At 69.5% G+C, this 54,045-nt stretch carries 52 protein-coding genes and 3 pseudogenes; 30 read left to right on the forward strand and 25 right to left on the reverse strand.

All coding sequences use genetic code 11. The annotated features are described in order from the left end of the window. Window positions 1–365: 365 nt before the first annotated feature. On the forward strand, window positions 366–773 hold the full coding sequence (locus ACFY04_RS39565; RefSeq protein WP_389125144.1) for a PPOX class F420-dependent oxidoreductase: 408 nt from the start codon (window positions 366–368) through the stop codon (window positions 771–773). A 105-nt stretch (window positions 774–878) separates the two neighbouring features. Here ACFY04_RS39565 and ACFY04_RS39570 read toward each other — a convergent pair whose 3' ends face one another. Together ACFY04_RS39570 and ACFY04_RS39575 are read right to left on the reverse strand one after the other, a co-directional pair. Continuing rightward, a complete protein-coding gene (locus ACFY04_RS39570) occupies window positions 879–1,328 on the reverse strand; it encodes a nitroreductase family deazaflavin-dependent oxidoreductase (protein ID WP_389125146.1) in 450 nt (149 codons plus the stop codon). A 40-nt stretch (window positions 1,329–1,368) separates the two neighbouring features. After that, on the reverse strand, window positions 1,369–2,577 hold the full coding sequence (locus tag ACFY04_RS39575; RefSeq protein WP_389125149.1) for an FAD-dependent monooxygenase: 1,209 nt from the start codon (window positions 2,575–2,577) through the stop codon (window positions 1,369–1,371). 97 nt (window positions 2,578–2,674) lie between these two features. On the opposite strand from ACFY04_RS39575, the gene ACFY04_RS39580 reads away from it, so the two are divergent. After that, the gene (locus ACFY04_RS39580; RefSeq protein WP_389125152.1) at window positions 2,675–3,355 is read left to right on the forward strand and encodes a TetR/AcrR family transcriptional regulator; all 681 of its coding nucleotides are present in this window, start codon (window positions 2,675–2,677) and stop codon (window positions 3,353–3,355) included. A 549-nt stretch (window positions 3,356–3,904) separates the two neighbouring features. Further along, window positions 3,905–5,311 carry an alpha/beta hydrolase family protein gene (locus tag ACFY04_RS39585; protein WP_389125155.1) on the forward strand — a complete coding sequence of 469 codons (1,407 nt, stop codon included), beginning with the start codon at window positions 3,905–3,907 and terminating at the stop codon, window positions 5,309–5,311. 17 nt (window positions 5,312–5,328) lie between these two features. Here ACFY04_RS39585 and ACFY04_RS39590 read toward each other — a convergent pair whose 3' ends face one another. Next, window positions 5,329–6,078 carry an amidohydrolase family protein gene (locus tag ACFY04_RS39590; protein WP_389125158.1) on the reverse strand — a complete coding sequence of 250 codons (750 nt, stop codon included), beginning with the start codon at window positions 6,076–6,078 and terminating at the stop codon, window positions 5,329–5,331. A gap of 192 nt (window positions 6,079–6,270) precedes the next feature. Between ACFY04_RS39590 and ACFY04_RS39595 the strand changes: the two genes are divergently transcribed. Beyond that, window positions 6,271–6,798 (forward strand): hypothetical protein, encoded by a 528-nt coding sequence (locus ACFY04_RS39595; RefSeq protein ID WP_389125160.1) that lies wholly within the window; start codon window positions 6,271–6,273, stop codon window positions 6,796–6,798. Then, on the forward strand, window positions 6,795–7,169 hold the full coding sequence (locus ACFY04_RS39600) for a VOC family protein (RefSeq protein WP_389125163.1): 375 nt from the start codon (window positions 6,795–6,797) through the stop codon (window positions 7,167–7,169). Before ACFY04_RS39595 ends, ACFY04_RS39600 begins: the two co-directional genes overlap by 4 nt. A 22-nt stretch (window positions 7,170–7,191) precedes the next feature. Here ACFY04_RS39600 and ACFY04_RS39605 read toward each other — a convergent pair whose 3' ends face one another. Then, a complete protein-coding gene (locus ACFY04_RS39605; RefSeq protein WP_389125166.1) occupies window positions 7,192–9,123 on the reverse strand; it encodes a serine hydrolase in 1,932 nt (643 codons plus the stop codon). 417 nt (window positions 9,124–9,540) lie between these two features. On the opposite strand from ACFY04_RS39605, the gene ACFY04_RS39610 reads away from it, so the two are divergent. The 3 genes from ACFY04_RS39610 to ACFY04_RS39620 all read left to right on the forward strand — a co-directional run bounded on the left by ACFY04_RS39610 (window position 9,541) and on the right by ACFY04_RS39620 (window position 13,584). Beyond that, on the forward strand, window positions 9,541–10,656 hold the full coding sequence (locus ACFY04_RS39610) for a nitronate monooxygenase (RefSeq protein WP_389125168.1): 1,116 nt from the start codon (window positions 9,541–9,543) through the stop codon (window positions 10,654–10,656). 5 nt (window positions 10,657–10,661) lie between these two features. Then, window positions 10,662–12,245 carry an acyl-CoA synthetase gene (locus ACFY04_RS39615; RefSeq protein ID WP_373042445.1) on the forward strand — a complete coding sequence of 528 codons (1,584 nt, stop codon included), beginning with the start codon at window positions 10,662–10,664 and terminating at the stop codon, window positions 12,243–12,245. Between the two features lie 235 nt (window positions 12,246–12,480). After that, window positions 12,481–13,584, forward strand: a complete 1,104-nt coding sequence (locus tag ACFY04_RS39620; RefSeq protein ID WP_389125170.1) for a calcium:proton antiporter — start codon at window positions 12,481–12,483, stop codon at window positions 13,582–13,584. 35 nt (window positions 13,585–13,619) lie between these two features. On the opposite strand, the pseudogene ACFY04_RS39625 reads toward ACFY04_RS39620, so the two are convergent. The 5 genes and pseudogenes from ACFY04_RS39625 to ACFY04_RS39645 form a co-directional block, all read right to left on the reverse strand. After that, window positions 13,620–14,768: pseudogene (locus tag ACFY04_RS39625) on the reverse strand (penicillin acylase family protein); the annotation flags it as partial. A gap of 129 nt (window positions 14,769–14,897) precedes the next feature. Next, window positions 14,898–15,449, reverse strand: a complete 552-nt coding sequence (locus ACFY04_RS39630; protein WP_389125172.1) for a hypothetical protein — start codon at window positions 15,447–15,449, stop codon at window positions 14,898–14,900. 604 nt (window positions 15,450–16,053) lie between these two features. After that, window positions 16,054–16,479, reverse strand: coding sequence for a hypothetical protein (locus ACFY04_RS39635; RefSeq protein ID WP_389125174.1), 426 nt, complete (start codon window positions 16,477–16,479; stop codon window positions 16,054–16,056). Window positions 16,480–16,555: 76 nt separating this feature from the next. Beyond that, window positions 16,556–16,798, reverse strand: a complete 243-nt coding sequence (locus ACFY04_RS39640) for a hypothetical protein (protein ID WP_389125176.1) — start codon at window positions 16,796–16,798, stop codon at window positions 16,556–16,558. Between the two features lie 1,293 nt (window positions 16,799–18,091). Beyond that, a complete protein-coding gene (locus ACFY04_RS39645; protein ID WP_389125178.1) occupies window positions 18,092–18,598 on the reverse strand; it encodes a hypothetical protein in 507 nt (168 codons plus the stop codon). Between the two features lie 243 nt (window positions 18,599–18,841). On the opposite strand from ACFY04_RS39645, the pseudogene ACFY04_RS39650 reads away from it, so the two are divergent. Beyond that, a pseudogene (locus ACFY04_RS39650) lies at window positions 18,842–19,985 on the forward strand (IS3 family transposase). Window positions 19,986–20,042: 57 nt separating this feature from the next. Here ACFY04_RS39650 and ACFY04_RS39655 read toward each other — a convergent pair. The 4 genes from ACFY04_RS39655 to ACFY04_RS39670 all read right to left on the reverse strand — a co-directional run bounded on the left by ACFY04_RS39655 (window position 20,043) and on the right by ACFY04_RS39670 (window position 23,406). Continuing rightward, a complete protein-coding gene (locus ACFY04_RS39655) occupies window positions 20,043–20,282 on the reverse strand; it encodes a hypothetical protein (RefSeq protein ID WP_389125180.1) in 240 nt (79 codons plus the stop codon). Window positions 20,283–20,590: 308 nt separating this feature from the next. Next, window positions 20,591–21,145, reverse strand: a complete 555-nt coding sequence (locus tag ACFY04_RS39660) for an Ig-like domain-containing protein (protein ID WP_389125182.1) — start codon at window positions 21,143–21,145, stop codon at window positions 20,591–20,593. Between the two features lie 251 nt (window positions 21,146–21,396). Continuing rightward, window positions 21,397–22,452 (reverse strand): IPT/TIG domain-containing protein, encoded by a 1,056-nt coding sequence (locus ACFY04_RS39665; RefSeq protein WP_389125185.1) that lies wholly within the window; start codon window positions 22,450–22,452, stop codon window positions 21,397–21,399. Between the two features lie 210 nt (window positions 22,453–22,662). Then, window positions 22,663–23,406, reverse strand: coding sequence for an IPT/TIG domain-containing protein (locus ACFY04_RS39670; protein ID WP_389125187.1), 744 nt, complete (start codon window positions 23,404–23,406; stop codon window positions 22,663–22,665). A 674-nt stretch (window positions 23,407–24,080) separates the two neighbouring features. On the opposite strand from ACFY04_RS39670, the gene ACFY04_RS39675 reads away from it, so the two are divergent. Further along, window positions 24,081–25,397 (forward strand): ice-binding family protein, encoded by a 1,317-nt coding sequence (locus ACFY04_RS39675; RefSeq protein WP_389125189.1) that lies wholly within the window; start codon window positions 24,081–24,083, stop codon window positions 25,395–25,397. Between the two features lie 299 nt (window positions 25,398–25,696). On the opposite strand, the gene ACFY04_RS39680 is transcribed toward ACFY04_RS39675, so the two are convergent. Next, window positions 25,697–26,200, reverse strand: a complete 504-nt coding sequence (locus ACFY04_RS39680; protein WP_389125192.1) for a group II intron maturase-specific domain-containing protein — start codon at window positions 26,198–26,200, stop codon at window positions 25,697–25,699. Continuing rightward, entirely contained in the window at window positions 26,139–26,495 is a 357-nt protein-coding gene (locus ACFY04_RS39685) for a transposase (RefSeq protein ID WP_389125260.1), read from the reverse strand. Before ACFY04_RS39685 ends, ACFY04_RS39680 begins: the two co-directional genes overlap by 62 nt. Before the next feature lie 406 nt (window positions 26,496–26,901). Between ACFY04_RS39685 and ACFY04_RS39690 the strand changes: the two genes are divergently transcribed. The 7 genes from ACFY04_RS39690 to ACFY04_RS39720 all read left to right on the forward strand — a co-directional run bounded on the left by ACFY04_RS39690 (window position 26,902) and on the right by ACFY04_RS39720 (window position 36,948). Next, window positions 26,902–28,365 (forward strand): APC family permease, encoded by a 1,464-nt coding sequence (locus ACFY04_RS39690; RefSeq protein WP_389125195.1) that lies wholly within the window; start codon window positions 26,902–26,904, stop codon window positions 28,363–28,365. 11 nt (window positions 28,366–28,376) lie between these two features. Then, a complete protein-coding gene (locus tag ACFY04_RS39695) occupies window positions 28,377–29,333 on the forward strand; it encodes a hypothetical protein (RefSeq protein ID WP_389125197.1) in 957 nt (318 codons plus the stop codon). A 908-nt stretch (window positions 29,334–30,241) separates the two neighbouring features. After that, on the forward strand, window positions 30,242–32,515 hold the full coding sequence (locus ACFY04_RS39700; RefSeq protein WP_389125200.1) for an ATP-binding protein: 2,274 nt from the start codon (window positions 30,242–30,244) through the stop codon (window positions 32,513–32,515). Window positions 32,516–32,799: 284 nt separating this feature from the next. Further along, window positions 32,800–33,906: an RICIN domain-containing protein gene (locus tag ACFY04_RS39705; protein WP_389125203.1), complete on the forward strand. Its 1,107-nt coding sequence runs from the start codon at window positions 32,800–32,802 to the stop codon at window positions 33,904–33,906. Between the two features lie 239 nt (window positions 33,907–34,145). Beyond that, the gene (locus tag ACFY04_RS39710; RefSeq protein WP_389125205.1) at window positions 34,146–34,937 is read left to right on the forward strand and encodes a TAXI family TRAP transporter solute-binding subunit; all 792 of its coding nucleotides are present in this window, start codon (window positions 34,146–34,148) and stop codon (window positions 34,935–34,937) included. Beyond that, window positions 34,820–35,119, forward strand: coding sequence for a TAXI family TRAP transporter solute-binding subunit (locus tag ACFY04_RS39715; protein WP_389125208.1), 300 nt, complete (start codon window positions 34,820–34,822; stop codon window positions 35,117–35,119). Before ACFY04_RS39710 ends, ACFY04_RS39715 begins: the two co-directional genes overlap by 118 nt. A gap of 1,574 nt (window positions 35,120–36,693) precedes the next feature. Next, the gene (locus ACFY04_RS39720) at window positions 36,694–36,948 is read left to right on the forward strand and encodes a hypothetical protein (RefSeq protein ID WP_389125210.1); all 255 of its coding nucleotides are present in this window, start codon (window positions 36,694–36,696) and stop codon (window positions 36,946–36,948) included. Here the strand turns inward: ACFY04_RS39720 and ACFY04_RS39725 are convergent. The 3 genes from ACFY04_RS39725 to ACFY04_RS39735 form a co-directional block, all read right to left on the reverse strand. Further along, window positions 36,902–37,474 carry an ATP-binding protein gene (locus ACFY04_RS39725; RefSeq protein WP_389125212.1) on the reverse strand — a complete coding sequence of 191 codons (573 nt, stop codon included), beginning with the start codon at window positions 37,472–37,474 and terminating at the stop codon, window positions 36,902–36,904. The two genes, ACFY04_RS39720 and ACFY04_RS39725, sit on opposite strands and share 47 nt — an antisense overlap. 193 nt (window positions 37,475–37,667) lie before the next feature. Further along, a complete protein-coding gene (locus ACFY04_RS39730; RefSeq protein WP_389125215.1) occupies window positions 37,668–38,672 on the reverse strand; it encodes a TAXI family TRAP transporter solute-binding subunit in 1,005 nt (334 codons plus the stop codon). Next, window positions 38,669–40,795, reverse strand: a complete 2,127-nt coding sequence (locus ACFY04_RS39735) for a TRAP transporter permease (RefSeq protein WP_389125217.1) — start codon at window positions 40,793–40,795, stop codon at window positions 38,669–38,671. The genes ACFY04_RS39730 and ACFY04_RS39735 overlap by 4 nt, the downstream gene beginning before the upstream one ends. Before the next feature lie 206 nt (window positions 40,796–41,001). Here ACFY04_RS39735 and ACFY04_RS39740 point away from each other — a divergent pair, with 206 nt between their 5' ends. Next, a complete protein-coding gene (locus tag ACFY04_RS39740; RefSeq protein ID WP_386391030.1) occupies window positions 41,002–41,697 on the forward strand; it encodes a response regulator transcription factor in 696 nt (231 codons plus the stop codon). A gap of 7 nt (window positions 41,698–41,704) precedes the next feature. Further along, window positions 41,705–43,147 (forward strand): ATP-binding protein, encoded by a 1,443-nt coding sequence (locus tag ACFY04_RS39745; RefSeq protein WP_389125219.1) that lies wholly within the window; start codon window positions 41,705–41,707, stop codon window positions 43,145–43,147. 13 nt (window positions 43,148–43,160) lie between these two features. On the opposite strand, the gene ACFY04_RS39750 is transcribed toward ACFY04_RS39745, so the two are convergent. After that, window positions 43,161–44,117: a TAXI family TRAP transporter solute-binding subunit gene (locus ACFY04_RS39750; protein WP_389125221.1), complete on the reverse strand. Its 957-nt coding sequence runs from the start codon at window positions 44,115–44,117 to the stop codon at window positions 43,161–43,163. 828 nt (window positions 44,118–44,945) lie between these two features. Between ACFY04_RS39750 and ACFY04_RS39755 the strand changes: the two genes are divergently transcribed. Further along, a complete protein-coding gene (locus ACFY04_RS39755; protein ID WP_389125224.1) occupies window positions 44,946–45,287 on the forward strand; it encodes a hypothetical protein in 342 nt (113 codons plus the stop codon). A 34-nt stretch (window positions 45,288–45,321) separates the two neighbouring features. On the opposite strand, the gene ACFY04_RS39760 is transcribed toward ACFY04_RS39755, so the two are convergent. Both ACFY04_RS39760 and ACFY04_RS39765 read right to left on the reverse strand, forming a co-directional pair. Then, window positions 45,322–46,023, reverse strand: a complete 702-nt coding sequence (locus ACFY04_RS39760) for a hypothetical protein (protein WP_389125226.1) — start codon at window positions 46,021–46,023, stop codon at window positions 45,322–45,324. Window positions 46,024–46,075: 52 nt separating this feature from the next. Beyond that, window positions 46,076–46,354 carry a hypothetical protein gene (locus ACFY04_RS39765; protein WP_389125227.1) on the reverse strand — a complete coding sequence of 93 codons (279 nt, stop codon included), beginning with the start codon at window positions 46,352–46,354 and terminating at the stop codon, window positions 46,076–46,078. 439 nt (window positions 46,355–46,793) lie between these two features. Between ACFY04_RS39765 and ACFY04_RS39770 the strand changes: the two genes are divergently transcribed. From ACFY04_RS39770 to ACFY04_RS39790, 5 genes and pseudogenes are all read left to right on the forward strand, one after another. Continuing rightward, on the forward strand, window positions 46,794–47,486 hold the full coding sequence (locus ACFY04_RS39770) for a hypothetical protein (RefSeq protein WP_389125230.1): 693 nt from the start codon (window positions 46,794–46,796) through the stop codon (window positions 47,484–47,486). A 44-nt stretch (window positions 47,487–47,530) separates the two neighbouring features. Continuing rightward, window positions 47,531–47,761 carry a hypothetical protein gene (locus ACFY04_RS39775; protein ID WP_389125233.1) on the forward strand — a complete coding sequence of 77 codons (231 nt, stop codon included), beginning with the start codon at window positions 47,531–47,533 and terminating at the stop codon, window positions 47,759–47,761. Window positions 47,762–47,993: 232 nt separating this feature from the next. Then, window positions 47,994–48,409 (forward strand): annotated as a pseudogene (locus ACFY04_RS39780) (transcriptional regulator); the annotation flags it as partial. A 58-nt stretch (window positions 48,410–48,467) separates the two neighbouring features. After that, entirely contained in the window at window positions 48,468–48,776 is a 309-nt protein-coding gene (locus tag ACFY04_RS39785) for a hypothetical protein (protein WP_389125235.1), read from the forward strand. Continuing rightward, complete coding sequence (locus tag ACFY04_RS39790) at window positions 48,773–48,955, forward strand: hypothetical protein (protein WP_389125238.1); 183 nt, start codon at window positions 48,773–48,775, stop codon at window positions 48,953–48,955. The genes ACFY04_RS39785 and ACFY04_RS39790 overlap by 4 nt, the downstream gene beginning before the upstream one ends. 249 nt (window positions 48,956–49,204) lie before the next feature. Here ACFY04_RS39790 and ACFY04_RS39795 read toward each other — a convergent pair whose 3' ends face one another. The 3 genes from ACFY04_RS39795 to ACFY04_RS39805 form a co-directional block, all read right to left on the reverse strand. Further along, entirely contained in the window at window positions 49,205–49,501 is a 297-nt protein-coding gene (locus ACFY04_RS39795) for a hypothetical protein (protein ID WP_389125241.1), read from the reverse strand. A 62-nt stretch (window positions 49,502–49,563) separates the two neighbouring features. Beyond that, the gene (locus ACFY04_RS39800; protein WP_389125244.1) at window positions 49,564–50,244 is read right to left on the reverse strand and encodes a hypothetical protein; all 681 of its coding nucleotides are present in this window, start codon (window positions 50,242–50,244) and stop codon (window positions 49,564–49,566) included. After that, on the reverse strand, window positions 50,235–50,873 hold the full coding sequence (locus ACFY04_RS39805; protein ID WP_389125246.1) for an RNA polymerase sigma factor: 639 nt from the start codon (window positions 50,871–50,873) through the stop codon (window positions 50,235–50,237). The genes ACFY04_RS39800 and ACFY04_RS39805 overlap by 10 nt, the downstream gene beginning before the upstream one ends. Before the next feature lie 158 nt (window positions 50,874–51,031). Here ACFY04_RS39805 and ACFY04_RS39810 point away from each other — a divergent pair, with 158 nt between their 5' ends. The 5 genes from ACFY04_RS39810 to ACFY04_RS39830 all read left to right on the forward strand — a co-directional run bounded on the left by ACFY04_RS39810 (window position 51,032) and on the right by ACFY04_RS39830 (window position 53,492). Beyond that, window positions 51,032–51,511, forward strand: a complete 480-nt coding sequence (locus tag ACFY04_RS39810) for an Asp23/Gls24 family envelope stress response protein (protein WP_389125248.1) — start codon at window positions 51,032–51,034, stop codon at window positions 51,509–51,511. A 64-nt stretch (window positions 51,512–51,575) separates the two neighbouring features. Next, window positions 51,576–51,755 (forward strand): hypothetical protein, encoded by a 180-nt coding sequence (locus ACFY04_RS39815; RefSeq protein ID WP_189733851.1) that lies wholly within the window; start codon window positions 51,576–51,578, stop codon window positions 51,753–51,755. 101 nt (window positions 51,756–51,856) lie between these two features. Further along, complete coding sequence (locus ACFY04_RS39820) at window positions 51,857–52,156, forward strand: hypothetical protein (protein ID WP_389125250.1); 300 nt, start codon at window positions 51,857–51,859, stop codon at window positions 52,154–52,156. A gap of 35 nt (window positions 52,157–52,191) precedes the next feature. Then, window positions 52,192–52,839, forward strand: coding sequence for a DUF6286 domain-containing protein (locus ACFY04_RS39825; protein ID WP_389125253.1), 648 nt, complete (start codon window positions 52,192–52,194; stop codon window positions 52,837–52,839). 50 nt (window positions 52,840–52,889) lie between these two features. Further along, complete coding sequence (locus ACFY04_RS39830) at window positions 52,890–53,492, forward strand: alkaline shock response membrane anchor protein AmaP (protein ID WP_389125255.1); 603 nt, start codon at window positions 52,890–52,892, stop codon at window positions 53,490–53,492. A 101-nt stretch (window positions 53,493–53,593) separates the two neighbouring features. Here the strand turns inward: ACFY04_RS39830 and ACFY04_RS39835 are convergent. After that, on the reverse strand, window positions 53,594–54,045 hold a 452-nt coding region (locus tag ACFY04_RS39835; RefSeq protein WP_389125257.1), incomplete at its 5' end, for an IS5 family transposase.

A 54,045-nucleotide genomic window follows, 5' to 3' on the forward strand; every position in this document is an offset into this window, starting at 1 on the left:
CGACCCCAAGCCCTACGTCTGGACCAAGACCGCAGACGAGATCCTCGAACGCCTCGCCAGTTATCTGAACAGAATTCCCGACTCAGAAGACTAGGTCCTGTCGTCAAAGTGGCGTCGGTAAGGCCCGCGGCGTCCGGACTCGGCCGGACGGGTGGATCGTGCGCACCCCCTCCGCCCGCCGGGCCGGGCGCGTCGGCCCGGCCACGACCCGGAATCGGGGGTGTCCGGCGCCGCGGCGCGCGGGGCGCCACGGGGGCGGCGGAACTTGCCCGGGACGGCAGCGGTTTTGCAGGCTGTCCGTTGCCGGTCCCCTCCGAGGCCAGTCGGCCCGGGGACGGCAGTCAGCCGAGGGAAGGAACCGCCCCGTGTCCGCCGCACTCTCCGACGACCTGAAGAAACTCATCGACGACAGCCCGGTCTTCGCGACCGTGGCCACGATCCAGCCGGACGGCAGCCCGCAGCTGTCGATCACCTGGCTCACCCGGGACGGCGACGACCTGCTCGTCTCCACGACGGTCGGCCGCCGCAAGGAGAAGAACCTGCGCGAGGACCCGCGGATCACGGTCATGATCAACCCGGCGGACGCGCCCTACACCTACGCCGAGGTCCGCGGCACCGCCGAACTGACCACGGAGGGCGGCACAGAGCTGATCGACGCACTGTCGCGCAAGTACACGGGCAAGGAGTACGCGGACTTCAACCCGGCGTCGAAGGACGACGCCCAGCGCGTGGTCGTCCGCGTCACCCCGCGCAAGGTCGTCGGCTCGATCTGACGTACGCCGGACGGGCCGGCGGGAGGAGGACTCCCGTGGGCCCGTCCGGCGGTGTGCGCACCGGCCCGCCGACGTGCGGCCCGGCCATGTCCCGGGCCGCCGTGGTCATCCGGTGGGTTCGATGACGACGATCGGGATCTCGCGGTCCGTCTTGGTCTGGTACTCGTCGTACGCGGGCCAGTGCCCGACCATCACCGGCCAGTACGCGGCGCGTTCCTCGGGGGTGGCGGTACGGGCCGTGCCCTGCATGATCTTCGGGCCGACCTGGATGCGGACCGTGGGGTGCTCGGAGAGGTTCCGGTACCAGAGCGGGTGCGCGGGGTCGCCGCCCTTGGACGCGACGACCAGGTAGGCGCCTTCGGCCTCGCCGTAGATGAGCGGGGTCCGCACGGGCTTGCCGGACACCCGGCCCAGGGTGGTCAGCAGGAGGGTCTGGGTGCCGTTCCAGTACTGGCCCTCGGAGCCGCCCGAGCCCGCGTACAGCTTGACGTGGTCCAGCTGCCAGGTCCCCTCGCTGGGGTCGGTCGGGTGGTCCCAGTCGATGTCGGTCGTCATGTGACTCCGCCTGCCTTCGCATCGAAACAGTCAGCGAACCTCACCAACGAGTGGCAACGCCCGCGGGCACGGGGTCCATTCCGTCCGGGAGCGCGAATCCGTCGAACAGCGCAGCCATCGCCCGTTCCGTGGCCCGGGCCGGGGTGGCACGGACGGCGAGGTCGCGGACGGCCACGGCGAGGGGGTGGGTGAGGGCGGCGACCCGGCCCGCCCGGCGGGCCCGGACGCGGATGGCGTCGGTGCGCGCGCAGCGGGCCGCGCTGTAGGCGGCGAGGGCGGCCGGGACGTCCTCGGTGCCGGTGTCTGCCAGCAGATGACCGAGGACCGCGGCGTCCTCGACGGCCTGGCAGCCGCCCTGGCCCAGGTTGGGGGTCATGGCGTGGGCGGCGTCGCCGAGCCAGGCCAGGCGCCCGTGGTGGAAGCGGGGGAGCGGGGCGGCCAGGTCGTACAGGTCGTGCTGGAGCACGGCCGCCGGATCGATCCGCTCCAGCAGGGCCGGGATCGGGTCGTGCCAGGTGCCGTAGCGGCGCAGGAGTTCGGCGCGGACGTCGGCGGGACGGTGGCCGGCGGGGACGACCGCGGTGGCGTAGAGATAGATCCGGCCGTCGGCGAGCGGGACCACACCGAAGCGTTCGCCGCGGCCCCAGGTCTCGGCGGTCGCCGTCCCGGCGAGGCTCGCGGCGGCGGGCAGGACCGTGCGCCAGGCCGTCTCGCCGCTGTGGTGGAGGCCGGGGTGGTCCGGGAAGTACCGGCGGCGCAGCGGGCTGTGGATGCCGTCGGCGGCGATGACCAGGTCGGCGCCGTCGAGGTCGCCGGCGTCGGTACGGACCACCGGGGAGCCGTCGGCGTCGTCCACCGAGGTGACGGCGACGCCGTAGCGGATCGCCGTGGCGGGGAGGGCGGCGGCCAGGGCGTCGGCCAGCGCCGAACGGTGCAGGGCGAGCGGCGGGCCGCCGAAGCGGGCGGCCGGCGCGGCGGTGTCGGCGCGGCTGAGCCAGCGGCCGTCCGGGCGGCGCAGGCCCATCGCGGCGGGGACGGCGCGGCCCGCGGCGCGGGTGATGTCGAAGCCGATGGTGTCGAAGGCGCGCAGGGCGTTGGGGGCGAGCACGATCCCGGCGCCGACCGCGGTCGGCCCGGCCGCCCGCTCGCACACGGTGACCCGCCAGCCGTGGCGGTGCAGGGCCACGGCCGCGGTGAGCCCGCCGATCCCCGCGCCTGCCACGACCGCGTGACGCTGAACTGCCGACATGACGAGTCCCCCGCTTCCTCTTCCTCGGTACTCCTCCGGCCGATCCTCTACATGTGTAGAGTCCGATGACATCACTCTACAGCTGTAGAGTGGGCCGATGTCCACCCCTCGCAAGAGCCCGCCCGCCGCGGATCGCAGAACGCTGATCGCCGACACCGCGATCGACCTCGTCGCCGCCACCGGGCTCCGGGGCCTGACCCACCGCGCGGTCGACGGTGCGGCCGGGCTGCCGGCCGGGAGCACCTCGTACTACTTCCGTACGAGGACGGCGCTGATCGGGGCCTGCTACCAGCGGCTGGCCGAGCTGGACCTGGGCGATATCGGTGGCCTCGGTGACCGCGGTGACCGCGAGGGCGTCGGTGGCCTCGGTGGCCTCGGGGGCGCTCTCGTGTCCGAGGGCCCGCCCGCGCCCCCGACGGCGGACCGGGAGACGGCCGCGTCCGCGCTGGCCGGGCTGCTGCACCGCTGGCTGACCGTGGGCCGCGCGCGCCAGCTGGCCCGCTTCGAGCTCAGCCTCGAGGCGGCCCGCAATCCCGAACTGGAGGCGGACTTCCACCGGGCGGGTCAAGGGGCCCGGGCCCGCGCCGCGGGCATCCTCGCCGCCCTCGGCGCGCAGCGGCCCGAGGAGGCCGCCGAACTGCTGGTCGCGTGGACGGACGGGCTCCTCTACGACCGGCTGGCCGGCGCCCTCGCCCGCTCCCGCCCGGCCCCGGACCTCGCCGAACTGACCTCCGTCACCCGGCGGATGCTCGACGCGGTCCTCGCCCGCCCGGCCTGACCCGAAGGGCGCCGGGGGTCCTTCGGGCCGTCGCACCGCGGTACGAAGCCGTGGTGGGCACCTGCGCAGTGGGGGAGGGGCAGGTGCCCACGGGGGCGGCCGCGGGCCGCTCGCCGGTTCGGCCGCCGCTTTTCAGCGTAGGACGTTCCGGGCCGGCACGGGATGGCGAGCTCGGTGCCGGGGGCCGGGCCGGGGTCGGGGCGGGGTCGGGGCGGGGGCCGGGAACCTCCCGGGGTGGTTGACCGTTCAATCCATACGTGGTGCGGGCAGGGGCTGAATGTCCCCCCTCCCGATACGCCCTGGCCGGCCTCCCCCCCCGGTCGGCCGGGGCCCGCCCCGATCGGCCTTCCCCCCCCGGCCGGTCGGGGCCCACGTCGCCCGACCGGCGCAAGGCGGGCGGCGTCCGGAGGTCCGCGCGTACAGGTCGGGACGCACGCCCGTGACCTGCCGGTTCAGGGCCCCGTCGGGGACGGGGCCGGGTGCCGGGCGCGCTCCGCGCCGGACGGGACGGGAGGTCGCCGCGCCGCGTCGGGGCTACGTTCCGATGGCATGAACCGCATATCCGGTGAGCAGCACTCCGGCCCCACCCGTCGTGCCCTGCTCACCGCCGGGGCTGGTGCCGCCCTCGCGGCGGGCTGCACCCGCGGCGGCGCCCCCGGCGCTCCGGCGGCAGCGACCAGCAGCGGCTCCGCCCCACCCACCGCGGCAGCGGGCGGCCTCACCCCGGGCGCGATGACCCTGTTCAAGGACCCGGCGTACAACTTCAACGGGCTCCTCGCGCTGGGCGGCTCGGGCGCCGGCGCCGCCGAGGTCGGCGAGGTCCTCACGGCGGTGAACGCGATCAACGGCGCCGGTCTGACCGCCCAGACGTACGTGCAGACCTTCCGCGCACTCGGCGACCAGCTCCTGGAGGCACCCCCGGGTGCCCCGGCCGACGCCCAGACCAAGCGGTTCCGGGCGCTGCGCGCCGCCCAGTACTACGGTCAGGCGCTGTTCTTCGTCCTCGGCTCGGACGACCCGGGCAGCGAGGAACAGCTGTACAAGGCGGGGCGCGGGGCCTGGGACACCTTCTGCGGCCTGTGCGATCCCGCCCCGGTGAAGGCGAACGTGCCCTACGGCGCCACGCCGCTGCCGGTGTGGTTCTTCCGCCCGGACACCTCCGGCACCCAGCGCCCGACGGTGATCCTCACCAACGGCAGCGACGGCCAGAACGTGGACATGTGGACCTACGGGGTCCCCGCCGCACTGGACCGGGGCTGGAACGCGCTCGTCTACGACGGGCCGGGCCAGGGGCAGCTGCTCTTCGTGGACCAGGTGGTCTTCACACCCACCTGGGAGAAGGTCGTCACGCCCCTCGTCGACTGGCTGTCGGCCCGCTCCGACGTGGACCCGGACAAGATCGCCCTCACGGGTCTGAGCATGGCGGGGGACCTCGCCCCGAGGGCGGCGGCGTTCGAGACCCGGATCGCCGCGCTGGTGGCCATGCCGGGCTGCGTGGAGCCGTGGCTGGGCTTCCCGCCCGAGATCCGGAAGATCCTCACCCCCGACAAGCAGGAGACGAACGACATCTGGAACAAGGAGGTCGTCCCCGAACTGCCGCCGGACGCGGCCGACGTGATGAAGAAGCGCTTCGAGCCGTTCTCCATCCCCGCCATGCTCGAAGCCCGTCAGGGAAAGCTGTTCACCGACTTCTACACCCCCGCCACCCGGATCCAGGCGTTGACCATCACCGATGTCGTCGGCCGGATCAAGGCCCCCACCCTGGTGCTGGACTACGAGGGCGAGCAATTCTACCCCGGCCAGCCACGCCGCATGTACGACGCGCTCACCTCGCCCAAGGACTACCTGAAACTGACGGCGGCCCAGGGCGCACAGCTGCACTGTTCCCCCATGGCCCCGCAGCTGCACTGCGAGGTCGTCTTCGACTGGCTCCAGAAGACGCTCCTGGACCGCTGACGGACGGCCCCGCGGTCTCACACGCGGTAGAACGCGGCGGCGTTGTCGTGGAAGACGGCGCCGCCGTGCGGTCCGGCGGCTTCCGCCAGCAGGTCGAGATCGGCGTCGGCGAAGGGACGCCGCGCCCGGGTCGAGGGGAGGTCCGATCCCGCCATCAGGGCGGTCGGGTCGACGTCGAGCACGGCGCGGACGGTCTCGCGCACATCGAGCTCGACCCGGCCGAACCCCGTCGCCTTCACCTTCACCCCGCGCTCGACCAGCGCCAGCAGGTGGGGGAGTCCGTCGGCGTGCAGGCCCAGGTGGTCGATGCTGACCGCGGGGAGAGCGGCCAGCGTTCCGGCGACGGCGGGGAGGTCGCGGGCGTCGACGTACAGCTCGGTGTGCAGGCCGGCCACCGCGAAGACCCGTCGGGCGAGCCGGTCGAGGTGTTCCAGGCCTGCCGACCCGCCGCGCCGGAGGTTGAACCGCACACCGCGCACGCGCCGTTCGGCGAGCTCGGTGATCCGCCGGTCCGGGAGGTCGTGCGGGATCTGGGTGACCCCGACATAGCCGGGGCCCAACCGGTCGAGGGCGTCGAGCAGAAACCCCTGGTCGAAGCGCTGGAATGAGCCGGACACCACCGCGCCGCCCACCAACCCCAGGTCCTGGGTGCGGGCGCGGTACTGCTCGACGGTGAACTCCCCGGGCAGGAAGCCGTCGTTCTCGAACAGCGGGAAGCGCGGATCGACGATGTGGAAATGGGCGTCGAAGAAGGGCTGTCGGGGCACCGGGCCGCTCCTGTCGGTGGTGTCGGTGGTGTCGGACCGATACTCCACCCGCGGAGCGCGACCGTCGTGCATTGCGCGCCACGGTCCGGGCGGGCCGGAAATCCGTGGCCGGGGCCGTCCCGGCTCTGCATGATGGGAACGTCGCCGCCCGGCGGCCTCGATGCCGATCCTTCGATGCGGAGCAGCGGTGCCATGGCGACCATTGCGGTGACGGGCCATGCGAACCTCACCGGGGCGAGCCTTCCCCTGGTCGCAGGGGCGCTGCTCCCGCTGCTCGCCCGCTACCCGGCCGCGGAGCTCACCGGAATCTCCTGCCTGGCCGCCAGCGCGGACACGGTCTTCGGGGATGCCGTTCTCGCGCGGGGCGGGCGGCTGGTGGCGGTTCTCCCCTCGGCCGACTACCGCGCGCGCATGCCGGAGGGACCGCACGCCGTCGCGTTCGACCGCCTTCTGCGGGCAGCCGCCGAGGTGAAGGTCATGCCGTACCGAAGGGCGGGTGCGCCCGCCTACGCAGCTGCCAACCGGCTGCTGCTCGGCCGGGCCGAGCTCCTGGTCGCGGTCTGGGACGGAGGGCCGGGCGGCAGGCGGGGCGGGACGGCCGACGCCGTGGCGACGGCCCGCGCGCAGGGGATGCCGGTGGAGGTCGTCTGGCCGGCCGGCGCCGCCCGGCAGCCCCTGATCAGGCCCGGTCGACAAGACACCCCTAGGATTCGATCATGATCGCTGAACTGCAATGCGTGGTCCTGGACTGTCCCGAGCCGCAGTCGCTCGCCGAGTTCTACCGGTCCCTGCTGGGCGGGAACGTCAACCAGCCGGACCGGCGCTGGTCGCTCGACGAGAGCTGGGCGACGCTCCACACGCCCTCGGGTCCGGTCCTCGCCTTCCAGCAGGCCCTGGACCACGTGCCGCCGCGCTGGCCCGACCCCACCCGGCCGCAGCAGTTCCACCTGGACCTCGGCGTCCCGGACCTGGACCGGGCGCAGGAGGAGGTGCTGGCGGCCGGCGGGACGCTGCTCGACGGCTCGGACGGGCGCGGCTGGAGGGTCTACGCGGACCCGGCGGGGCATCCCTTCTGTCTCGTCCGGCACTGAGCCACGTGGGCGGTCGGGGAGGTCAGTCCGCCGACCGGGTCCAGCCGATGGCCTCGATGCGGTCGGCGTCGGCGGGGCGGTCCTCCGCGAAGAGCAGGCGGCCCGGTTCCGCCACGCGGACCACGTCCACGTAGGCCCCGCGTCCTACGTAGCGGCCGGTCGCGGTGTGGCGGAAGCGCAGCCGTACCTCGCGTCCCGCCCAGGCGGCCGTGAGGGGGGCTTCGAGACGGTGCCAGACGCGGCCCGACCAGCCGCTCACGGAGCCCCGCGGCCACTGCTCGGGTGTGCCGCCGGTGGACCGCAGCGTGCTGAAGGGCAGTGCCTCCCAGTGCTCCCCGTCGGCGGAGGCCTCCAGGTGCAGGGCGCCCTCGCCGGGCACGGTGTCCCACCACACGGCGCAGCGCAGCCGGGCGGCGGCCGTGGCCGGGCCGAGCGGCGGCAGCGTGAGGGTGCCCGAGGCACCCGCCTGGATGCCGGAGAACCAGGCCGCGCCGCCGTGCCGGGTGCGGACCGGGACGGCGCGGGCGAAGCGGTTGCCGACCGCGACCCGTGGCGCGCTGCCGGCCCGCCAGGTCCGCACGGGGTGGACGGAGTTGCCGAGCAGGATCAGGAACGAGTCGGTGGAAGGGTCGAGGACCAGGGAGGTGCCGGTGAAGCCGGTGTGCCCGGCGGAGTGCGGGGTGGCCATGGCGCCCATGTACCAGTGCTGGTAGAGCTCGAAGCCGAGACCGTGGTCGTCGCCGGGGAAGGCCGTGTTGTAGTCGGTGAAGAGCAGCTCGACGGAGGCGGGGCGCAGGATGCGCTTGCCCGCGTAGACCCCGCCGTCTAGGAGGGCGCGGGCGAGGACGGCCAGATCCCAGGCGGTGCCGAAAACCCCCGCGTGGCCCGCGACGCCGCCGAGCGCGTAGGCGTTCTCGTCGTGGACCTCGCCCCACACCAGCCCGCGGTCCAGGCCGGACCAGGGCGGGCGCTGCACCTCGGTGGCGGCGGTGACCCGGCGCCAGGAGAGCGGTGGGTTGTAACGAGTGCGGTGCATCCCGAGCGGAGCGGTGATCTCGTCGCGGAGCAGGACATCCAGAGTGCGACCGGTGATCCGTTCCAGGAGCAGTTGCAGCGCGATGAGGTTGAGGTCGGAATACCGGTAGACGGTCCCGGGGGTCTCCTGCGGCCGCACCGACCACAGCAGCCTCAGCCGCCCCTCCCGCGTGGACTCCTGGTAGAAGGGCGCCCAGGAGCGCAACCCCGAGGTGTGAGTGAGCAGCTGACGGACCGTGATGATCTCCTTGCCGCCGCCGGTGAACTCCGGCAGGTACCGGCACACCGGAGCCTCCAGTTCCAGGCGCCCGCGCTCCATCTGCTGCACGGCCAGGATGGAGGTGAACAGCTTGGTCAGCGAGGCCAGGTCGAAGACGGTGTCCTCGGCCATCGCGATCCGTTCGGCCGCCGGGAACTCCCGGACCCGGTCGGCCCGTCCGTCGTAGTCCGCGTACCGCACCGCGTACCCCATGGCGCGGTGCAGGGCGATGGTGCGGCCCCGGCCGGCGAGGACCACCGCCCCCGCGTAGTAGGGGTGTTCGGGGGAGGGGCCCAGGAAGCGCCGGGCCTCGTCCGCCACCGCCTCCAGGTGCTTCTCCAGCAACCCGGCCTGGCGGGCGGATCCGTACCGCAGCCGCAGGCCCTGGAGCGCGCGCCGCTCGGCCGGGCCGCCCGCGGCGCCCGCGGAGCCGGGGAGTGCGGCGTGCAGGGCGAGCACCCCGCCCAGGGCGAGCAGCCGCGCCCCGAGCCGTCGCCGCGTCAACCCGCCACCGGCTGCCCCGGGCCGGCCGCTTGTCCTCTCGGGCCGGCCGCTTGTCCTCCCGGGCCCGCCGCCTGTCTTCTCGGGCCCGCCCGTTGCGGCCTGTGCGGGCCGCGCTTCTCCGCCCGCCACGCCGTAAGCCCCCGTGCGTACTGTCATGTCCGTCCGCCCTCCTGTCCGCTGTCCACCTGCGGCGCCGTCTCCCAGGGCTCCGCCCCGGCCCCCGGGCCTCCAACGCCGACGGGGCTGGGATGGCCCCGGCCTGCGGTGCCGTCTCCCGGCGCTCCGCCCCGGGTTCCGCACCTCACACGCCGACGGGGCTGGACTGCCCGCCGACCGCCTGCGGCGTCACCGCCCAGGGCACCGCCCGGGGTCCGGGCCCCGGAACCGCCGAGCGCGCCGCAGGCGAACCGGCCCCGGCCCCCGGATCCGCCGAGCGCGCCGCGGGCGATCCGCACGCTAGTGGGTATCTGCCCGCCCACCGGGCACCCTCCGCACCGACCGACCCGTAAAGAATCTGACACTGCATCAGAAAATCTCTTCCCTCGACCGCCGGGCTGCGGCATCCTGCCGCCCATGGAGACGGAGCTGAGCAAGAAACTGGGAGTCGAGCACGCCATCTTCGGCTTCACGCCCTTCCCGGCGGTCGCCGCCGCCATCACCCGTGCGGGCGGTTTCGGAGTACTCGGCGCGGTCCGCTACACGGCCCCCGACGACCTGAGGCATGACCTCGACTGGATGCAGGCGCACACCGACGGCAAGCCCTACGGCCTCGACGTCGTCATGCCCGCCAAGAAGGCCGTCGACGGCATCGGCGAAGCCGACATCGAGGCGATGATCCCGGCCGCGCACCGCGCCTTCGTCCGCGACACCCTCGCCAAGCACCACGTGCCCGAGCTCGCCGAGGGCGAGGCCTCCGGCTGGCGGATCACCGGCTGGATGGAGCAGGTCGCCCGGAACCAGCTCGACGTCGCCTTCGACTACCCCATCAAACTCCTGGCGAACGCCCTCGGTTCCCCGCCCGCCGACGTCATCGCGCGCGCCCACGGCCACGGCGTCCTCGTCGCCGCCCTCGCCGGCAGCGCCAAGCACGCCCGCCGCCACGCCGAAGCCGGCATCGACATCGTCGTCGCCCAGGGCTACGAGGCCGGCGGCCACACCGGCGACATCGCCACCATGGTCCTGGTCCCCGAGATCGTCGAGGCCGTCGCCCCCCTCCCGGTCCTCGCCGCCGGCGGCATCGGCAGCGGCGAGCAGATCGCCGCCGGCCTCGCCCTCGGCGCCCAGGGCGCCTGGCTCGGCTCGCTCTGGCTCACCACCACCGAGGCCGACCTCCACTCGCGCGCCCTCACCGGGAAACTGCTCGCCGCCGGCTCCGGCGACACCGTCCGCTCCCGCGCCCTCACCGGCAAGCCCGCCCGCCAGCTGCGCACCGAATGGACCGACGCCTGGGACGACCCGGCCGGCCCCGGTGCGCTCCCCATGCCGCTCCAGGGCCTGCTCGTCGCCGAAGCCGTCTCCCGGATCCAGAAGTACGAGATCCAGCCGCTGCTCGGCACCCCCGTCGGCCAGATCGTCGGACGGATGACCGAGGAACGCAGCGTCCAAGCCGTCTTCGACGACCTCACCAGCGGGTTCGAGAGGGCGATCGACCGCATCAACCGCATCGCCGGCCGAGTCCGAGAGGCGTGAGTGCCATGACCGCGACGACGTCCACGACCCCCACCGCCGACCGGCAGCCGCCCAACGGCTTCTGGGCCCAGGCCGCCGCCGACCCCGGGCGCGCCGTCCTGGTGACCCCCGAGGGCGAGGAATGGAGCGCCGGCCGGCTGCACGCCGACGTCAACCGCCTCGTCCACGGCCTGCGCGCCGCCGGCCTGGAGAAGGGCGACGTCTTCGCCGTCGTCCTCCCCAACGGCGTCGAGTTCCTCACCGCCTACCTGGCCGCCTCCCAGGCGGGCTTCTACCTCGTCCCCGTCAACCACCACCTCGTCGGCCCCGAGATCGCCTGGATCGTCTCCGACTCCGGAGCCAAGGTCCTCATCGCCCACGAGCGCTTCGCCGACGCCGCCACCGCCGCCGCCGACGAGGCCGATCTGCCCGCGAGCCACCGCTACGCCGTCGGAGCGGTCGCGGGCTTCCGGCCGTACGCGCAGCTCCTCGACGGGCAGCCCGCGACCGTCCCCGAGGGCCGCACGCTGGGCTGGGTCATGAACTACACCTCCGGGACCACGGGCCGCCCGCGCGGCATCCGCCGCCCGCTTCCCGGCAAGCTCCCGGAGGAGACGTACCTGGGCGGCTTCCTCGGCATCTTCGGCATCCGGCCCTTCGACGGCAACGTCCACCTGGTCTGCTCGCCGCTCTACCACACCGCCGTCCTCCAATTCGCGGGCGCCGCCCTGCACATCGGGCACCCGCTGGTCCTGATGGACAAGTGGACGCCGCAGGAGATGCTCCGCCTGATCGACGGCCACGCCTGCACCCACACCCACATGGTGCCGACCCAGTTCCACCGCCTCCTCGCCCTCCCGCAGGAGACGAAGGACGCGTACGACGTCTCCTCGATGCGGCATGCCATCCACGGCGCCGCGCCCTGCCCCGACCACGTCAAACGGGCGATGATCGACTGGTGGGGCCGCTGCGTGGAGGAGTACTACGCGGCCAGCGAGGGCGGCGGCGCCTTCGCGACCGCCGAGGACTGGCTGAAGAAGCCGGGAACCGTCGGCAAGGCCTGGCCGATCAGCGAACTCGCCATCTTCGACGACGACGGCAACCGGCTGCCCGCCGGGGAACTGGGCACCGTCTACCTCAAGATGAACACCGGCGGCTTCAGCTACCACAAGGACGAGGGCAAGACGAGGAAGAACCGGATCGGCGACTTCTTCACGGTCGGAGACCTGGGGCTGATGGACGAGGAGGGCTACCTCTTCCTCCGCGACCGCAAGATCGACATGATCATCTCGGGCGGGGTCAACATCTACCCGGCAGAGATCGAATCGGCCCTGCTCACCCACCCGGCCGTCGCGGACGCCGCCGCCTTCGGCATCCCGCACGCCGACTGGGGCGAGCAGGTCAAGGCGGTCGTCGAACCGGCCGAGGGCTTCGTCGCGGGCGACGCCCTGGCCGCGGAGATCCTGCACCACTGCGAGCGGCAGCTCGCCGGCTACAAGCGCCCCAAGACGGTCGACTTCATCGAGACGATGCCACGCGACCCGAACGGCAAGCTCTACAAGCGGCGGCTGCGCGACCCGTACTGGGAGGGGCACGCCCGGCCGCTGTGACGCCGGCCGCCGGGCCTCACCGCCGGGCCGGTGGTCCGGTCGAGGTAGAGCCGCGCCCGGTCGGCATCCTGCAGCAGGAAGCCGCTGACCAGCAGCTCGGGGTCCGGCGCCGTGCCGCTCCGGCCGCGCATCCCGTGCCCGCCACGCCGCGCGATGTCGTGAGAAAAGCCACGTCAAGGCCCCGGAGGCGCGCCTTGCCCCGCACCGGTGGGACACTTCTGGCAACTTGGCTGATATGAGTACGACTACGCGCAGATCTCCCCTGACCGACTGGACCGTGGTGGTCCCCGTGGTGGCGCTGGTCGCGCTCGTCTTCAGCTGGGGCCGGGACCTGCCCGGCTTCGCGGTGGCGCTGGTCGCGCTCTGCCTCGCGGGCGCGGTCCTGGCGGCCGTCCACCACGCCGAGGTCGTCGCCTACCGGGTCGGAGAGCCCTTCGGCTCCCTCGTCCTCGCCGTTGCGGTCACCGTGATCGAGGTGGCGCTCATCGTCACCCTGATGGCCGACGGCGGTGACAAGACCGCCTCCCTGGCCCGGGACACGGTCTTCGCCGCCGTCATGATCACCTGCAACGGCATCGTCGGCCTGTCCCTGCTCGTCGGCGCCCTGCGCAACCGGGTCGCCGTGTTCAACCCCGAGGGATCCGGTGCGGCCCTCGCCACCGTCGCGACCCTGGCCACCCTCAGCCTGGTCCTGCCGACCTTCACCACCAGCAAACCGGGCCCGGAGTTCTCCACCGCGCAGCTCACCTTCGCCGCCGTCGCCTCGCTCGCCCTGTACGGGCTCTTCGTGGCCGTCCAGACGGTCCGTCACCGCAGCTATTTCCTGCCCGTGGACACCGGGCAGGGGCCCGGCGGCGGCGAGGACCACGCGGAGCCGCCCACCGCCCGCGCCGCCCTCATCAGCCTCGGCCTGCTGCTGATCGCGCTCGTCGCCGTGGTCGGCGACGCCAAGGCCGTCTCCCCGACCATCGAGCGGGCCGTCGCGGCCGCCGGCCTGCCCCAGGCGGTCGTCGGTGTGATCATCGCCCTGCTCGTCCTGCTGCCCGAGACCCTCGCCGCCGTCCGGGCCGCCCGCCGCGACCGCGTGCAGACCAGCCTCAACCTGGCCTACGGATCCGCCATCGCCAGCATCGGCCTGACCATCCCGGCGATCGCCCTCGCCTCGATCTGGCTCTCCGGCCCGCTCCTGCTCGGCCTCGGCCCGATCCACATGGTGCTGCTCGCCCTCACCGTCGTGGTCAGCGCCCTCACCATCGTCCCGGGGCGGGCCACGCTGCTCCAGGGCGGCGTGCACATCGTGGTGCTGGCCGCGTACCTCTTCCTGGCCGTCAGCCCGTGAGCGGCCGGGGCCAGGAAGGGGGGCGCAGGAGGTGATCAGCGCCATTCGCGCACCAGGACCACCTTCAGCTTCGGCGACGTGAGGATGTCCCGCTCGCAGAAACGTGCCGTGACCCAGCGCTCCTCGGAGTACATCCGGGTCTGGTCGGCGTAGTACGGCGAGAGCGGGTTCGAGGACTGGCTGTACGTCAGCAGGGTGCGCGCCACCGGGCAGCGGCCGCCGTCCCAGCCGACCGCCTGGATGTGGCTGGACCCGTGCGTGACCTCCGGGTAGCCGCCGGCCGCGGCGTTCCACGGTGCCTCGGTCTTGTTCCACACGCCGAGCGCCTCCGTACCGCCGCCCACCGGCAGCCTGCGGCCGCCCCGGACCACGAACTGGTGCTCACCCAGCGGGGCGTCCAGCGCGATCCCGGCCGCCTTCAGCTCCGCCACCGCGTCCGCGAGCGCCCGCCCGATGCCGGGCGCCGCCTGGTTGAGCGTACGGGGGGTGCGTACCGGGTCGGCCGCCGAGAACGGCACCAGCCACAGGTCCTTGGCCGGGGTCGATGCCGTCAGCCTGCGCCAGAACCGGTCGAAGAGCAGCGCGCCGCGGCTGGTGCCGTCGGTCGTACGGTCCCAGCCCGCCAGAGCCCCGCAGGCCGCCGAGACGTCCACCGCACCGCCGTCGCTCGCCGTCGCCGTCCCGCCCGGCAGGGCGGCGCACGCCTTCGCCGCGTCCGCCGCCGCCAGATCACCGGCCGGCACCCGGTTCGCGAACTGCTGCTTCTGCAGGTCGGCCACGGTCAGCCGGCCCCTCGCGGCCATCGCGGACACGTCCTCCACCGCGCCACGCGTGCGCAGCGAGCGCGGGGTGGCGACGCTGCCCCAGATCCGCTCGTAGCCCGTCAGCGGCCGGTCGGCGTTGGCCAGCCAGGCGCTGTCGTTGGAGTTCTCGGCGCGGGGGTACATGCTGGCGGTCGGTTCGTCCAGCAGCAGGACGGGGGCGTTCTTGTACAGGCCTCGGGCGACGGCGACCTTTGCCCACTGGCCGGCGGACAGTTCCTGACCGCCGCGGAACCGCTTGGACAGCAACGCCTCCCACCGGCCGGGCAGTCCGGCGATGACCTGCTCGGCGCCGGAGGCCCGTGCGGCGTCCAGGGCCCGCTGCGGGTCGGCCTCGGTGAGGGTGCCCCGGGAGACCGACAGGGGCCGTATCGGCCCCGGACGGGCGAATGTTTCGAACGTGAACGCGATCCTGGCGTCTGGGGCAAGAGCCTCCTGCCTGGTCGCTTTTGAACTCACACGTTCGAGTTGTTGGCGACGTGCGGCACCCGATCAGGGGCTTGCGCGGTCCTTCCGCAGACCCGGGGCAGGAGTGGGACGGCGTGCGTGGTGGCGGATCATGTCTAAACCCTGCTGAAAGATGACCGGGGTCTCCGAGGGGTTGACCCGCAGGAGCTGGCCGTCCGGATACAGCGCGTCCCAGGCTGCGGAGGTGCCGCCGTGGACGACAGTCGGGTTGAGCTGCAGCCCCGCTCGCCCGCACCGCGCCACCCAGGGCAGGAAGCCCTCCTGCGGGGTGCTGAGTTCGGCGAACGCGGAGTAGCCCGCGGCCGGCTCCATGCCCGGGATGCGCCGCAAGGGGGATCCCGGGCCGTCGAGTGCGTGAGCGTTGCGGCGGAAGCGTTCGGCCATGACGGTCAGGTGGTCGCGGACGCGGCGGTACGTCTCCTCCTCGGGGAGTGCCACAAGACCTGCTCGGCGGACGCTGTCCTGGGCGATCTGGACAAGCTTGGCCGTCTGCTCGACGGGTGCCTCCACCACGGTGAGGAGGGAGGCGTAGAAAAGCATGACGACCTCGCCGACGGGGTATCCGCTCCTGGCCATCCACTCGAACCGGTCGCAGGCAAGATGCTGCAGCAGCCCCTTGTTCCGGGTGACGACGACGGCTGCGCGCAGCCCGGGCAGGGAGAGTCCTTGGAAGCGGTGAGGATCAGGGCGGCCCTGCTCAGGTCGATGCCGTGGACGCGGTCGCGGAGTATCGCGGCGGGCTGCGGGCCTTCGGCCCCGATCTGGAAGGGGACGTCGACGAGCGTGAAGTCCGGTTCGGCCCGGTCGGGCAGGGCATGGCGGGCGCCGGTGTCTCCGTTGGGGAGGACTTCGACGAGGCAGGTGCGCGCGGCCGGGAACGTGCCGGTGGGATGAAGGGTGCCGTCGTGCCGGTAGTAGCCGGTCACGGGGGCTCCCCTGCGGACAGCGCACTGGTCGAAGGCGTAGTAGTTTGGCAGCGGCGTGATCAGACCGTGGCCGGTCTCGGCGAGATGCGCGATGGTCAGGCTGATGGCCTCCGTGCCGCCGCGGGTAGTCGCCCGGGTCCGCGTCCAGCACGGGGAAGTAGAACCCGGGGTCGAAGGTTCGCAGCCGCACCCTCCCCTTGTCCGGGTCCCAGGCCAGCAGGTACACCGCATCCCCGAGCAGTACCGCCTTACGCTCAGCGGCCTGCATCCGCAACGGCAGCAGCTCCTTCTCCGCCCAGCCCCGCAACAGCAGCTGCCGCCTGCGCCTGCGGGTCGGGCTCCTGCGCCCCGGCATGCTCGGCACCTGCCACCACGATCTGCTGGGACTTGCCCAGGAGGTGCGCCAGCGAGGTGTCAACGAACACGGCGGCGTCACCGAACTCCCTCCGCTCGGCGCCCGACTCGTTGCCGGTGAGAACGGCCAGCTCCCCGGCCTGATTCGCGTCGTACGCGGCGAGGATCTTGTACGCAGCCAGTCGGCGCAGAGCATCACGGGGAACCCATGTCGCCTGCACCTGAGGAGCGAGAGACCGATGAGGCTGCCCGCCGCTGGCAGCCGTCATCATCGGCTTGTAGTTCAGCCACGACCAGGCGTCGGACACAAAATTGCGCAGGCCCACGAGAAGATCACCCTCGACAGCCCCACGCCACCTACAGCGTAGAGGAGCGAGCACGTGCTCCCGGACCCCAAGGGGCTCACTCCCTCTCGGGCTCCGTGGTCGCCCGCAGCGCCATGCCGTACGTGAGGAGCCTGTCCCAAACGCTCATACCAACTCCGCAGAGCGCCGCCCAGGCAGCTGCGGCGATGGACGGGCTGGTCAACAGGTTGTAGAGGGACATGCTGCCGAAGACGATGCCGAGGCCGAGGGAGATGATCTGCCCGACGCGCACCAAAGGGGGCAGGAGAGAACGCTGGGGGGACGATGAGGGGTTCGACATGCGGAACTCCGAAGGAGAGGTCGTTGGTGGGAGCCCGGCCGGGGCATGTCGAACCTAGGTGTCATGCTACGTCCCCCAAAAGCCTCCTCAGTAGGCGAGAATTAGTAAAGGTCGCGGAGAGGGCGAGCGAGTGGACGTGCAGGTGATGCCTGGTGGCGAAGGCTCCGCGGATGATGAAACTGTCGGCGTGGAGCTTCGAGGGGTGCCAGGACTCCCAGGTCTGATGGTGACGATCGGCTTCAGGCCGGGCCAGCACGGCATCTTGCGGGCCTGCTTCCTGACCGTCTGCTCCGAAGGCGCGGAGCCTTTGCCCACGGAGGGCACGCCGTGGTTCCGGCAGGAAGGCGACCGGATGCTTGCGGTCGCAAGCACTGCGGCGAACCTCGGCCCTGAACTTGCACGGGAACTCGACAACTCGTGGTCCGGGCGTCCGCGAGGAGGCGGAGAGTCCCACTCTCAGATGGTCGCTGAGGTGTACGAGGCCGCTGTGCACAGAGGGCTCCCGCCTCGACACGTCGTTGCAGCCGTGTGGAGTCGGAGTCTTGGGTGCGTCAACAACTGGCTGCGCGAAGCCCGAAAGCACAATGTCCTCGGCATCATCGCGCAGGCCAGCAGGCCCGGACGAGGCGAGCCTGCCGAGGAGGCCCCCAGACGGCCCGGCCACCAACAAAGGCCCTCGGAGGCATCCCCTCGGGTGGATGCGACGAGCCAAGGTGCGCGAGTGGGAGGTGTGACGGGATTTGAAGAGTGGGAGTTCCACGTGAAGTTCTCCCGCCGGGACCATCATGTCTGCGCGCTGACGATGGAATCGGCCCGACCGGAATCCCCTCACCAGCTCACGCCCAAGGTAGTCGGGGCGATGCCCATCTCTCAGATCCTGCGGTTGGTTGTTCCGTCCGTGGACTACACCGAGGGCATCTGCACGTATGACTTGCGCCCCCACCTGGAGATGGCCCGTCTTGTAGCCGGCCCGCTCGGGGCGCGGAAGCGCGGAGAGCAGCATCTCCGTCAGGTGGCCATGCTGTACAGGTTTGCCCTTTCGCAACGCAAGATGGTGAGGGACAAGAGGACAGGCCGTCCGCGCCCGAAGGCTCCGCTTCCTCCGCTCAAGTTGATGCGCGCGGTGTGGGGGGCTGAAGCGGTTTCCTACTCCACGGCAAGCCGCTGGACTATACGGGCCCGAGCAGCGGGGATCCTCCCCGAGGATCTTCGATGGAGCCCCCGTCTGGACCCCCGCACGGTCGGCCGACCTCTCAAGCGGACATCTCGCCCGGCATAGCGGCACCTTCGCCGCTATCTACGTACTGACAACCTCCCGTCCTGGTATCCAGATGAAGCGGCCCCGCTGCGCTGGGGGTCCGCGAGCTCGGTCATGGCGTGCACGAGGGAGTCCATTCGGTCGGGGGAGTCCATGCCAGCGACCCAGATCACCATCTGCTGCTCCAGTTGCGGCCACTGCCCGACGTGGTGGACGCGGCCCTGCTCGTACAGCTGGGCGATGGGCTCGGCTCTCAGCCGCTTGCCGTGCTTCGCGGTGACCGGGAGCACGGCGGGCATCAGCATGTTCTCCGTGCGCTGCTCACGCTGAAGTTCCTGCCACGCCTGGCGGAGGATTTGTTTCGACATGTCGCCGCCGTAGTTGGCCTCTACCACGATCGCGTCCGCCCGCAGTTCGATTGCGAGCAGGCACGCCTCTCGGCCCCAGGCGTCGGCTCCACGGTTCCCGGACCGGTCGTCCAGGACGTACAAGTGACCCTCGGCGTCCCGTGCCGCCGCGACGATGCCGGTCTCGTCGCCCACGGCGGACTCGCCCCGGCAGGGTCGACTGCCACAACGATTCTGCTGAGGTCGATGCCGCGCAGCTGGGCGGCGCTGATCCGGCTGCCGGTGATCCACGCAACCAGGCTCTGCGCCCGGTAGGGAAGGCGACCATTTATGCGTGACACTCCGTCAGGAGAGGAGTCGATCGTGCGTGGGTCTGCCGCACGATCGGGTGACATCTGATCTGGCTTGCCCTGTGGGGTGGGTGGGAAGGATGTCGCTGTGCCCAAGCCTTATCCGGAAGAGTTCCGCCAGGAACCGCGGCCCGGGCGTGACGGTCGAGCAGGTGGCCGCCGACTTCGGAGTCCACGCGATGACGCTGTGGAAGTGGATGCGCCGGGCGGACATCGACGACGGGACCAAGCCCGGAACAACCAGCCAGGAGAGCGCGGAGCTGCGCGAAGCGCGTCGGCGCATCAAGCTGCTGGAGCAGGAGAACGAGGTCCTGCGCCGGGCCGCGGCCTACCTGTCCCAGGCGAACCTCCCGGGAAAAGGATCTACCCGCTCGTGAAAGAGCTGGCCACGGACGGCATTCCCGTCACGGTCACGTGCCGGGTCCTCAAGCTCGCCAGACAGCCCTACTACCGGTGGCTGGAGCGACCGGTGACCGATGCCGAGGTCGAGCGGGCCGCTCGCGCGAACGCGTTGTTCAACGCCCACCGTGAGGACTTTGAGTTCGGCTACCGCTTCCTGGCCGACGAGGCCCGCAGCGCGGGATCCGGGATGGCCGACCGGACCGCGTGGCGGATCTGCCGGGACAACCGCTGGTGGAGCGTGTTCGGCAAGAAGCGTGGCAGGAACAAGAAGGCCGGCCCACCGGTGCACGACGATCTCGTTCGCCGCGACTTCACCGCGACCGGCCCGAACCGGCTGTGGCTCACCGACATCACCGAACACACCACCGGTGAGGGGAAGCTGTATCTCTGCGCGATCAAGGACGTCTTCAGCAAGCGGATCGTGGGCTACTCCATCGACACGCGCATGAAGTCTCGCCTGGCCGTCGCCGCCCTGGACAACGCCGTGGCCCGGCGCGAGCACGTCGCCGGATGCATTCTGCACAGCGCTCGCGGATCGCAGTTCCGGTCCCAGAAATTTGTCCGGGCGCTCGACCGGCACCAGATGGCCGGCTCCGTAGGAAGAGTCGGGGCGGCCGGCGACAACGCGGCCATGGAGTCCTTTCTTCAGCCTGCTGCAGAAGAACGTCCTCGACCGCCGGACGTGGGCCACCCGCCAGGAACAGCGGATCGCGATCGTCACCTGGATCGAGAGGACCTATCACCGACGCCGCAGGCAAGCCTCGCTCGGCAGGCTGACCCCCGTCGAATTCGAGACCGTCATGACGACACCGGCCCTTCAGGCCGCGTGACCGAACCTGTCACCCGAACCTGCATCAGACCCCATCGGTCGACATCCCGTTCTCCTGTCAGTTCCGGGTGGCCAGGTCGAGGGGCTCTGCGGCGAGGGTCTTGCGGCGGGTGTGCTCGGTGTCCAGCTCCTCTTGCAGCCGGGCGACCTCCGCCTCGGCGTCGATGTCGGGCGTGTTCACCGGCGGGTGGCCGGCGGGGAGGACGGATCGCTCGTAGGCGTCGACCAGCCGGTCCGCGTCCTCCCCGCGCCAGAAGGACGCCTGGTTCTTCAGGGGCTCGGCGGCGGCCTTCCACATGTCGATGGCGCGGTGGGCGCTGTCGACGGCGACGATGCAAGGCGTGGTGCGCGGCCAGCCAGTTCGGGGCGGTGCTCAGTGCCTCCCACCGGACGTTGACCAGGTGGGGCCCGGTTGCGCTCGGCTCGGGCTTCTTCCTCCTCGGCGAGGCGGGCCCGCAGGTCGTTGTAGTGCCCGAGCCATGCTCAGCTCCATCATGCTGCCGAACTCCGCCGGGGCGGGGGACGGTCGGCCCTCGTGTTTGGCCACGACTGCGTCGCAGAGCGGGCCCGTGTGCCGAGTCAAGGTTGCTGAGCGGTCAGGAGAGTTCAGTGCACTTCGATGTTGTTGTTGATGTTTCCGACCGTGAAACCGATCAGGCCGCTGCCGCAGGCGAGGAGGCAGAACCCGTTCGCAGGTGGCGTAGGGGGTACGGGGGCGGGCACCGCTGAGACTACGACGGTGGTCGTGTTGCTCGAAGCGAAGCAGTTGTCGTTTCCGTTGTATGCGGCCGTGATCGTGTGAGTGCCGGTGGTGGTGAAGGCGCTCGTGTGCCCCGCTTGTCCGTCCCCGTTGACGGGCACGGTGTTCAGAATGTCGCCCCCGTCGAAGAACGTCAGGCCGAGACCTCCAGTGGGGTCAGCGTCACAGGTCACGGTCGCGGTCAGGGTCACGGGTACCCCGACGTTCGCTGCCGGGGGTGACGCTGTGACCGTCGTCGTCGAGTTGACAGCTGCCGCTGCCGGCGAAGCGAGGCCCACTACGGCGGCCAGCGCCAGGATAGTGCCGGTCTTCCACACGCTTCGGTCATGCCAACGTCTCACGGTTTCGGCTCCTTGATCGGTCAGGGCGGAGGTCCGCCATGACTGGTCGGGGAGCGACACGTTACGCCGCCGGTTCTCGCATTCCGGGGAGGCTTGGGCCTAGTCAACCCACTTGGGTCAGAGGCATGGCGGGGTGTGGAGGGGAGCACGGTTCGCAGATTCCAGGACGGTTATGCGCAACGCTCCCTATGTATGTCGGCAGGCTCGTCCACCGTCGAAGCAATCGCGCCCGGACCAGAAACGAAAACTGTGAAGGGGCTCCGAGGGAAAAGGGCGGTCCCAGTGTCGTCCAAGCGGTCTCGAGGGCGGATCTAGATCACGGGAGAGGCGACACGTGTGTAGGTGAGGGAGTTGCTGGTGCCGCCGATCGTGGTCACGTTGAGGGAAACGGGGCCGGGTGCCCCCGCTGGGGCGGTCACGGCAACCGTGGTGTCGGACAGCACGGTGAAGGCCGCGGGTGCGGCACCGAAGTGGACGGCGGTCGTGGTGGCCAGGCCGCTGCCGGTGAGAGTGACGCCGGTTCCCGTGTTGGTGGGCCCCTGCGTGGGGGCGAGGGAGCCGAGGACCGGTGAAGTCACGTAGGTGTAGATGACGGAGTTGCCGATGCCGCCCGGGCTGGTGACGGTCACGGCGACGGAGCCCGCTCCTGCTGGGGTGACGGCGGTGATCTGGGTGGGGGAGTTGACGGTGTAGCTGGTGGCGGGTGTGATGCCGAAGGTGACTGCCGTGGCCCCGGTGAAATCGGCCCCGCTGAGGATGACGGTGGTGCCGCCCGAAGACGGTCCCTGGCTCGGCGACACGGTGGTGACGGTGGGAGCGTTGAGGTAGAAGAAGTAGACAGGACCTGTCGTACCGCCGGGCGTGGTGACGGTGATGGGTACGGCGCTTGTTCCCGCTGGGGTGACGGCGGTGATCTGGGTGGGTGAGTTGAGGGTGTAGCTGGTGGCGGGCGTGATGCCGAAGGTGACTGCCGTGGCCCCGGTGAGGCCGGTCCCGGTGAGGATGACGGTGGTGCCGCCCGAAGACGGTCCCTGGCTCGGCGACGCGGCGGTCAGGGAGGGTTGTGCCGCGTAGGTATAGAGGACCGAGTTGCTGGTTCCGCTGGGGGTTTTGACGGTCACGGCAACGGTGCCGGTTCCGGACGGGACTACTGCGGTGATCTGCGTCGGGGAGTTGACCGTGTAGCCGAGGGCCGCTTTGGTGCCGAACATGACGGCGGTGATGCCGACGAAACCGCTGCCGTTCAGGACGACGTTGTTGTTGCCTGCCGCAGGGCCCGCAGTGGGTGCGACCGAGGTGAGAACGGGAACGGCGGCGATGACGGCGGTGGGCCGGACTGCTCCCGCCGCGGGTGCGCTGTCTTTCACGGTGTCTCCGTAGCGTGTCGGGCGGGCCCGGGCGGGCCGAGGGGAGAGCTGGTCGGGTTGCCCTGCCTCTGCCTCTTCGGCGGCGGGCAGTGGGGCCCCCGGCCCAGGTGGGGTTTCCGGGCCGGGGGCTTGGAGGCGGACGGGCCCTGGTCGGCTACCACGTCCACTCCGGACGGGCCGGCCGCCGAGCGGCCGGCCCCTGAGGGGCGGTCAGATGCCGGGGCCGGCGATGTAGGTGAACGCGTCCGCGAGGATCGCGCTGCCCGCATCGTTGGTCACGACGACGTCGACGGGACCGCCGGTGCCGGGAGGCGTGACAGCCGACACCGAGGTGTCGGAGATCACGGTGAACGGTGCCGGGTTGCCGTCGAAGGTGACCTGGTTGGTGCTGGTGAAGCCGGTGCCGGACACGGTCACCGCGGTGCCGCCGGACTCCGGTCCCTCTGCCGGGACGACCGCCGTCACCGTCGGGGCGGCGACGTAGGTGTACGAGAGCCCGTTGTTGGTGCCACCGGCCGTGGTGACACTGACGCCGACCGAGCCGGCCGCGCCGGCCGGTGCGACGACCGTGAGCTTACTGTCGGACACCACTGTCGGCACCGCACTGTTGGCACCGAAGGAGACGCTGGTGGCACTGGAGAACCCGGTGCCGTTGATGGTGATGACGTCGCCGCCCGCGGTCGACCCGAAGGACGGGCTGAGGGACTGCTTGAACGGCGCCCCGACGTAGTAGAACGGGATCGGGTTGCTCGTCCCTCCCGGGGTGGTCACGGTGACGCCGACCGCTCCGGTGCCGGAGGGGGAGACTGCGGTGACCTGGGTGGGCGAGACGTTGGTGACGGAGGTGGCGAGCCGTGTGCCGAAGCGCACGGCTGTGGTGCCCGTGAGGCTGCTGCCGGTGATCGTGACGAGTGTGCCGCCGCCGCTGGATCCTTGGTTCGGGCTGATAGGCATGAGTGTTCCTCCTCGCTCGGCATGCGGTACATTGCCGAGCAGTGATGGGGCGTTCGGTCCGCGTACGTCCCGGATGAGGGCTTGCCTGCTCTCGTGTCCACTGGCCAAGTGGCATCTCGATGGCCTTGCGCCGATGCCTGGTCGACGGTCTGCAGCCGTCGGCGCTGTGCGCAGGGCCTGTAGAGAATCACATCCCGTCAGGCGGCAGTTGCCGCCTGATCAGGGGGCTTTCCCGTGTCTGTTTGCGGACTCGAATGCCGCTGATACGGACACGAGAATCAACCCAGCAGAGCGACAGGCAGACAATGCTTTCGGCGCGGAATCACTTGTTCAGGTGAGCGCCACGGCGTGAAACCGGGCGCAACGGCAGCGCATTGATGAAGATCTGCTTATATGTTGATTCGTTGCGGCATCCGAGATCGCTGGGTCGGCGAATCTACGGCCCCGCGTAAATGGCCGCGATCTGACGCGGAATCAGTCCCCGCGCGGCACGCAGTATTGGCTGGATATGCGCCTGCAAACACGCCCCCCATTCGGGTGACATATGCTCTCCGCCCTTGCCGCGTCCCGTGACCAGTGGGCTACTTCGAAGAGGAGAACCACTGTGGCCATCGGAGCAAGGGCCAGCCAAGACGCAGCCTGCCGATCGGCCGACGGACTCAGGGAGCGTCCCCATGGCGGTCATACCGAATCAGGGATCCACCGGTGGGGGCGACGCGGTGACCCTCACCGGCAGCCACTTCACCGGCACCACCGGTGTGCTCTACGGCTCCCGCCGTGCTGCGAGTTTCACCGTGCTCAGCGACACCACCACCGCCACGGTCACCCCCTCCGGCCACGGCGCCGTCCCGGTCTCGGCCACCACCCCCGGTGGAACGGGTGTCGTCGGAAGTTTCTACTACCTGCCGCCGCCCTCCTTCCGCCTCACTCCGCCTCCTGTCGGCCCGTTGGACGGCGGCAATACCGTGCCCCTCACCGGGCTCGGCCTCTACACCACGTACGAGGTCCTCTTCGGTACGCAGGCAGCCGCCTTCACCGTCGACTCCGACGGTCGACTCACTGTCACCGCCCCTGCGGCCGTCGCCGCAGGTCCGGTCACGATCACCGTACGAACCAGGGGCGGAACCGCCGGCGGGGTCGTCTACACCTACCTCGACTCGGCGTCCATCACTGCCGTCACCCCGGACAAAGGACCGGTGGACGGGGGCAATCTCGTGGTCATCACCGGAACTGCGTTCTCCTACACCACTGGCGTCACGTTCGGCGGCACGCCCGCCCTTTCCTGGCGGATCGCCTCCGACACCGAGATCCACGCCCTGCTCCCAGCGGGAGAACTCGGCCCGGTCGACGTCTCCGTCGTCACCCTCGGCGGCACCGAGACCGCTTCGGACGCATACACCTATCTCGGACGCTTCGCGGTGCTGGGCGGCGCGTCGGTCAGCAACACCGGCCCCTCCGAACTCACCGGGGATCTCGGGGTGAGCCCGGGAGTGTCCGTCACTGGCTTCCCGCCCGGTCAGGTTCACGGCTCCATCCACATCACAGACGCTGACGCCCTTCAGGCTCACGCCGATCTCATCGCCACCTACGACACCGCCGTCGCCCAGCTCCCGGACGCCGGCATTTCCGGAGACCTCGGCGGCCTGACGCTGACTCCTGGCGTCTACAACGCCCCCACGTCCATCGCTCTCACCGGCACGCTCACCCTGGACGCCCAAGGCGACCGCAACGCCGAATGGGTTTTCCAGATCGGATCCACGTTGACCACGGCAACGGCCAGCCGCGTGCTCCTCATCGACGGAGCCACGGCCAGGAACGTGATATGGCAAATCGGAAGCTCAGCCACTCTCGGCACCGACACCGCCTTCACGGGCAGGATCCTCGCCCTGACATCCATCACAGTGAACGCCGGCGTAACCATCCAGGGACAGGCCCTGGCCATCAACGGCTCGGTCACTCTCGACACCAACACCGTCACCCGCCCCTGGTGATGACTGAACCGCCCCGGCTCGACACACGACGCCGAGGGCAGCACCTCCACCCCGATACTGCTGGCCCGTTCCCGCCACGCCTCCGTCCGCTCCCTGGAACGGTACGCCCGCCCCGGCGTCGACGCCGGACGTGAAGCCCCTCATTTGCGGCTGGGTTGGGTCGGACCGGGGCGCGGTGCTGGCCTTGCGACCAGCCCGTTTCCCCGACCCGCCCGCCGCACCCGCCGTGCGTGTCTCCACGCAACGGGCGCTCCACGTGCCTTGGCCGGTGGTCAGCCGCCGGTGCTGGCGACTGCCGGTCATGGTGTCCACGGGGTCGGGATGTTGCTGCCGCGGTAGCGGATCACTTTGACGCTGGATGCGCCGGTGAACTCGACTCCGTCGCAGATGAGCTTCCAACTGCCCGGTCGGCAGAACCGACGGCGCAGTTCCCTCCAGCTGAGCCGGGAGTGCTTGTGGAAGATCCAGCGGACGATGCGATGCCACGCGTGGTCATCGATCGTGCTGAATACCGCCTTCGACACCCCGTGCCGGAAGTAGTTCGCCCACCCGCGCAGGGTGCGGTTGAGGCTGGCCAGCAGCTCGTCCACGTCCCTGTGCAGGTCTGATCTGCGTGTTCTGTCTTTCACCTTGTCCTTGATCGACTGGATCGCCTTCTTGGACGGCTTGGTGTAGACGTAGTGCTTCTGCGTTCCTCGTTTCCGTTGCCTGCGGATGTGGAAGCCGAGGAAGTCGAAGCCCTCATTGATGTGGACCACCTGGGTCTTCTCCGGTGCCAGCCGCAGCCCCAGTAGGGCGAGCACGCCGGCTACCTCCTCGCGCAGGCTCTCGGCGTGGCGGCGTTCCCCGGAGGGCCTCCAGCCGTCGGACCCGCTCGTCCGGATCAGCGGACGGCACCGCCGCCCCGTGGGCGGCGGCCGGCTTCGCACCCGCGGTGGTGACGCCACGGCGTTCGCGGTCCCGCAGCACCCACTCCCGCAGGGTCGCCCGGTTAATGCCCAGGTCAGCGGCGATGCTCTTGTACGTCGCCCCGGGTGTGGACTCGTACAGGGCCACAGCATCGGCCTTGAACTCGTCCGAATAGTCCTTCATCGCCATCGGCGGTCTTCTCGCTTCCTCCGGATCAAGCAGATCCAGTATCAGCGTGTCCACCACTCAGGGGGAGGCCCCAAGGCCGGGTAGTTAGCGCCGCCGAGTACGAGACCGCCTTGACAGCCTGACCAACACGCCGAAGGTGTCCGTCAAAGCGGAACAAGCTCAACCCTAAGTCTGTGTTAATTCCTCGGGCCTGCCCTGTTGCCGACGGATGTCGGCTGTCACCTTCTGGATCAAGCGATCGTCCGGATCCCAGGAGTGGTCGGCAATCGGTGCCATCGGATATTTCACGTGAGATTTCAGGCCTCACACGATCGCGCCAGCCACCTTGCCGTCCGTCCCCCGGCTGCGCGCTCCCGCCGGGACATCATCCAACAGAAGCTGTATCCGAAGGGCACCACGGACTCTCATGAGTACACACAAAGGGCTCCAGGTGAACGTCCTGGGAACTTTCGACAGCATCGTCATGGCGGTAGCCGGCAGCGCCCCCGCCTATTCCCTGGCGGCGACCACAGCCGTACTCGTCGGCACGGTCGGTTTCGCCGCCCCTGCCGCGCTGCTCTACTGCGCGATACCCATGTTCGGCATCGCCTGGGCGTTCAACTACCTGGGCAGGCTCGACATCAACGCCGGCGCCAGCTACTCATGGGTGGCCCGTGCCCTCCACCCCTCCCTCGGCTTCCTCAGCGGCTGGGCGCTGGTGGTCTCGGCCACGATCTTCATGGTCGCGGGCTCTCTGCCGGCCGGCAGCATGACGCTGTCCCTGTTCGCCCCGGACCTGGCCGAGAACACCGCGCTGGCGACCGTGGTCGGCGCGATGTGGTTCCTGGTGATGCTCGTCGTCGTGCTCAAGGGAGCGCGACTGACGGTCCACGCCCAGCTGATCATGTCCGGCATCGAGCTGCTCATATTGCTCGCCTTCGCCGTGGCGGCCTTGTTCCATGACAATGCGGTTCAGTACTTCTCCTGGTCCTGGCTGGGCTTCAGCCACTTCGATGGCGTCCAGGGCTTCGCAGCCGGAGCGTTGATCGCGGCGTTCTACTACTGGGGCTGGGACGTCACCAGCAACCTCAGCGAGGAGACTCGCAACAGCCGCAAGACGTCGGGGCTGGCCGGCTTGGTTGGCCTCGCCGTCGTCTTCGTCCTGTTCGAGGTCTTCACGATCTCTGTGAACCTGCTGCTCACCGCCGAGGAGATCGAGGCCAACAGCGCCAACGTCCTGGCGCTGCTCGGCGAGCGTCTCTGGCCCGGCTGGGGCGGCAAACTGTTGATCGTCGCCGTTATGCTGTCCACCATCGCCACCCTGGAGACCACCCTCATCCAGGTGACCCGCTCCCTGTTCGCTATGGGCCGCGACCGCACCATGCCGGCCGCCCTCGGCGCCTCTCACCCCCGCTACCGGACACCCTGGGTTGCGCTGGTGGTTGTCGGTGCGGTCGCCCTCGGGCTCTTCGTGGCGTCCAATGCGCTGGGCTCGGTCGGCGACATCCTGGAGAGCGCCGTGGCCGCCATCGGACTCCAGATCGCCGTCTACTACGGGCTGTCCGGAGTCGCAGTCGTCGTCGCCTACCGCAAAGTGCTGCTGAAGACCCCGGCGAACTTCATCTTCGGCGGGCTGTGGCCGCTGACCGGGGCGCTGTTCCTGTTCTGGGTGTTCGCCGAGTCGCTGGGCGCACTCGATGCCACCGCCATCTGGATCGGCATCGGCGGTCTCGCCGTGGGCCTGGTGCCGATGTTCGTGTACCGGCAGAGCCCCTACTACCGCCCGGATCGGCTCGACGCCGCAAAGACCGAGCGAATCAAACAAGAGTACGAAGGCCTGGAACCCGTGTCTGCCTCGTCCGCTGACAACACCATAGCCACGGACTTCTGAAGGGCGCAGCCATGACACCGGGAAGCAAGCCCTTCACTCCCGAATTCGACGCGACGCTCAGGGACCGGGACCTCGCGAAGGCGCGCCAAGACATCGCCATCGGCCGGTGGCAGGGTCTTCCCGAGCTGCTCCACTCCACCGGGCGCGACTGGGACCGCCGCACCCACCGGGTGCGCCTGCTCGCCCAGTCCACGGCCGGCACGACCATCGCCGAGGAGTGGTACACCGCCCGGCCGGGTGATCCGGACGCGCTGGTGCTGCGCGCGGATACAGAGGTGTTGCGCTGCTTCAACCTCGCCGTGGCCGCGGGGGACCCTGGCGCCGTCGGCCAGGACCGGCTGGACAGGGCCGTACGGACCTGCCTCCGTGCGGCCGACGCACATCCCCACGATCCGGTGCCCTGGGTATCGCTCCTCACCCTCGCCCGGCTTTACCCGGGTGGGCACCGCCAATTCAACCGCTGGTGGAAGGAGCTGATACTTCGGCACCGGGACAACCGTGAAGCGCACAACCAGGCGCTGCGCCACGTGTCCGCTCGCTGGCACGGCACGCACGGGACCATGTACGACTTCGCCCGGGACGTGGTGGACAGCACTGCGCCGGGCTCGCCACTCTCCGTACTCCTGCAGGTCTCGCGGCTGGAGGAGTACCGCTACCGCCTTGAACGTGAGGGTGACATGGCACTCTTCCTACGTCGGCATTGGAGTACCGACGTAGCACTCGCCGACACCCGTCGCACCTGGGATACATGGGTCGTCAACTGGGACGGCATCTACCGGGCGCAGGACGTCGCCGACTTCAACTACTTGCTGCACGCGACGTGCGCCGGCGGGCTGTACAACGAAGCAGGTTACCTCTTCAAGCTACTCGCCGGCCAGGCAACGGTGGTGCCCTGGTCCTATTTTGGCGATCCCGCGACTGTCATCACGCGGTGGCACCGCACTGTCATGCGTCAACTGGGACCGTAGAACGAAACGAACGGTGTAACCCCTGATCGAGGAACGCGAAGGCGCGGCGTGCGACCGTGCTGGGCAGGCCCATCGAGCACAACCAGTCGCCGGCCACCGAGAAGGCCAAGGAGCGCTCGTCGTGGCTGGCCATGGATGTGGCGTTCCGGGCGCCGTCGTCGCATTCGTGTTCGCTGGCGGCTCCCACGCCGCCAGACCACCGCGTCCGCGCCGTGCTCCTGCAGCTGGATGAGCGTGGTCACCACGACGGGGATGACCGGGTGGTAGACGAGGGCCCGGAAGTGCGGGTGGTACCGGCGGCCCACTGGGGCGACGACGGCACCCTGTGCGCGCCTGCCAGAAGCAGAAGTTCGCCACGGAGATGGCGGCGGAGATCGCGCGGAGCGTCCCGCCGGAGCCGGCCACCGCGGAGGAGCCAGGCACCGAGCCGCCCAAGGGGCTCGGGCGCCGCCGGCAGCCGCCGCGGTCTCGCGTGGTTGGGATGTTGGTGGTCGGCGGGGTCGCTGGGCCACCGAGGACGTGCTGCAGCAGCTTGGGGAGGCCGCGCACTTGCCGAGCGTACTCATCGGCACAGACTGTCCGTTCGCTGATCCACGCCACGAGGGCCAGCGCATCATACGGCTGCGCCTGCGCAGTCACATTGCGGACAGTAAGGGGACGTACGCGTAATCGCGGCAACGGTGTCCACTATGCGGACGTGCAGCAGGCATGTTGAGGTGTCTCTCTACCCTCACCCGTCGGGGTGAATACTTACAACGCCCTTCAGATGCTGGAATGGCCACCTTGCGGCGGCACTAGTGCCTCGCCTGCCGTGCCCGGCGTCTGTGCCGGCCGCTTCGCGAGGGGGCAGCAAGGAGCAATTGCTGATGCGGACCAGTCCGCGATGCCAGGGGAACCTTCCTGCCGATATGACGAGTTTCGTGGGCCGTCGTGAGGAACTTGCCGCTGGGCGTGCGGTGCTGTCGCGGACCAGGTTGCTGACGTTGACCGGTGCCGGGGGTATCGGGAAGACGCGCTTGGCTCTGCGCCTTGCTGCCCAGGTTGCACGTGCTTACGCCTTCGGGGTCTGGAGGGTGGACCTTGCGGCTGTGGAACAGCCGGACCTGGTCGGACACGCCGTGCTGGAGAGCCTTGGCCTTGACCACGAGACGGGACGGCCGATCATGGCCGCTCTGGCCCGTCAGTTGCAGGGCCGACGGATGCTGTTGGTCGTCGACAACTGCGAGCACTTGCTGGAGGTCTCCGCAACAGCGATCGCCACGCTGCTGGCTGCGCTGCCCGACCTGCAGGTAATCGCCACCAGCCGACAGGCCCTCGCGGTCGAGGGCGAGCACCTGCTGACCGTGCCGCCCCTTCGAGCGCCGCACCCCGATGCCCTCGTACCAGCCGATGCAACGGTGGTGAACGACGCGCTTGAGCTGTTCACCCAGCGCGGCGCCGCCGCGATCGGCGCGTTCGCCCCCACAGAGTCGGACGCCCACGCCGCCGCGCTCATCTGTCACCGTCTCGACGGAATCCCCTTGGCCGTCGAACTCGCCGCTGCTCGCCTTCGGACGATGACCTGCCAGGAGATCCTGCAGCATCTGGACGACCGTTTCCACCTACTCTCCCGAGGCAGTCGGACCGCCTTGCCCCGCCACCATACGCTGCTCGCTGCATTGGACTGGAGCTTCGACCACTGCACCCCCGCGGAACAACTGCTGTGGGCGCGCATGTCCGTATTCGCCGGCAGCGCTGATCGCGACGCCGTCGAAGCAGTGTGCACCGACAGCGTGGTGGGTGCTGCCGAGCTGCTTGACCTGGTGGCCGGCCTGGTCGACAAGTCGGTTCTCATCCGCGAGGACGGTATCGCCGGTGTGCGCTTCCGCATGCTGGAGACCGTCCGTGCTTACGCCCGCCGACACCTGGAGACACGCAGCGAGCTCGCCACCTGGCGCCGCCGCCACCGCGACCACTACCACCAGCTGGTCCTGCGCGCCGACCAGGAGTGGTTCACCCAACGGCAGACCATGTGGATGGCGCGTCTACACGAAGAGCGGTCCAATCTGCGCGCTGCCCTGTCCTTCTGTCTCGAAGAACCGGGTGAAAGCGAGCCCGGCCTGGACATGGCCGCCGCCCTGTGGTGTCACCGGCTAGGGGCGGGCGGCCTGGATGAGGAACGTCACTGGCTTGCGCAAACCCTCACCATGTCTCCAGAGCCCAACCGTGCCAAGGCATCTGCGGTGTGGTCAGACGGCTGGCTCGCCCTCCTACGCGGTGACCACGATGCCGCCGCCTCACGAGTGGCTCAATGCCGTGCTCTCGCCGAAACCCTGGGCGATGAACGTGCCGGCACAGACGCAGAGCAGCTCGCCGCCCTGGCCGCGCTCTTCCAGGACGACTTCACAACGGCCATACCGCTGCTCGAGAACGTCCTCTCCCGGTACCGGGTACAGGGCGCGCTCGGTGAGACCTGGTCCACGCTCTTCCTCCTGGGACTCGCCTGCTGTCTGGCCGGCGACCCGCGTGCCGCCGACCTCAGTCGGGAAGGCCTTGAACTATGTGAGAAACACGACGCCCGGTGGTCCCGCTCCTGGTCGCTGTGGCTGAGCGGCCTGTTGCACCTGTTGCATGCCGAATACGAACAGGCCGCCGATCTGCTCCAGGAGAGCCTGCGCCTTGGCTGGCCCGCCCACAATCGCCTGGGTGTCGCCCAATGCCTGGAAGTCCTCGCCTGGACCAGGACGCTGCAGGGCCGAGCCCTGGAAGGGGCCGAGCTGCTGGGCTCGGCACAGCGTTTGTGGCGGCAGATCGGAAGCACGTTGCCCGGCGTGGGGTGCCTGCTCCACCACCGCACCGAGTGCGAGGCTCGGCTGCGCCGGGAGCTGGGGGAGGACCGCTTCCTGTCCGTGCTGCAGGCGGGCGAGGCTGTGATGCCCCATCAGGCTGTCGAGCGGGCTCTCGGTGTTCCGAAGAGCCTCAGGCAGCCGCAGGAGGCGCCCGTGGCATCGCTGACGGCCCGCGAGCGGCAGGTTGCCGAGTTGCTCTCTCAGGGACTGGCCGACAAGCAGATCGCTGCCCTTCTGGTCCTGTCGCCCCGCACGGTTCACGGTCACGTCCAGCGGATCCTCGTCAAGCTCGGCTTCACATCCCGCACACAAGTAGCGAAATGGGCTGACCGCCAGTCTTCAGCCGCGCCCTGACGAAGCGCCGGCGCTGCAGCACGCAGGGCACGTGGCGCGCCCTGGTCAGGGGCGAAGCGCAGGTCAGGGCTCGGCCATCCACGGGGGCTCAGCACCTTCGCCCGGGTGAGCTCGATCCGGGAGCGCTCTCCCGAGGCGCAAGGCAGGTAAGCGAACGGGTAATTGTGCGCAGGCGCCTGCCCGGCATGAGGGCCGATGCTTCTTCCGCCCCCTCCTGCGGCCGGCGCTCGGCCGATCGCGGGAGGGGCGTGAGAAGAAAGGGACAAGCCCCCGTGGCACCGACTATGACCGCGAGTTCGGGCGTGCCGTCAGCGCCTTCACCTCGCCTGATCACCCTGCTGGCCGCCGCCTTCCTGGCCCTGGCAATTTCCCTGTCGCCGCTGCCTGCAGGCCAGGCTCATGCCGCGACGTGCACATTTACCTCCTCGAACCTGGACTGTCTGAGCTTCGTCGCCATCAACGGTAGGAACATCGACGTGGAGGGCGCCTCCACCAGCGACGGAGCCCGAATCGTCACGATCGACTCAGGACGTCCGGCCACGAGAAACACGGCGAAGTGGCGCTTCAACGTCAACCAGGACAACACGTTCCAGATTGTGAACTCGGGGACGGGCAAGTGCATCGACGTCGGGTGGGGGGACGACGGTCTGCGCCAGTGGACCTGCCAAGGGCAGGCCACCCAGAGGTGGGCGATCCAGCCGACATCCATCGGCTGGAGAATGCGCCACATCAACTCCGGCAAATGCATGGACCTGCTGAACCGCAGCGACCATGACAACGCCTGGGTCGGCCTCTACAACTGCCACAGCGGCGACAACCAAATGTTCTTCTTCGTCGGCAGCAACCCAGCCGACCAGGCCAAGGCCGTGGCCGTGAAGTACGCCGCGGACAGGTGCCAGACCCAGACGTGGTCGTGTTACTGGACGGAGGAGAGCGAATCGGAGGCGGCCCCGCTGCCGACCAAGTGCATCTCAACGCAGTGGTACAACCCGTATGACAATCCGTACAACTACACCTTCACGGTGTCGACGGCGAAGGGCTTCAATTCCACTCTCGGCGTCACTGTCACGGCGGGATTCGAGACCGGCGCGCTCTCGTCCGTCGTCGCGAAGGTAACGTCCTCGCTGAGCGTGTCGAACGAATTCACGTGGACCAGCTCCACAACCACAACCAACAGCGTCACCCTGTCGGCCCAGCCTCACAAGTACAACTGGGTGGCCCGAGCGGTGCAGGCGAAGACGGTGACCGGCACATTCACCTTCGATGCCGACGGATTCCCGTGGGAAGCCAACGACAAGATCACCATCCCCCTCAAGGGCGGCTCCAATGACCCCGTGTTCTACAGCCCGATGAGCACGGCCACGCCCGCCTCCGGTTGCTCGGCCCTTTAGGCTTCTCCCTGATCACCGGTCGCCTGACACTCGCCAGGTGTCAGGCGACCACGAAGGTGACCGCTCCGGGATCGGTGGAGGCTCCACCCCGGCCAAGGCCGCCCGGATCACCCTCGCCCAGCTGCGGACCGTCCTCAAACATATCGGTCGCACTCGCTCCTTAGCTTGACTCTGTCGGGGATCTTGGAGGGCTTGAGTTCATCTGCCGAGGGTTCGCCAGGAGGTGAGCCTGGGATCTTGTGCTGGTCGAGGGGGTGCTGGAAGGCCGTCGATTGTCGGGGCGGAGTGCCTTCTTCGGCAGGTCGCGCACCGCAGCCGCCTCCGACAGCGCCGGTGAAGGTCGCCTCACCATCGCCACCGGCAGCACCACCGGTGTCTACTACCAGCTCGGTGGCGGCCTTGCGAAGCTGATCTCCGACAACATCGACGGCTACCGCGCCACCGCGACCGCCACCGGCGCCTCCGTCCAGAACATCCAGGGCCTCACAGCCGGCACCTACAATGTCGCGTTCTCCCTGCTCGACACCGCAGGCGACGCCGTCAACGGAGAGGGCTCGTTCACCCAACCACAGCAGGTGGAAGCGCTCACCAGGCTCCACCCGAACTACACCCAGGTCCTGGTCCGTGCGGACTCCGGCATCACCTCACTCGCGGACATGAAGGGCAAGCGGGTCTCCACCGGCTCACCCAACTCCGGCACCGAAGCGATCGCCCGCCGACTGCTGGATGCAGAAGGCCTCAACCCCGACCGCGACGTACGGGCGCAGCGCCTCGGTCTGCCCGAGGCCGTGGACGCCATGAAGGACGGCACCATCGACGCGCTCTTCTGGTCGGGTGGCCTTCCCAGCGGCGGGATCCCGACCTCACCACCACGCTCAAGGAGAAGGTGCGATTCCTCGACGTCACCCCGCATTTGTCCGCACCGAATCTTGAATACGGTGGTATCTACCAGCGAGGCAGCATCCCGGCCGCCGTTTATCGGCAGCCCGGCCGCATTCCCACCATCGTGGTGGCCAACGTACTGCTGGTGAAGAAGGGCTTCGACGCCGGCCTCGCCGCGAAAATCGTGGACCTCGTCCACAACGAGAAGAACGCGCTGGTGACCGTCAACCAGGCCGCAGCGGAGATCAACGCCACCCACGCCGGCCAGACAGCCCCGGTTCCCCTCAATCCAGGCGCCGAGAAGGCGCTGGAAGCGCGGACAGCACCCTGAGCCACCGAACGACAAGGCCGTCCGGATCCCACACCCGGACGGCCCCCCACCTCCTTCTCGCCACCGCTCCCGCGGGCGGGTGCCTGCCCCCAACTCGCGGCCCACGCAACACCGCTGGCGTGGCTCTCCTCCCCCGACCACGTCGGCCTCCGGGACCGCAGCTCACCGCGGCAGCCCCGCCTCACGTGCACCCCTGTCGAGAGCACCTGCCGGTGAACCACCCACGCCCCGCGAGGAACCCACCTTTCCGTCCGGGGGCCCTGTGGACTGGAGACTCTTCCTACACCCATCGTCTCTGGACTGTCCGTCCAATCTGGACGTACAGTAGCCCTGCCCCCCATCACCCTCCATCTCCAACGCCCCACCGGCGACCACACCCTGCGCATCGATGTCGACGACGGCGGCCCCGCCAACGACAAGGGCACCTGGACCACCAGCTGCACACCCGAAGAACACGGCCGCGGCATCAGCATCATCACTCTCCTGGCCAGCGCGCACGGCACCCGCATCCTGGCCCACACCGTCACCTACTGGGCGATCCTCCCGACCTCCGACTGACCAGGTCGGGGGAACGCCCCGCCAGAGGGCCGTGGCGAAGGTCCGGAACGACGGGCGCCCTGCCGAAACCGTTCAAGGAGCCGCCTATGCGGCGCGCATCCGATGCAAATGCGAGTTCGCATCGCAGCGGAGCTCTACATTGAGCCTGGGTGCATCGTGACGACTCGGGAGCGCCGGGCATCATCGCGGCCGGTGTGGCCCGGGTGCGCCAGGTCCCTTGCAGCGGGTGCGGTGTGGCGCCATCGTCACCACAGCCAGGCATGGGCGTGCCGCGCCCTGGACAGTGCGCGGGCAACCAGCGAGACAGGGCGTTGCCGGCGCAGCCCTGGCGGAACCGGGGCCAGTGCGACTACCCGGCGAAGAAGCACCAGTGACGGGCAGCCTGGAGCGGTCGGCGCTGCTTGCGTAAGCTCCCTGCCCCCGGTCGGCTCCTCTACCAGACCGGTCCCCAGTGCTGCGATGGCCCGCACTCATCGGCGGGCGCTCCTGGGCGTCTACTACCGGGTTGCGAAGATTTCGATCCTCGGATCTTCAGACGGCCTGTCAAACGACCCTCGCCGAGCATGTGTTCCGGGTCGATGCAGACGGGAGGGCGGACTCCTGGGTGCGGGTGGCATCAACGGCGCCGGGGCGGGGCTGGCTGCCGTGGGGGCCATGGGCGAAAGCTCGCCACGCGCCGTGCTGGAGCCTGCTGCTTGGCGGCGACTGCCTGACGGTCCGTCCCCCGCGCGAGCGACAACAAGGGCGACAGGGTGTCATGTCACCCTACGGTCGACATCATGGCGCAGCCGGAGTACCGCGATGCTTTCGAGTTCCCCGCCAACCTGCTCAGAATGGTCTTCACTGACCTGTCTCGGCAAGGGTGGCGGGTGACGGCGTTGGTGGTGCACCCCCCCCGAGTCGGGCAAGGAACTCAAGCGGATGGCGTACCTGCGTCGCGTGGATTCCAGCGGCGGCCGAGAGTGCGAGATCCCACTGGCCACCCTGCACGAGACGGCGGAGGTAGACCGATGACGATGACGTTCAAGGACCGTGCGGAGCGATCCGCCCGGCAGGCCGACGCGATGCGCGCCGGGGAAGCCGCCGCGGCAGGCCTGAAGGAGGCGCTTGCCCGCGTAGGCATTATCGTCCCAAGCCCCGGGGCCGGATACCCGGTCAACGGCACCGGAAGGGGCGAGCTGGGAGGCTGCAACGCGGGGCTGGCCACTCGGTTGGCCGAAGTCCTCAACACGGCCGCGGACGCCCTGCCCGAGCTCCGGGCCACCCCGTGAGCGCCGGCATCCTGGCCGGTGTTTCAAGGGCGGCGTCGCGGGCCGGGTATGGCAGTTTGGGTGTGGGCGTCGTCGGTTTCTTGGGGCTTGTCTGGAAGAGGTCGTGGCTGTTTCCGTGGGTGGTGGGGGGCGGTGGTGTCAGTTCGAACCAGACGGCTTTTCCGGTCGGGGTGGGTGTGGTGCCCCAGTCGGTGGCGATGGCCGCGATCAGCATGAGGCCGCGGCCGCTCTCGGAGTTGAGGGTGCACCCTCGGGGGGCGGGCAGGCCGGGGGCGGTGTCGGTGACCTCGACGCGCAGTCGTGAGCCGGTCCACAGGACGGTGAGGGTGGATGGTCCGGTGGTGTGCCGTACGGCGTTGGCGATGATCTCGCTGCACAGCAGTGCGAGTTCTTCGAGTGTTTCTGAGGTCAGTTGCAGGTCCCATCCGCGTACCACGGCCAGCACGAGTCGGCGGGCTTCGGGCACTGCCTGTCTCTCCGCGGCTATCGGGAAGCTGCGGGAGCGTGACGGTCTCATGGCGCACATCGGGATCACCCTTGGGGGGAGGGCGGACGGCCGGCACGTGTTGCCGGGGAACGTCGGCGCCCTGGGGCAGTGGATCGCGGGGGAGCGGAGGAGGGATGGCTTGTCCGGGGACCGGGTCCGTGGCGGGGTCCGGTCGCTGGTAATCGGGTGCCTGCCGGCTTGCCTGCCTGCGGGCAGGGCGCGGGGTGACGTATCAGGGCTTCTTGGCCAGGTTCTTGAGCGCGCTTTCGGCACCGGGGTTCAAGGGGACGGGGGCCACCTCGTCCGCTTGGGCGGGGTCGATTTCGGTGGCGGCGGCGTTCACTTTCTCGAGTTCGTTCTTCTTCTCGTAGACGAGGCTGACGATCTTTCCGGCGAGTTCGAGGTCGAAGCCCTTCCTGACCAGCAGGACATTGGGTACCACGATCGTGGGAACGGCCGCCGGCTGGTTGTACGCGGAGGCGGGGATGGAGCCCTTCTGGTAGACGCCGCCGTACTTGCTGCTCAGGGCAGGCAGTTGCGCGGTGATGTCGAGGAAGCGGACCTTGTCTTTGAGGCTGGTGACGAGGTCGGTGATGCCGCCGGTGGGCAGGCCGCCGGACCAGATGATCGCGTCGATGGTGCTGTCCTTCATGGCGTCCACCGATTCCGGCAGGGCCAGTCGTTCCGCCGTGACGTCCTTGGCGGGGTCCAGCCCGGCGGCTGTCAGCAGCCGTCTGGCGATGACCTCGGTGCCGGAGTTGGGTGCTCCGGTGGAGATCCTCTTGCCTTTCATGTCCTGAAGGGAGGTGATGCCGGAATCCGCCCGGACCAGTACCTGGGTGTAGTTCGGGTACAGGCGGGTGAGGGCTTCGACGGTTTGTGGTTTGTCGAAGCTTCCCTTGCCTTCGACGGCGTCTTGCGCGGTGTCGAGCAGGGAGAAGGCGATGTCGTAGCTTCCGGCCTGGAGGCCTTGGATGTTCTGCACGGACGCGCCCGTGGTGGCGGCGGTGGCTCGGTAGCCGTCGAGGTTGTCGGAGATCAGTTCGGCCAGTCCGCCGCCGATCTGGTAGTAGACGCCGGTGGTGGGTCCGGTGGCGATGGTGAGCCGCCCTCCCTTTCCACTGTTCGCGGCCCCCTTGTCGTCCTGTTTGCCTCCCGCGCAGGCGGTCGCGGCGAGCGCGAGCGCGAAGGCCAGGGCGGGGACGGCCAGGCGTGTGGTTCGCGTGGGGTGCTTCATGAGGGGAGGTGTCCTTCCATGACGGCTTCGGCTTGAAGGCCGGGACCTGTGGGATCTGTGGTGCGGGGTGTGGGGGAGCGCTGCCCGCGTCGTACCAAGCGGATACCGACGGCGAGAGCCAGGGCGATGAGGCCGGTGGTGATCGCGGCGGGTTCGAGGTAGAGCAGGCACAGGGCGGCGATGACGCACAGCCCACGCTCCAAGGGGCCTGCCGGGCCGAGCAGGCGGCCTCCGGTGGCGACGGCGAGCGCGGCGACGGCGAGGGCGGAGACCGCGGTCGTCCACAGGACGCCTGTCAGGCTTCCGGTGCCCAGGAGTCGGGAGCCGTTGTCGGTGAGGACGAACGCGAACGGTACGAGGAACGCGGGCAGCGAGTATTTCCAGGTCGCCACCATGGTGCGCATCGGGTTGCCGCCGGTGATGGCGGCCGCGGCGGCCGCAGCAAGCGCCGTGGGCGGGCTGACCTCGGACAGTACGGCGTAGTAGAAGATGAACATGTACGCCTCGGGCATGCTCACGCCCAAGGCGAGCAGTGCGGGAGCGATGATGACCGCGGAGATGATGAACGAGGCGGTGACCGGGACCGCGAGCCCGAGGACCGACACGGCGAGGGCCGCGAAGATGACGGTCACGACCAGTTCCACCGTCGGGTTGTCACCGAACATGCCGGCGGCGTCGACGATGACGGAGGCCAGGTTCAGGCCGAGGCCGGTCTGGGTGACGACGGCGACGATGATCCCGGCGGCGGCGCAGGTGGCGACCACCGGGAGTACGGACCTGCTGCCCTCGGCGAGCGCCGTGTACAGCCGGCGCGGGGTCATCCGGTGTCGGGAGTCGAGGAAGGACAGCAGGAACTGCAGGGCGGTGGCGTAGACCACGGCCCGGAAGGGGGGCAGCCCCATCGCCATGAAACCGATGATCATGAAGAGGGACAGGAAGTGGTAGCCGAACCGGCCCAGCAGCCTCCACGCCGAGACGGCTTCGTCGTCGATCACGGGCCGTGCCTGGTGTTTGCGGGCGTCGATCTCCACGGCGAGGAGGATGCCCAGGTAGTACAGCAGCGTGGGCACCAGGGCGTACAGCAGGACGGTGAGGTAGCCGGTCTTGAGGTACTCGGCGATGATGAACGCCGCGGCTCCCAGCGTCGGCGGGGAGAGGATCGCTCCGATGCCCGCGGCGGCCAGGACTCCACCGCCCGCCTCCTTGCTGTAGCCGGCCCTGCGCAGTAGGGGCCAGGCGACCGATCCCAGGCTGACGGCGGTGGCGGTACCGGAACCCGAGACGGTGCCGAGGAGGAAACCGGCCGCCGTCACGGTGCGTCCGGGGGCGCTGCGGGAGCCGCGGAACGCCGCGAACGACAGGTCGATGAAGAACTTGCCGGCCCCGGACATGTCGAGCACGGCGCCGAAGATGGTGAACAGCACGATGTAGGTGGCGGCCACATTCAGCGGTACGCCGTAGACCCCGTCGGTGCTCATGAAGAAGTGGGCGGAGATCGCGTTGACGTCGAAGCCGCCGTGCGCCAGCGACCACTGGTACGGGAGCAGCCCGCCGTAGTACGCGTACAGCAGGAACGCCGTACAGAACGCGGGGAGCACCCAGCCGGTGGTCCGCCGGCACGCCTCCAGCACGAGGAGGATCATGGCGATGCCCATGGTCACGTCGAGCGAGGTGGGCAGCTGACGCCGCTCGATGAAGGCGTCGAACTCCAGCAGCGGGTAGAGGCACACCGCGAGGGCGCAGGCGGCCAGCATCCAGTCGAACAGGCCCGGGTCGTCACGCCGTGCCGTTCTCACCGCCTTCACCGCCCCCGCGGAGGTATCCGTTGCCGCGCCCCGACGCCACGGCAGCGCCAAAGCCGGTGCCCGCACCGTTCCGCGGTGTGTCAAGAAGATCAGTGGCAGTGTCGCGGCGAGGAAGAGCGTCAGGTAGTACTGGCCGCCCCTGGCGACCGGGAAGAACACTGCATACAGCACGAAGACCGACAGCACGGCACACATCGCGGACACAGTCGCGGACACCGCGGGGGAGAGCTTGCGGGCGGGCCGCTCCTGGTCGAACTCGGCCACCAGGTCCTCGGCTGTCCGCTGTCCCGGTTCAGACGGCGCTTCCACCATGCCCATGACGGCCTCCTCGGACTGAACGCTGCGATACCTCAGACCATGGCGGCCGTGACCGGAAGGGGACAGAGAACGCCGGCCCTCTTAACGTAGGTTTAGGATTCAGTGACCTGGATCACTCCTACGCTGGTATCAAAGGCCGCACCCTGCCCCGCACCGCACACATTCCCCCGGGCGCAGGACCAGCCAGGAAGCACCGGGAGGACGCGTTGCGCATACTCGTCGTCGAAGACGACAACCGAGTCGCCGAAGCCCTCGCCGGCGCCCTGCGCCGCAACGGCTACGACGTGCAACGCGCCGCCAACGCCGCGCAAGCCCTCAACGCACCCCCCGTCGACCTTGTCCTGCTCGACCTGGGCCTGCCGGACCGCGACGGAATCGAGGTCTGCCGGGAACTGCGAGCCAGAGGCGGCGTCCCCGTCATCGCCGTCACCGCTCGAGGAGGCGAGCCCGACCGCGTCCGCGGACTACGCAGCGGCGCGGACGACTACGTGGTGAAACCCTTCGGCACCGCCGAACTCCTCGCCCGCATCGAAGCAGTCCTGCGACGCAGCATGAACCACCCCACCCACCAGGACCGCCCCCTCACCCTCGACGGCCTCGAAATAGACCTCGCACAGCGCACGGTCACCCTCGACGGACAACCCGTACCCCTGACGCGCAAGGAGTACGACATCCTGGCCGTACTGGCACGCGCCGGCGGCGCCGCCGTGGCCCGCGATCAAATCCTGGTCGAGGTATGGCAAACCACCTACGACGGCATGTCACGCACCCTCGACGTACACCTGGCCACCCTCCGCGGCAAGCTGGGTCGCACCGGAAGCCTCGTGCGGACAGTCCGCGGCTTCGGCTACCGCCTCACCATCCCCGACCCCACCCCGCCACCCCCGGCGACCGGCCCCTGAGCCCCCCATGCACCGCCGCCTCCTCGCCATCGTCTGTGCCCTCGTCGCCGGCCTCATCCTCGCCCTCAGCGTGCCCCTGGTACGCACCACTGCCGAACACACGATCCAGACCTCCTTCACCGGCCGTGTCCAGGACACCGCCTGGTTCGCCGACATGGCCGCCACCGCCCTCGAAACAGGACGCACCAGCCGCCTCGAAGCCGCCGCCACCCGCTACACCCGCCTCTACGACTCACAAGTCGCCATCGTCGACGCCGACCGAGAAGTCGTCGTCGCCCCAACTCCCGTCAACCTGAAAGAACCCCACGTGCGCTCCGCACTCCTCCAGGCCCTCGCCGACCGGCCCCCCGAACAACCCACCGTCGTCTGGCCATGGGACAACCGCCCCTTCATCCACGCCGACGCCATCAAACGAGACGGCCACATCCTTGGCGCCGTACTGATCATCTCCCCCACCGACCGAGCACGCTCCGAGGTCGCCGACTACCTCACCCTCGTCGTACTCGGCAGCCTCACCGCCCTCACCATCGTCCTGATCGCCGTCGCGACCCCCATCGTCCGCTGGGTACTACGCCCCATCCACGAACTCGACCGCGCGACACACGAAGTCGCCCAAGGTCGATTGCAAACCCACGTCTCAGACCGGGCCGGTGCCCCGGAACTACGCCGCCTCGCCAACAGCTTCAACGCGATGGCCGACAGCATGCACGCCTCCCAGGAACAACAACGCGCCTTCGTCGCACAAGCCTCCCACCAGCTACGCAACCCCCTGACCGCGCTCCGGCTGCGGGTGGAGAACGTAGAAGACTACGTGAACGACCCCCAGGGCCTTCACGAACTCCACAGCGCGGTCGAAGAGGCCGACCGATTCGGCAAAATGCTCGACGGACTGCTGCGCATGGCCAGAGCAGAAGCCTCCGAAGCAGAACGAACCCCCATCGACGTATCAGCCGTCGTCACCCACCGCGCCGACGCCTGGCGAGCCGCCTTCGACGCCGAAGGCATCCCCCTCACCACACGGATACCCGCCAACATCAACGCACTGTCCCTGCCCGGCTGCCTCGATCAAACACTCGACACCCTCCTCGACAACGCCCTCAAGTTCGGCGACGGCTCACCGGTGGACGTCTCCGTGACCCGTACCCCCGCCCCCCACGGCGACGACACCGCCAACCGGCGCAGCACCGCGGACGAGGCATACGACCGGGTAGAGGTGACCGTACGGGACCAAGGTTCCGGACTGACCGCGGAGGAACTCTCCCAGGCGGGCGGGAGATTCTGGCGCAGCACACGGCATCAGAACATTCCCGGTACCGGCCTCGGACTCGCACTCACGCGAATCCTGGTCGAAGCCGGAGGCGGCGAACTTCACCTGGCCTCGGCGCAACCCCACGGACTCACCGCAACCGTACGACTTCCAACTGCCCCCCACCCCACGACCACCGCCTGAACCCGGCCACCCCTCAAGGGTGCGACTCCTGATACCAGCGGGCCGCACCCGGATGCAGCTCCAACGGATCAGTGGCAATCGCCGACCGCCGATCCAGCCGCCGAGCCTCCGGATGCGCCCGTATCAACTGCGACTGCCCATCGAACAACAACCGTGTCAGCCAATACGCCTCCGACGCCGGCATGTCACGACGCACAACCAAGAAGTTGGGCACGCTCACCGTCGTCACCGCGCTCTGCGCCCCATAGACCACAGAAGGAACCGTGGTCTCGGTGTAAAGCTCCCCATACGACCGGGTGAGCTCCCCGACCACATCACCCAGGTCCACCAACCTGATCTCGGTGCCACGCCGCAGCTCCGTGATCGCAGCCGTCGGCAGACCCCCACTCCAAAAGAACGCATCAATCCGCCCCGCGGCCAGAGCTGCCGCGGACTCGCGCACGTCCAGCCGCAGCGACGTCACATCCTTCTCCGGCGAAAGCCCCGCAACCTTCAAAACGCGCTCGGCGATCAGCCCCGTACCCGACCCGTCAGAACCCACCGAGACCCGCAGACCCCGCAGCGCCTTCACACTGCGCACCGGGCTGTCCGCACGAACAACGAGCTGTACATAGTTGTCGTACAACGCAGCGAGCGCCACCACGGGCAGCGGCCGGGAGAAAGGCTGATGCCCGGCCACGGCGTCAGCCGCGGCATCCGCCAAGGCGAAGCCCACCCGCGCCTGCCCGCCATCCACCCTACGCAGGTTGTCGACGCTTCCACCTGTGTGCACAACCTGGGCCGAGACACTCGGCAAACGCCGCCCGATCACCTCGGCGTAGCCGGCCCCGTACTCCGCGTACACCCCGCCCGGGTTGCCGGTGGCCACAGCCATCCCACCGGACGGACGATCCGGCACGTCACTTCCCGTGCACGCCGTGGCCGACAGCATCACGGCGAGCGCAATGACGAGCAGACGTGCCACCCACATGGGACCAACTCCCTCAACAGCGCACCGCCGGCTCGGGACACAGGCAGGGACACCGAGACAGCCGCCTGAAACAGACTATCGCTGCTTTGCGCCTCCAACGGGGACGCTGCTCTGCTTCGACCCCTTTCCGAGACGGTCGGAACCGTTCTGACTTCTGTGCCGCTCTGGTATGGAGCCATCAGACAGACGGGCCTCGTGCCCATCGAGATGGGGGCGCTGGCGGTCGTTACCGGGCGGTTAAGCTGACCGAGCATCGTGCGGAGTACTCATCCGAGCGTGGACTGCACATTCAGGTCGCCGAATCCCTCAGCGCGTCCCGGGAGTCCGTTTGACCGTCTTCTCCTGAGCAGCCCGAGGCGTCGACTGTGATCACGGCCGTGTGGACAGCAGCTGTGGGACGCGGCTGTTCTGTCCGAGCCACGCGGCGACGTCCTTGTCGATGTACTCGACCAGGCGCAGCACCTCGGCCTGTGCGGCGGGGAGGGTGAGCCGGCGGCCGTGGCCACGACGTTCGGTCTGACCGGGCAGGGGAACGCCACGTACGGCGCGCCGGGTGGGCAGGCTGGCCGAGGTCTGCCGCGAAGTCCGGGCTCTCTCGCCGCACGGCCACAACCTGTTAGACGCCGCTCCGGCCTCGGCGGCGCCGCCCGGAGGGCGACCGCACCGCTCTCCAGCAGGGGCTTGGCCGGAACGGCGGAACAGCTCGTGTGGCTGGCGGATTGGCCGATTCGCGCCCTTTCCGTCGGTATGCCTCCGGACTCATCGTTTGACCTATGCGTGGCATGTGTAGTTGCCGTAGGACCCCAAGGGAAAACGGAGGACGATGGCATGTCCATTCGTAAACGGCTGACCGTCTCGGCGGCGGTTCTGGCGCTAGCCGGTGCCGGGCTGGTGGCTGTGCCTGCGGCTGCTGCGGCCGCGCCGGCACGAATCTCGGCGTCCAAGTGCTACTCCAAAGACCTGACCGGATCTCTGGGGCACAAGGGCAAAGAGATCTGGTGCAAAGGAGGCAGCTTCTACTACTACGGAATGATCGAATGTAAAAGGGTGGATGGCGGCAACATCATCCTGTACAAGCACTATGGCCCGACGGTAGGCCCCGGGGCGAAGTCCACGGTGTGGTGTGACTACGGGGCCGTAGTGAACGACTGGTGGGCCGTCCGCGTCTGACCCTGGCACCACGCGAACCGCAGGGCCCCTTCCCTCACGTGCGGGAAGGGGCCCTGCGGCCATGTCCACCGGCCGCGACCTCTCGTCGCTCGTGGACATCGAGGTCTGAGGCGAACCCACGAGGAAGAAGAACCGCTTGTCCGCGACGGTCCCAAGTGTCCCCACCACGGTGAGAAGTGGCTGCGCCAGGTGTTCGACCGGCGGGCCGCTCGGCTACACCGTCACCCTCAACCCCAGGAGACCCCAGCCTGACCGGCAGACCCGGACACCCGCCAGCCCTCAACGACCAGCGGGCACCCGGTCCTGCCCACACCCACCCTGACCTGCTGCTATTTACGCGCCAGTGATCGCGTAGTAACCATGCCTTGATCATGGTCTTGGAGTTGTCCTCGGTCTGCGGGTGCTCTCGTATCAGCCCGTCCAGTGTCGGGCGGGGCAGAGCCCGGAATGCGAGCGTGACCGACACATCGTCGAAGGCTTCCTGCGCGGCTACGAGCTCGGCCTCCGCCGCCTCCAGCTCCTTCTGCTCGCCGCCGGTCTCGGCGTCAGCCAGCCGGAGCCGGGCAACGTTCAGCTTCGCCCGGTCCAGGCGCTGCTTGGCCGACATGTCGTCGCACAGCTGAAGGACCTGCTCGGGCAGCTGCCGGGCTCGGAGCCGGGCGAGCTTGCGCACCCAGTGGTCGTCGCGGCCGGTGGCCGGCGAGGTCGTCGGTTCAGTGGGGGTGGTGCTGGTCATCGGGAGCTCCGTGGTGAGGGAGGTCCCGGCCGGGAAGGGGAGGGCGGGGTAGTTACGGCTTCGGCGCGGGGGCCGGCACGGGCGCGTCCTGGAGCGGCTTCTCCGTGATCGAGAACGCGACGGTGAACTTGGCGGCCTCGTTGTCCACGCTGTACTGCGGGGATCGGGAGCCGATACGGACCGGGAAGACGTCCATCGACCGGGAGCCAGGCACGTCGCCCTTGCGGAGGAACACCACCCAACCGGTGGAGTCCTTCGTGAGCAGCTGCTCGATCTCGTCCGCGACCTTGTCCTCGTAGAAGCCGAGCGACGAGTCATCGGCCTGGTCCACGCCCGGGATCTTCGACTCGAACGTGGAACCCAGGTCAGGGGTCTCGATCGCCTGGTTCGACAGCGACCAGCCATCGATCGCCGCGACCGCGTTCGTCAGGTCCGTGCCGGCGGTCAGCTCCGCCCGAGTAGGAAGGCGGCCACTGTCTTTGACGGTCTTCAGTCACAGAATGCGCGTGACTCCGCGCCGTGAGTACTTCTGGATCTGCAAGGTCTGCTGTCCGATTCCGGGACGGCAGCCGCACGTCAGGGAGGCCCCGTCCCTCGACGATGTCGGGGAACCGGCCCACCCGATGCTCGGGTTGGGCGTCCGCGTGGGGCCTCCGCGGTGAGGGGGTCAGCGTTCTCGGCGTGACCCGTCAGTACCAACATACTGTCGGCTACAGGCGAGTCCGTGGGTGGCGGGCTGATGAAGCCCGGCGTGTGACTATCCTGACCTCATGAGCCTTGGGGAGATACAGAAGGTGTGGGCCGATCGGCTCTCATCAACCTCCCCTGCCAAGGGCGTTGTAACGATGTCGGCTATCGGTCGGACAATCGTGTACGGAAGCGGGACCGGCAGATCCTCATTCATCGCCGCCAATGCCCTGTACTGGGACAAGAGCGCCGAGCTGGCCGTCGGCGCTGCACCGACCAGTGCCGGTAGGGCTTGGGCGCAGCACTCGGCGCTGATGGCCCTTCGGGACGAGCTCCACTTGGCCCGCTTCCCGGCCCCCGAAGACGTTGACCGTCGCGTCCATGACTTGCGAGCCCACGGCTGGACCACTGCCCGACGCCCGGAAGCACCCGCTGCGGCGCCGGACACGGGCAAGCGTTCGCTCCTGTTCACCTACAGCTACTCCACTGCTGCGACGGTCGCCCGGGAGCTCATGCGCCTGTGGGGTGGGCGCGATGTGCCGCCAGACCTGAACGTGGCGCAACTGCTCGACGAGATCGAGGCATACGGCGTTGACCTCTGGCGCATTGTCGAGGCAGGGCTACGGCTTCGCACAGACTGGCGCACTCCGTGCTTCCGCCGGTTGCCATCGTCACCCTGCGGAATCCTCAAGCTGGCCACGCCGAACGTCCCTCGCGGTCCCGATTCACTTCTGCGCCCCGAAGTCCTCGCCCATTCCTGGGCGTTGTCGGCCTGACTCTTGTGCGGGCCCGCGCGCCCGCACGTTCACGTGGAGATGCAGTGCAGCACATCGTCACAGCGGTGTCCGACGTCCTGGCGGCCAACCCGGCAGAATCCACTGCGGCTGGCCTCGCCGCTGCGGTCATCGGTCCGCCCCTGATCAAGCGCACGGTGGAAATCACCGCCGCGTACTGGGCTCCCAAGGTCACCCGGTTCCGGCGGGCCGTCGCCGAGCACGTGGCCCCGAAGGACCCCGGATCGCCCATGGACGATCACGGTCAGGCCAGCTGACCTCGGCCGCCGGGCGGGCTATCCGTGCCCGCCCGGCGGTCACCCTCCGCACGCCTCCGAACCCGAGGACGCTCCCTGCCCTGCGGCTGGTCGGGCGTCCTACCCGCGCCGCTCGTTCTCGCTGTGTGGGATCCGTTGACCAAAGGCCGCCTCTCGTCCCGTCGCGGCGGTGCCTTCGCGTCAGAAGTGTGGTCGCAGATCGGGGTGGTGGAATGCCGCCGGATCGGATGAGCGACTGGCCCTGGCCCGTACGGCCGGCGAGCGGGTCAACGCCTACGTCGGGCCCGAGATTCACGACCGGCACTCGGTCACGTTCAGCCTCGGCAACGTCATCATCCACAGCGTCAGCGCCGCCCTGGAGATGAGCGACCAGACGAAGGCCCTCCGTCTCAACCGCGAAGCGGACCCCGCCCACATCGCGGTCCTGCCGAACTCCTGTCTCGGCCACCACCACATGGACCTCGCCCGCGCCTGGCTGTGGGACGGCAACCGCGACCAGGCCCTCACCGAGCTGGAGACCGCCGAACGTATCGCCTCGTCCGCAACCACCCAGTCGCGCGGGCCACGCTGCGGAAGATCATCTATGTCGAGCGGGTTGCCACCCGCCAGCGGCTGCGCGGCATGACCGGACGCTTTTCGCTGGACTGATCTGCGGGTATTCCGCGACTTCATATTCACCGGTGGTCGACTGCATACGTTCCGCTACATGACCTCTGCGCGTCGCACTGACCATAACCGCGTACGACAACAAGCCGATGATCCTGACCCGCGCTGGCCCCTGCGAGGCGATCTCGCCTACGACACCGCCACCTCCCGCACGGGTGTGGTCATAGACACCCCCGGGGACACCGGCACCACCGTTTACCGCCTGTGCCGCGAGGGCGGAGGCGCGGACGGCTGGAGCGCCTCGCTCGACACCCTCGGCAGCCCCGACCCCAGCCCCTCCCTGCGAGCCCGCGCCGAGCGGGGCATGGAGCGGTTCCTGCGGGGTGCCGGCGAGGGAGGGACGCCATGAGCAGGCGCCCCGCCTGGCTCTACGAGGGCGCCAGGATCTACGACCCGGGCAAGGAGCGCGAGGGGGTCGTGCAGTTCGTCGGCGAGCGGGAAGACCCTCAGACCCGCCGTGTCATCCCTGAAGCCGTGTTCCTGCGCCCCGAAGGGGGCGGCGCGGAATGGGTCGTCGCCAACTATTAGGCGCTCCGCCAGGCTGACGCCCGCTGGACCCGCAGACTCCCCGCCCGGCGCCACCGCCCCAGGCGGTACGCACCACTCGAACCCGATCGAGAGGAGCACGATGCACAGTGCATGAGGCTCGCGACCCGTCTCGCTGTGCCCAATCGGTCCTGCGCAGACTGTCACTGGCTGCGTTTACCACAGCGGGGATCCCGGTGGATGCGGGCGCGCCTGACGGGTTGCCGGTTCCCGAACCGTACGGGTGGCTGCCTAGAGCGTGCGGGTAACGGTGACCACCACGGTGACGCGGTCGGATGTGCATTGCTGGGACAGGTAGGCCGAGACGGCGTTGCGCACGTCGTCGCGTACCTGCCTGGCCACGTCGACGACGCGCTGGTCGGCGTGCAGGATGCAGCGGACCTCCACGTGCCATCCGTCGGCCGGGGTGTGTTCACAGCGGACGCCGGCTGCCTCGCGGTGGGGGGAGGTTCCTGCGGTCACGGCCTGGTGTGCGCGAGATGCTGCCAGAGCCAGTCGGTCGGCGAGCGCGGGCTGGAGTGCTGCCACGCCTGGTACGCCAGAGGCTGCTTCGGCTGCCACGCGCTGGATGTCCACGCGGTGAGAGACGGTCATCGTTCGCTCAGCTCTGACCGCGTGCCACCCGGCACGCGGGACGGCTCCAGCACCGCGTTGACATCCACATCGACGGTCGTGACGGCGAGACCGAGAACATGCTCCGCTGCGTGCAAGACAGCTTGGCGCACGGCTTCGGCCTGCTCTCGCAATGGCTTGTCGAGCTTGGCCGCGACCGTGAGGGCGACGACGTGGGCGACGTGTCCGCCCTTCGAGGCGGACAGCCGACAGCTGGCAGTACGGGTGCCGGGGACTGTGTCGGCGGCCCGGCGGAGCACTTTGGCGGCGGCGCTCTCGGCAATGCGGAGGTCGTGGCCAGGGTCGTTCAGCGTCAGTAGGGCGCCCAGCCGTACCTCGGCGCGGACCGCGTTGATGACTCGGTTGGCGAGGCTGCGGGTGTCGGGGTGTTCCGCGGTGCGCAGAGCACGGGTGGCCCGGTCCAGGGCGGTCAGCCCTTCGACGGCCTCGCGGCAGCAGGGGCATCGGATGCTGTGCGAATCGGCCGTACCGGCAGGTGCGCGTGCTTGCTCCCAGGCGCGGCCAAGGGGGCGTCCACAGGGCAGGAGCTCCGCGCCGGCAAGCAGCTCGGTGTCACTGTGCAGAGGTGTTGTGGCGCGCGTGGCGCACACGCTTTCGGGCTGTTCGTCAGAGTTCAGGTGCCGGCCGTTCAGCGCCATGGGCGCATCGCCTCCATCAGAGCGCGTCGCGCGCGGGAGAGTCTGCCGCGCACCGTCTGTTCGCTGGCGCCCAGGACGTGGGCGATCTCGTCGTAGTGCAGGCCGTGAAGTTCCCGCAGGACCCAGCACGCACGAAGTTCAGGGCGCAGTTCCACAAGGGCCTCTACGAGGGCGGCGGTCGCTGCGTCGGTTTCAGCTACTCGCGGCGGTGAACTGCCGGAGTCGGCGGCCGTAGGTTCCGCGACGGTGTCCAGCGGTACCGCGCGGGGGCGGCGCAGGACGTTGAGGCAGCGGTTGGTCACGATGCGGTACATCCAGGTGCCGAACGAGGCGCCGTGGCGGAATTCCGGCAGCTGTCTCCATGCGCTGAGGAAGGCTTCTTGCACCGCGTCTTCGGCGTCCGCACGGTTTCCGAGCAGATGCTGGGCCAGGGCGAGCAAGTGGCTGCTGTGTCGGCGGACCAGGATGGCGAAGGCGTCGTCATCGTCTTCGCAAGCCCGTACTGCCAGCACGCTGTCGTCCAGGTCGCTGAGAGCGTCCTCGGCCACAGCGCCGAAGGTCGGCACCGGGGGCGGTCGTATGGGCAGGTCGGTGCCGGGCGCAGGAGAGGGGCTGGTCTGGTTGCGCATCCGCCGCTCGCTTCCTGCCGCCGGATCGCGGCCCGCGTATGCCCTTATCGATGGTACGGCTGTGGACTGTGCGAGGGGGGTGAGGATTGTCCGCGCGGTGTGTCCAAAGGATGAGGGCGTCGCACCGGCGTCTGGATCAACATTCTGGGGAGGTCCTCATGTCGGACATCATCAACCCCACCACTGGAGGGAATGCGCCACGCTCCGCGGGCAAGGAGCTCACAGGTCAGGCCGGCGCAGACGCGGCGCCCGAGACGCGCGGCCGGACGACGATCGCCGACAGCGTGGTCGAAAAGATCGCAGGAATGGCCGCCCGTGAGGTGCCGGGCATCCACAGCCTCGGCTCCGGCATGTCCCGCACGCTCGGTGCGGTCACGGACAAAGTCCCCGGCGGCCGCCCCAACGTGTCCCGCGGGGTGAAAGTCGAGGTGGGCGAGCGGCAGGCCGCCGTCGATCTTGACGTGGTCGTGGAGTACGGCGTCCCCATCGCGGACCTCGCCGCCGAGGTCCGTACCAGCGTCATCACCGCCGTCGAGCGTATGACCGGTCTGGAAGTCGTCGAAGTGAACATTGCCGTCGACGATGTCCACCTTCCCGACGAAGAGGACGACGAGGAGGACGGAGGCCGCGTGCAGTGACCTTCGAATCCTGCACGCGACCGGGCCGAGAAGAGAAGAAGCAATCTGAAATCAGGTGAGTGATATGAACGCAGCAACCGTGGGTCTGCTGACCGGCATGGCCCTGGGCTTCGCCGCATTCTTCGGCGGATTCTGGGCGTTCCTGCTCGTCGCATTCCTGGGCCTGGTGGGCCTGATCATCGGCCGTATGGCGCAGGGTGACCTCGACCTGTCCGACTTCACCCGCTCCCGGGACCGGCAGTGACAGCGCAACGCGCCGCCGCCAGGCCAGAGGCAGCCGCCCCCACCCGGGCAGCGCCCCTACCGCCCGCTGAACGCGGCGCCACAGTCATTCCGGAAAAGGTGGTGGCCCGTATTGCGGCCCGCGCAGCAAAGGAGGCGCTGGCCGAAAGCACGGACACCTCGGGCGCGGCCGCGCAGCTTGCTGCCCCCCACGCCTCGGCGACCGTCGCCGGCGGCTCAGCCCGGCTGGGGCTCAACGTGGAGCTGCCTTATCCGTCAGACCTCGTTCTGGCCTCCCGCGGCGTACAGCACTACGTCAGCGAGCGGGTAGGCCACCTGACCGGGATGCGTGTCACTGAAGTCACCCTCGCCATCGAGCGCCTCGTTCCCGCCGACGGCTCGCAACGCCGACGCGTGCAGTGAACCGGAGCGCATCGCGACCGGGAAGGAGAGGCGGCATGGAACGCGACCAAGACGCACCAGCGCAGACAAAGAGACCCCCGGCGACAGACGAGGCCACGTCGCGCACCGCGGTGCCGCTGCCCCAGAAGCCTCCACCTGAGCCCCGTCCGGCTGCGCGCCCGTGGTCCGCGCGCCGGATACCCGCCGCGATCACAGCACTGATCATCGGGGCTGCGGCCGGCCTTCTCCTGTTCGACGTCATCAGGGTTCGCGCGGGCAGCCCAGCCGCAGCGTGGCGCGGGCGCCTGGCCGAGGAACTGGCCACCCGCCCGCTGGACGACACCTCTGTCCAAATCGGCGCAGGTGTCATCGCCGCCCTCGGACTCTGGTTGATCATCCTGGCTTTGACCCCCGGCCTGCGTCGCCAGCTGCCCCTGCAGAGACCCAGCGCGCGAATGTATGCCGTGCTGGACCGCACTGCTGCGGAACTCCGTATGCGGGATGCCGCGATGCATGTCCCGGGCGTCAGCGCCGCCAAGGTCAAGTTCTCTCAACACCGCGTAGCAGTCCACGTGGATGTCCGCTTCCGAGCCCCGGCCGATGTCAAGGCCGATCTGCAGGCCGCTCTGGAGGAGCAGCTCGACCGGCTTGCCCTGGCCCGCCCTCCGCGGCTCGACGTCCGGGTACGCCCCCGCCGCAAGTAGCCCCGCCCGGTTGACCGCCCCGCCGGAAGAGGCAGGAAAAGGGGATCTCGATGAAGAGGAAGTCCGTAGTCAACCGAACCCTGCTGGCCGTAGCGGGCATCATCCTGCTCGGTGGGAGCCTGCTGATCCTGGCGGGCGGCTTCGACCTCTACCGGCGCTGGCGCATGACACCACCCGACGGCTGGCCCCTGACCGTCCCCGCCCACGTCCTCCTCGGCGAGGCAGACCGCACGCGCTGGACCGGCGAAGGATGGTGGTGGCCTGCGGCCATTGCGGTCCTGGCGATCGTCGTCCTGTTCGCCCTGTGGTGGCTGCTTGCGCAACTGCGCCGCTCCCGCCCCGGCCCCTTGACGGTGGGAGAAACGCCGACCGTGGACGGGGTGGAACTGCGCGAGGAGGCGCTCAGCGATGCCCTCGCAGCGGACGCCCGCCGGCTGTCCGGTGTCAGCCAGGCCCGCGCACGCATGACCGGCTCCTCCCGCCATCCCGAGGCAGACCTCGACATCACCCTCAGCCCCGCCGCTGATCCCGGCCCCGTTCTCCAGGAGCTGTACGGCGGTCCACTGGAGCGCGCACGGCAATCAACGGGCCGTGACCTCAACGCCCGTGCGCACCTGAGGGCGACCCCGCACAAAGCCCGCCGCGCAGACTAGGGCCACTACCCCTGCACCCCTGCGTGGGGCATCTGCCCGGCCCGCACATGAAGCGGCCCCGCCCCCTGGGCTTGAGTTCTAGGGCCTGTGTGATGTTGTGATCAGTCGGCGGCTTTCAGGAGGTCGTCGATCCAGATCATTGCGGCGCGGAGGTGGAGGCCGGCGAGGTAGCTCTCGGGTGCCTTGTCGTAGCGGGTGGCGATGCCTCGCCAGGCCTTCAGCTTGTTGATCAGGCGTTCGACCGTGTTTCGTTCCTTGTAGAGGTCGGCGTCGTGGCTGAGGGGTCGGCCGCCTCGTGCGCCCTTCTTCTTGCGGTTGGCGGCCTGGTCCCGCTTTTCCGGGATGACTGCCTTGATACCGCGTCGGCGCAGGTAGGAGCGGTTGCCGCGGGACGAGTAGGCCTTGTCCGCGGCCACCGCGCCGGGTCTGGTGCGGGGACGGCCGGCGGGCAGGCGAACTCTCACCTTCGCGAGCACGGGGATGAACTGCGGGCTGTCCCCGGCCTGTCCGGCGGTCAGTACCAAGGCGAGCGGGCGGCAGCTGCGGTCTGCGG

It is taken from the genome of Streptomyces sp. NPDC001549 (assembly GCF_042894025.1).
Classification (GTDB): domain Bacteria; phylum Actinomycetota; class Actinomycetes; order Streptomycetales; family Streptomycetaceae; genus Streptomyces; species Streptomyces kutzneri.

Coding starts and splice junctions, on each gene's coding strand:
- ACFY04_RS39570 (WP_389125146.1), bottom strand. CDS start 1,328: ATGACGACCGACATCGACTGGGACCACCCGACCGACCCCAGCGAGGGG.
- ACFY04_RS39575 (WP_389125149.1), bottom strand. CDS start 2,577: ATGTCGGCAGTTCAGCGTCACGCGGTCGTGGCAGGCGCGGGGATCGGC.
- ACFY04_RS39580 (WP_389125152.1), top strand. CDS start 2,675: ATGTCCACCCCTCGCAAGAGCCCGCCCGCCGCGGATCGCAGAACGCTG.
- ACFY04_RS39585 (WP_389125155.1), top strand. CDS start 3,905: ATGAACCGCATATCCGGTGAGCAGCACTCCGGCCCCACCCGTCGTGCC.
- ACFY04_RS39595 (WP_389125160.1), top strand. CDS start 6,271: ATGGCGACCATTGCGGTGACGGGCCATGCGAACCTCACCGGGGCGAGC.
- ACFY04_RS39600 (WP_389125163.1), top strand. CDS start 6,795: ATGATCGCTGAACTGCAATGCGTGGTCCTGGACTGTCCCGAGCCGCAG.
- ACFY04_RS39605 (WP_389125166.1), bottom strand. CDS start 9,123: ATGACAGTACGCACGGGGGCTTACGGCGTGGCGGGCGGAGAAGCGCGG.
- ACFY04_RS39610 (WP_389125168.1), top strand. CDS start 9,541: ATGGAGACGGAGCTGAGCAAGAAACTGGGAGTCGAGCACGCCATCTTC.
- ACFY04_RS39615 (WP_373042445.1), top strand. CDS start 10,662: ATGACCGCGACGACGTCCACGACCCCCACCGCCGACCGGCAGCCGCCC.
- ACFY04_RS39620 (WP_389125170.1), top strand. CDS start 12,481: ATGAGTACGACTACGCGCAGATCTCCCCTGACCGACTGGACCGTGGTG.
- ACFY04_RS39630 (WP_389125172.1), bottom strand. CDS start 15,449: ATGGCCAGGAGCGGATACCCCGTCGGCGAGGTCGTCATGCTTTTCTAC.
- ACFY04_RS39640 (WP_389125176.1), bottom strand. CDS start 16,798: ATGTCGAACCCCTCATCGTCCCCCCAGCGTTCTCTCCTGCCCCCTTTG.
- ACFY04_RS39655 (WP_389125180.1), bottom strand. CDS start 20,282: ATGTGGAAGGCCGCCGCCGAGCCCCTGAAGAACCAGGCGTCCTTCTGG.
- ACFY04_RS39670 (WP_389125187.1), bottom strand. CDS start 23,406: ATGCCTATCAGCCCGAACCAAGGATCCAGCGGCGGCGGCACACTCGTC.
- ACFY04_RS39675 (WP_389125189.1), top strand. CDS start 24,081: ATGGCGGTCATACCGAATCAGGGATCCACCGGTGGGGGCGACGCGGTG.
- ACFY04_RS39685 (WP_389125260.1), bottom strand. CDS start 26,495: ATGGCGATGAAGGACTATTCGGACGAGTTCAAGGCCGATGCTGTGGCC.
- ACFY04_RS39690 (WP_389125195.1), top strand. CDS start 26,902: ATGAGTACACACAAAGGGCTCCAGGTGAACGTCCTGGGAACTTTCGAC.
- ACFY04_RS39695 (WP_389125197.1), top strand. CDS start 28,377: ATGACACCGGGAAGCAAGCCCTTCACTCCCGAATTCGACGCGACGCTC.
- ACFY04_RS39700 (WP_389125200.1), top strand. CDS start 30,242: ATGACGAGTTTCGTGGGCCGTCGTGAGGAACTTGCCGCTGGGCGTGCG.
- ACFY04_RS39705 (WP_389125203.1), top strand. CDS start 32,800: ATGACCGCGAGTTCGGGCGTGCCGTCAGCGCCTTCACCTCGCCTGATC.
- ACFY04_RS39720 (WP_389125210.1), top strand. CDS start 36,694: ATGACGTTCAAGGACCGTGCGGAGCGATCCGCCCGGCAGGCCGACGCG.
- ACFY04_RS39725 (WP_389125212.1), bottom strand. CDS start 37,474: ATGTGCGCCATGAGACCGTCACGCTCCCGCAGCTTCCCGATAGCCGCG.
- ACFY04_RS39730 (WP_389125215.1), bottom strand. CDS start 38,672: ATGAAGCACCCCACGCGAACCACACGCCTGGCCGTCCCCGCCCTGGCC.
- ACFY04_RS39735 (WP_389125217.1), bottom strand. CDS start 40,795: ATGGGCATGGTGGAAGCGCCGTCTGAACCGGGACAGCGGACAGCCGAG.
- ACFY04_RS39745 (WP_389125219.1), top strand. CDS start 41,705: ATGCACCGCCGCCTCCTCGCCATCGTCTGTGCCCTCGTCGCCGGCCTC.
- ACFY04_RS39750 (WP_389125221.1), bottom strand. CDS start 44,117: ATGTGGGTGGCACGTCTGCTCGTCATTGCGCTCGCCGTGATGCTGTCG.
- ACFY04_RS39755 (WP_389125224.1), top strand. CDS start 44,946: ATGTCCATTCGTAAACGGCTGACCGTCTCGGCGGCGGTTCTGGCGCTA.
- ACFY04_RS39760 (WP_389125226.1), bottom strand. CDS start 46,023: ATGACCAGCACCACCCCCACTGAACCGACGACCTCGCCGGCCACCGGC.
- ACFY04_RS39770 (WP_389125230.1), top strand. CDS start 46,794: ATGAGCCTTGGGGAGATACAGAAGGTGTGGGCCGATCGGCTCTCATCA.
- ACFY04_RS39785 (WP_389125235.1), top strand. CDS start 48,468: ATGACCTCTGCGCGTCGCACTGACCATAACCGCGTACGACAACAAGCC.
- ACFY04_RS39790 (WP_389125238.1), top strand. CDS start 48,773: ATGAGCAGGCGCCCCGCCTGGCTCTACGAGGGCGCCAGGATCTACGAC.
- ACFY04_RS39800 (WP_389125244.1), bottom strand. CDS start 50,244: ATGGCGCTGAACGGCCGGCACCTGAACTCTGACGAACAGCCCGAAAGC.
- ACFY04_RS39805 (WP_389125246.1), bottom strand. CDS start 50,873: ATGCGCAACCAGACCAGCCCCTCTCCTGCGCCCGGCACCGACCTGCCC.
- ACFY04_RS39810 (WP_389125248.1), top strand. CDS start 51,032: ATGTCGGACATCATCAACCCCACCACTGGAGGGAATGCGCCACGCTCC.
- ACFY04_RS39815 (WP_189733851.1), top strand. CDS start 51,576: ATGAACGCAGCAACCGTGGGTCTGCTGACCGGCATGGCCCTGGGCTTC.
- ACFY04_RS39825 (WP_389125253.1), top strand. CDS start 52,192: ATGGAACGCGACCAAGACGCACCAGCGCAGACAAAGAGACCCCCGGCG.
- ACFY04_RS39830 (WP_389125255.1), top strand. CDS start 52,890: ATGAAGAGGAAGTCCGTAGTCAACCGAACCCTGCTGGCCGTAGCGGGC.